The sequence below is a fragment of the Micromonospora echinofusca genome, from assembly GCF_017614955.1.
In the GTDB taxonomy this organism is placed as follows: domain Bacteria; phylum Actinomycetota; class Actinomycetes; order Mycobacteriales; family Micromonosporaceae; genus Micromonospora; species Micromonospora echinofusca_A.
The window spans coordinates 1-55,651 of the sequence record NZ_WVUH01000004.1; the positions used below are offsets into that span (position 1 = coordinate 1).

The following is a 55,651-nucleotide window of genomic DNA, read 5'->3' on the forward strand; positions in this document are numbered from 1 at the left end:
CGCCCGGCCCGGCCCGGCCGCCGAACCGACGCAGGGAGCGCCTGATGCCGCTCTGGCTGGAGCTGACCGTGCGGGTGGTGGCCGTGGTCGCCGCCTTCCTCGTGCTGCCGCTGGTCATCGGGCAGATCGAGCACAAGGTGATGGCGCACATGCAGGGCCGGCTCGGCCCGATGTACGCCGGTGGGTTCCACGGGTGGGCCCAGCTCGTCGCCGACGGCATCAAGTTCGTGCAGAAGGAGGATGTCACCCCGCGCGAGGCGGACCGGGCGGTGTTCCGGCTCGCCCCGGTGGTGGCACTGGTGCCCTACCTGCTCGCCCTGCTGGTGATCCCGCTCGGCCCGGGTGACCTGGTCGGGCAGCCACTCGACATCGGCCTGTTCTTCGTGCTCGCCGTGGTCGGGGTGGGCGTGGTCGCGGTCCTGATGTCCGCGTGGGCGTCGGCCAACAAGTACAGCCTGCTCGGCGGGCTGCGTGGCGCGGCCCAGCTGCTCGGGTACGAACTGCCGCTGGTGCTCGCCGCCGCGAGCGTGGCGATGGCGGCCGGCACGCTCAGCCTGCCCGGGATCGTCGAGGCGTGGCGGCCGTGGTGGCTGCTCTGGCAGGCCCCGGCGCTGTTCGTCTTCTTCGTCGCCGGGCTGGCCGAGATCCGGCGCCCCCCGTTCGACATGCCGATCGCCGACTCCGAGCTGGTCTTCGGCTACCTGACCGAGTACACCGGGCTGCGCTTCGCGTTCTTCCTGCTCGCCGAGTACGTCGGCATCGTGGTGATCGCCGCGCTCACCACCGTGCTCTTCCTCGGTGGCTGGCAGGGCCCGTTCGGCGACGAGTACCTGGGCTGGCTCTGGACCCTGCTCAAGGTCTTCGCCGTGTCCTTCGTGGTCATGTGGTTCCGGGTGGCGTACCCCCGGTTGCGCGAGGACCAGTTGCAGCGGCTCTGCTGGCTGGTGCTGGTACCGGTCGCGCTCGGCCAACTCGTGCTCACCGCCGCCGTACGGGTGGCGCTGGACTGAGCACCACCCGTACGGCGCTGCATCGCTAGCGGGCCAGGTGGGACGTCTGGCGGCGGGTGACCGCTGGTGCGGTCCTCGCCGTGCCGGCCGTACCGCTGGTGGCGGTCACGGTGCCGAATCGGGGTGTGCTGGTGGTGCAGGTGGTGCCGGGGGTGATGGTGACCGGGGTGGTGGTCTGGCCGGCGGTGACCTGGACGGTGTGGGTGCGGACGATCCGGCGCAGTGGTCCGGTGGTGACGGTGCGGGTGTACCAGCAGGAACCGGTGCCGGTGGTGTAGCGGATGTAGACCGGGCCGGTGTTGAGTCCGCCGAGGTGGGGCTGTTCGGGGGTGGCGGTGGCGAGCAGGTCACCGGTGGTGGGGTGGTATGCCTGGGCGGTCCACTGGGTTGGTGCGTTGGTGACCGTGAGCGGGATTTTTCCTTCCGGGCCGAGTGCCATGTCGTACTGGCGGGTCGAGTCGGCGGTCACCTGGATCAGGGTGGCGGTATACCGGTCGGTCGCCGGGCCGGACCAGGTCGCCGCGTACGTCCCGGTGTTTCGGCCGAAGAAGCGCAACGGCCAGCGGTATGGCCCGAGATCGACGAAGATGTACCGGCCGTCCGGCCCGGCGCAGGTCGAGCCATCAGCGCCGAGCAGGTCGGGGTGCCCGCCGTACACCTCGACGCAGCCCGCCAGGGGCGCCCCGGTTGCCTGGTCGGTGATGGTGCCGGTGACCGTGCCCGCCCGATCGAGCCGGATCTCCGCAATGGTGGTGTCCACCCCGACCGTCCCCTGGAAGACCACCGCCTCGCGGCGGTCTCCGGTCCCACCGGTCGCGCCGACCCACTGCGCTCCTAGCGTCCTTGACGAGGCGGACAGTGCCCCGGCGGCGAAGAGGTGCACGGCGGTGGCAGGCAACGGGCCGATGGCGACCTCGCCGAGGTTGTCGGAGCAGTGGGCGACGGCAGGGCCCGGGAGTTGCCCGGCTGGAGCTGCGGACACCGCATAGATGCAACTGTTGCGTACCGGACTTCCGTCCGAGCGTTCCACGATCCGGGTGCGCAGAACCGCCCCCGGCTTGAGCCGGACGGTCCGGCGGGTGGTCTCACCCGCGACGACCGGAAGCCCGGTCAGCTGCTGTCCGAAGTACTCCGGCTCGACGCCCTCGGTCTTGGCGTCGACCGTGCGGTACCAGAGCCACGGGAAGTGGTACTTCCCGTCGGTGGCGTTGCACCGGACGTCGCCGTTGGCCGCCATACAGATGTCGGTCATCGGCGCGCCGGTGGTGTCGTCGAGCACAGTGAGTTCAAGCGCGGCCGGGGCGCGGAGGACCTCGTCCCGGGTCACGTTCTGGCCGTCGCCCAGCGACACCTTCTCGGCCTCGGCCGCCGTGTAACGCTGCGGGAACCACTGGGTCACGTTCGCGCGGGACCCGCCCGTGGTGGGGCGCTCGACCCGTGCGGAGAAGCGGTAGTCCCCCGCTGGTAGCCGGGGGAGACGGTACGAGCCGTCCGCAGCGACCGGGACGGTCACCTGCCAGCCAGCGGTTATCGCCTGGGCGTACACGGAAACCGGATCCACGGGTGGTCCACCGGTGTAGTCGATGATCCGACCGGCCACCGAAGCCCCCGCATGAGGACCGTCGCCGACCAGCACATCCGCGGTAGCGGTCTGCCCGATGGCCAGTTGGTAGAGCGCCGATCCGTCCACGGTCGCCGAACTCGGCGCCCAGACCGGGGCCGACCCCGGACGTTGGAGAACCACCCGGTATCCCGAGCCCAGGTTGGGTCGTAGCGCCGTCCGGTAGCGCCCGGTGCCGTCGGTGCAGGTCTCGGTCGCGAGGAACCACGGGAACTCGTAGACGGTGAGGCAGACGCCGGGCAGCCCGGCGCCGGTGGCAGCGTCCCGGACCAGGCCGGTGAGGGTGCCCCGGCTCGCCACCGGCATCGGTTCGACCGCCCGGAAACGTTCGTCGAGCACGATCTCGCCGCCAGCGGTGACCTGGTAGGTCCCGGCCGTACTCTGGCTGGCGGCGCCCGGGAACCACTGCCCCGGGTACCCGTCACCGACGACGGATATCTGGTAGCTGCCCTGCGGCAGGTTGGAGAAGCGGTAGTGGCCGTCCATCGTTGCGCGGGCGGAGACCACATTGTCGGGCGAGAGGCCGCCCACCCGGTGCGCCCGTAACTCGACCATGGCGGCCGGCGATCCGTCCTGTCGGAACACCCGGCCCCGGAGCGTGCCGGCGTACCGGGTGATCGCGAGGTCGGCCCGGGTGGGGTTGGTGGTGTCCGGGTAGACGAAGGCTCCGCTGCCGAAGTCGCCGCCCCGGGGGTACCACCGCTCCGCGTACCCGGTGGCCCGGACCCGTACCCAGTAGCGGTTGAACGTGACCGGGCTGTGGAACACGTACCTGCCGAGGCTGTCCGTGCAGGTCTCGTGGTCGACGGCGAGGGGTGTGCTCAGCAGCGCGACGCAGGCCCCGGCGACCGGCTGGCGGGTGTCGAGGTCGGTGATGGTGCCCTGGATGACCGGTGTCTCGGCGGCCTGGGCGGAGGTGGGGGCGGTCAGCAGACTGATGGTGACGATACCCACGAGCAGACGGGCGAGCCGTCGCCGGGTGCTACCCCGCATCTGAGTCCCTTCGATTGGGGTCGATTTTTAAAGCACTGTTGCATGGCCTGGCCAGCCTTGGGTCGGCCCACCGTAGTCGATCTTCAACTCCGGCACCGCCCCGATTCCGGGGTCACCGCCCTGACCGGCCGAACGTCGCCTAGGCTGCGCCGGATGACCGACGTGGAGACCACGGCCCGGCGGTTCGTCGCCGACGTGTGGAACGGCAACCGCGAGGACTCGGCGTACGAGCTGGTCGCCGCCGACTGCCCGGGACCGGGCGGGGGCAGCGGCCCGGCGGCGGTCCTCGCCTGGCACCGTGACCTGCGGGCGGCCTTTCCCGACCTGCGCTACAAGATCGTCGACCTGGTGGCCGCCGGGAGCCGGGTCGCCCTGCACTGGCGGGCCGCCGGCACCCAGCTCGGCACCTTCGGCCCGGTACCGCCGACCGGGCAGGTGGTCAGCTACTCGGGCGCCACGTTCCTGCGCTTCGACGGCGCCGGACTGATCAGCGACGTGTGGAGCGTCAACGAACTGTTCCAACTCCTCCAGCAGCTCGGCGTGGAGCTGCTGCCCCCGCCACTGCTGCCCCCGCCACCCGGCAGCGGTCACGCCTGAGGAGCCACGGCGAAGTGCCGGGTGGTGGTCGCGTACGCCGGGGGCACAGGGCAGGATGAACGCCATGACCGAGCGCAGCGAGCGGGGTTTTCCCGGCGAAGGGCTGGCGAAGGGGCTGGCGGTCACCTTCAAGACGATGACCCGCCGCGCCACCACCCAGCAGTACCCGGACGTCGCCCCCGAACTGCCGCCCCGCTCGCGCGGGGTGATCGCGCTGCTCGCGGAGAACTGCACGGTCTGCATGCTCTGCGCCCGGGAGTGTCCGGACTGGTGCATCTACATCGACTCGCACAAGGAGGAGGTGGCGGTCCCCGGCGCCGCCCGTCCCCGGCAGCGGAACGTCCTGGACCGCTTCGACATCGACTTCTCGCTCTGCATGTACTGCGGCATCTGCGTCGAGGTCTGCCCGTTCGACGCGCTCTACTGGTCGCCGGAGTTCGAGTACGCCGAGTACGACATCCGCGACCTGCTGCACGACAAGGAGCACCTCGGCGAGTGGATGGCCACCGTGCCACCACCACCCGCGCACGACCGCAACGGGGAGCCGGCCAAGGAGGAGACCACCGCAGCGCGCAAGGCCGCGCCGGGCGCGCCGTCCGCCGCCCGTCCCGCTGCTGCCCGGGTACGCCCCGAGCCCGGCCCCGCCGCCGGTGGGGAGGCGTCGTGACCGGGGCGGACGTCCTGCTGGTCGCCCTCGGGGCGCTGGCCGTCGGTGCCGGTGCCCTGGTGGTGACGACGAAACACCTGGTCCGCGCCGGCCTCTACCTGGTGGTCTGCCTCGGGGCGTTGGCCGGGCTGTACCTGGTGCTCACCGCCGAACTGGTCGCCTGGGTGCAGGTGCTGATCTACGTCGGTGCGGTGGTGGTGCTGCTGCTCTTCGCGGTGATGCTGACCCGGGCCCCGATCGGTGCCTCGGACGACCTGGACCGGCCCGGCTGGCCGGCCGCGCTCGTCGGCGGCGGCAGCGGCCTCGGTCTGGCCGTCCTGCTGGTCGACGCGTACCGCTGGACCCGGGTCGACCTGCCCGAGGCCGGTACCGCCGAGCGGCTCGGCTCGGCCGTCTTCGGTTCCTGGGTACTGCCGTTCGAGCTGCTGTCGATCCTGCTGCTGGCCGCCCTGGTCGGCGCGATCGTGATCTCCCGACCGGAGATCGGGCGGCGCCCGTGAGACCGGTCGTCCCGTATGTCACCGCCGCCCTCCTCTTCGGCCTCGGCGTGTACGGCGTCCTGCGCCGCCGCAACGCCGTCCTGGTGCTGATGGCGGTCGAGTTGATGCTCAACGCGGTCAACCTGGTCCTGGTCACCACCGACACCACGGTCCGCGCCACGCTCCCGCACGGCGGGCAGGTCTTCGCGCTCTTCGTGATCGTGCTGGCCGCCGCCGAGATCGGGGTCGGGCTGGCCATCGTGCTTCAGCTCTACCGGCTGCGGGCCACCGTCGCGGTCGACGCGATCCCCCTGGCCGGGGCCGACGGGTCACCGGCACCCGCAGACCCCGAGCCGACGACCGCCGGTGCGGACGAGGTGGTGCAGGCGTGACCCGCGTACTCGGACCGCTGCTGCCCGCCGTACCCTTCGTCGCCGCCCTGGTCGGGCTGCTGCTGCCGCCCGCGCCGCAACGCCGCAGCACCCGGGGCCGGGGCCGGGTCGACGGTGGCGACCGGGCCCGGACGGTGGCGATCGCCCTCGGGCTCACCGGCGCGGCCGGTGCCCTGCTCGTCGCGCTGGCCCTGCTGGTCACGGTGGACGGTCCGGTCGAGACGTCCCGGGAGTGGGTCGACCTCGGTGGCCTGTCGGTCACCCTCGGCTTCCGGCTCGATCCGGTCGCCGCCCTGGTCGCGGTGGCGGTCGCGGCGGTCGCCCTGGCCGTGCAGGTCTACTCGGTCGCCTACCTGCACCGGGGACCCGACGACGTCGACCTCGACGTCGACCACCGGTACCCGCCCTACGCCGCCCAGATCAGCCTCTTCACCGCCGCCATGCTGCTGGTCGTGGTCGCCGGTGACCTGATCATGCTGCTGGTCGGGTGGGAGGTGATGGGCATCTGCTCCTACCTGCTCATCGCCCACGACCGTCGACTGCCGGAGGCCCCGGCGGCGGCGATGAAGGCGTTCCTGGTGACCCGGGTCGGTGACGTCGGTTTCCTGCTCGGCATCGCGCTGCTCGGCGTCTCCGCCGGCAGTTTCCGGATCGCCGACGTGCTCGCCCACGACCATCCGACCGGTACCCTCACCGCCGCCTGTCTGCTGCTGCTCGCCGGGGTGGCCGGCAAGAGCGCCCAGTTCCCGCTGCACACCTGGCTGCCGGACGCGATGGCCGGCCCCACCCCGATCTCCGCGCTGATCCACGCGGCGACCATGGTGGCCGCCGGCATCTACGCGGTGACCCGGCTCTACCCGCTCTTCGAACAGGCCCCCGTCGCGTTGACCGTGCTCGGCGTGATGGGCGCGGTCACCCTGCTGCTCGGCGCGTTCGCGGCCACCGCCCAGGACGACCTGAAACGGGTCCTCGCCTGGTCCACCGTCTCCCAGATCGGGTACCTGGCCGGCGCGCTCGCCGTCGGCTCCCCGCCGGCCGCACTGTTCCACCTGCTCAGCCACGCCGCGTTCAAGGCGCTGCTGTTCCTGGCCGCCGGGGCCGTCATCCACGCCGTGGGCAGCACCCTGATGTCCACCATGGGCGGGCTGCGCCGGGGGATGCCGGTCATCTTCTGGTGCACGGTCGTCGGCCTGGGCGCCCTGGCCGGGGTGCCACCCCTGTCCGGGTTCTGGAGCAAGGACGGCATCCTCGCGGTCGCCGAGGCGGCCCGGCACGGCGCCGGCCCCACCCCCGGCTGGGTCGGCTGGCTGGTCTGGCTGGCCGGGCTGCTCGGCGTCGCGGTCACCGCCTGGTACGCCACCCGGCTGCTGCTGCGCACCTTCCTCGGCGACCCCCGGCTGCCGGACACCCACCCGCACGACCCGCCGGCCCTGATGCGCTGGCCGGTGCTGCTGCTCGCGGTCCCGGCCGCCCTGTTCGGCCTGGCCGGTTTCCTGCCCGCCGTCACCGACCGGCTCACCTCCGGCGCCGGCCCGGCCCCCCTCGCGGCCGGCGGCGAACTGAACCACGTCGGCCCCGGCCTGCTGCTCCCGCTGGTGCTGCTCGCCGTCGGGGCCGGCGGCGCCTGGTGGATGTGGCGCCGCGACCCGGCCGCCGACCCGGCGGACCACCTGGGGCCGCTGCGGCCGGTGTTCGCCCGGGCGTTCCGGCTCGACGACCTCCAGCACACCCTCGTGGTACGCCCCGTGCGCGCGCTCGGCCGACTCGCCCGACGCGGCGACGAGGTGGTGGTCGACGGCCTCGTCGAGGGCACCGGCCGGGCCACCGGCGGGCTCGGCCGGGGACTGGCCGCCCTGCACCGGGCGGCCCTGCCCCGGGCCGTCGCCGTACTGCTCGCCGGGGTGCTGCTGCTCGGCCTCGCCGCCGTCCTGCTCACCGGAGGTGCGGCGTGACCGTCCTGCTCGTTGCGGTCCTGGCCCTGCCACTGCTCGGGGCGCTGCTGACCGCCGCCCTACCCGCCCGCGCCGACCGGACCGCCCGGGCGGTCGGCACCGGTTTCGCCGCGCTCACCCTGCTGGCCGCCCTGCCCCTGGCCGCCGGCGACCGGGGCTGGTTCGCCTACACCACCGAGTCGCCTGCGATCCGCCCCTGGCATCAGGTGGACCTGCCCTGGGTACCCGGGCTCGACCTGCGTTTCCACCTCGGCGTGGACGGCATCTCGTACCCGCTGGTGGTGCTCACCGCCCTGCTCGTGCTGCTCTGCTGCGGGTACACGCTGTGGCGGGTACCCGACGGTGGGCCGGGCCGGCTGCTGGTCGCCCTGCTGCTGGTGGTCGAGGTCGGCCTGCTCGGCACCTTCCTCGCCCTGGACATGGTGCTCTTCCTGGTCTTCTTCGAGGTCGTGCTGCTGCCCATGTACGCGATGATCGCCGGCTGGGGCGGCGCCGACCGGCGCCGGGCGGCCCGGAAGTTCGCCCTGTACACGCTGCTCGGCTCGGTGCTGCTGCTGGTCGGGGTGTTCACCGTGGTCACCGCCGCCGGCACCGCCGACCTGGTCGCCCTGACCGGCGGCACCGGACTGTCCCGGGGCACCCAACTCGCCGCGTTCACCCTGCTCGCCCTCGCCTTCGCGGTGAAGAGCCCGCTCTGGCCGCTGCACACCTGGCTGCCCGACGCGCACACCCAGGCGCCCACCGTGGGCAGCGTCGTCCTCGCCGGGGTACTGCTCAAGATGGGCACCTACGGTCTGATCCGGGTGGCCGTCGGGGTCGCCCCGGAAGGTGCCCGCTGGGCCGCCCCGGTGCTCGGCGTGCTCGCCGTCGCGGCGATCCTCGTCGGGTCGCTGGTCTGCCTCGCCCAGGACGAGCTGAAACGGCTCATCGCGTACTCCAGCGTCGGGCACATGGGTTTCGTGCTGCTCGGTGTCGCCACCCTCACCGCCACCGGCCTCCAGGCCGCCCTGATCGGCAACATCGCGCACGGGGTGATCACCGGGCTGCTGTTCTTCCTCGCCGGGGCGGTCAAGGACCGGACCGGCACCGGGCTGCTCGCCGAACTCTCCGGGCTGCGGGAGACCGCGCCCCGCCTCGCCGGACTGCTCGCCTTCGCGGCGGTCGCCTCGCTCGGGCTGCCCGGCCTCGCCGGCTTCTGGGGCGAGGCGTTCGCGGTGGTCGCCGCCGTCCAGGTGGGCGGCCCGTTCTGGACCACCCTGGCGGTACTCGCCGCCGTCGGCGGGGCACTCACCGCCGCGTACCTGCTCCGGCTGCTCCGCCGGGTCACCCACGGCCGGCCCACCCCGGCGGTCGCCCCGCTGGGCGCCGCACTGGCCCGCACCGAACTCGCCGCCTGGGCCCCGCTGGTGCTGCTCGCCCTGGTCATCGGCCTGGCCCCCGGTCTGGTGCTCGGCATGGCCGGTGACCCGGTCCAGGCACTCGTCGAGAGGGTGACGTCGCGATGAGCGTGGTGCAGAGCATCGACCACCTGGCCCTGCTGCCGGCGTACGCGGCGGCCGGCACCGCCGTACTCGTGCTGCTGACCGACCTGCTGCTGGCCCGGCGCGGCGCCACGCTCGCCGTGGCCGGCGCGGGAGCCGTCGCCACCGTGCTCGTCGCGCTGCTCGCCGGCCGGCAGACCCGGTCCACGTTCTGCGTCGCGGACGGCTGCTCCTACCTCGCGGGTGGGCGCAGCGCCCTGGTCGCCGTGGTCTTCGGGCTGCTCACCGTCGGGGTGCTGGCGCTGGCCGCCCCCGCCCTGCGGGCCGGTCCCACCCCGACCGGCGAGTACTGCTTCCTGCTGGCCTGCTCGATGACCGGCGGCGTGGTACTCGGCGCCGCCGGGGACCTGATCACCCTGATCGTCGCCCTGGAGACGCTGACCCTGCCGCTCTACGTGCTGGTGGGGCTACGTCGGGGCAGCCAGGCCAGCGCCGAGGCGGCGGTCACCTTCTTCGTGGTGAGTGTGGTCGCCACCAGCGTCACCCTGCTCGGCGCGGCCCTGCTGCACGCCACCACCGGCACCCTGCACCTGGCCCGGCTCGGTCCGGTCCTCACCGGTGGTACGCCACCCGCTGCCGGCGCCGTGCCCGTCGACCACCCGCTCACCACCGTCGCCGTGACCCTGCTCGTGCTCGGCCTGGCCTTCAAGGTCGCCGCCGTACCGCTGCACGCCTGGGCGCCGGCCACCTACGACGGCGCACCCCTGCCGGTCGCCGCGTACCTTTCCACCGCCTCCAAGTTCGGCGGGGTGGTGGCGCTGCTCGCCGTGGTGCAGGGGCCGTTGCCGGCCACCCGGACCGGCCCGGTGCTCGCCGTACTGGCCGTGGCCACCATGACCGTCGGCAACCTGGTGGCCCTGCGCCAGCAGCGGACGGTCCGGCTGCTCGCCTGGTCCTCGGTGGCCCAGGCCGGCTACATCCTCGCCCCGCTGGGCGTGCTCGCCCTCACCGCCGGCCGCACCGGCGCGGTACGCGACACGGCGGTCGCGGCGGCCCTGGCGTACGCGGTCCTCTTCGTCGTGCTGGAACTGGCCGCCTTCGCGGCGGTGGTGGCGTTGCGCCCGGTCGGTGCCGACGGCGGCACGATCGCCGACCACCGGGGAGCCGGTCGCCGGCACCCGCTGGTCGGCGCCGCACTGGTGCTGGCCCTGGTCGGGCTGGCCGGGCTGCCCCCGGGGCTGGCCGGGCTCTTCGCCAAGGTGGTGGTGGTCCGGGCCCTGCTGGACGGCGGTGCCGGTTGGCTGGCCCTGGTGGTCGCGGTCAACGCGGTGATCGGCCTCGCCTACTACCTCCGCCTCGCCGCCACCCTCTACGCCCCCACTCCGGTGGCCACCTCCGGCGGGCCGGTCGTGACCGGGGCGGACCGTCCGGTCATCCCCCGGCCGGTCGCCGCCGCGCTCACCCTCACCACCCTCGCCGCCGTCGTGCTCGGCTTCGCGCCGCAGTTGCTCCTCGACGCCACCCGCTGGTAAGGAAGGGCCCCTTCCTATCGCTTTCGGTATAGGAAGGGCCCCTTCTTAACACTCCGCCAGCCACTCCCAGGTAACTCACAGTCATTAGGTGGATGGTGGTGGGGTACCGGTCTGTTGTACCGGTCGACGGGCCCTACGCGGCCCGTGCACCGAAGGAGTGAATGTGCACAGCCACAGAAACGGACTCAAGACCGCCGCATTGCTCGGCCTGCTCACCGCGCTGATCCTGGGCGTCGGCTACTGGTTCGGCGGCAGCGGCGGGCTCGTCATCGCCGTGGTGGTGTCCCTGGCGATGAACGCCTTCACCTACTTCTACTCCGACAAGCTCGCACTCCGCTCGATGCGGGCGCAACCGGTCAGCGAGGCACAGTTCCCCGAGCTGTACCGGATGGTGCGGGAACTGGCCACCCAGGCCGGGCAGCCGATGCCCCGGCTGTACGTCAGCCCCACCGCGCAGCCGAACGCCTTCGCCACCGGCCGGAACCCGGCCAACGCGGCGGTCTGCGTCACCCAGGGGATCACCGAGATCCTGGACTACCGGGAACTACGGGGTGTGATCGGACACGAGCTGTCCCACGTCTACAACCGGGACATCCTGATCTCCAGCGTGGCCGCCGGTCTCGCCGGGATCATCACCATGCTGGCGAACATCGCCTGGTTCATTCCGTTCGGTGGCGGGGACGACGAGGACGCGCCGAATCCGATCGTCCTGCTGCTCACCCTGATCCTCGGCCCGATCGCGGCCACCGTCATCCAGCTGGCGATCAGCCGGAGCCGGGAGTACCAGGCGGACGCCTCGGGCGCCCAACTGACCGGGGACCCGCTTGCGCTGGCCAGCGCGCTGCGGAAGATCCACATGGGTACCCAGCGGCGACCGCTGCCCGCCCAGGGCCAGTTGACCAGCACCGCCCACCTGATGATCGACAACCCGTTCCGGGGCGGTGCGGTGGCGAACCTGTTCTCCACCCACCCGCAGATGGCGGACCGGGTCCGCCGGCTGGAGGAGATGGCCGCGAACACCGGCCCGGTGCGCTTCCAGCGCTGACTCCTCCGGCCCGGTCGCGCATACCCACCGTCGTCCGCCCGTGACCGGTAGGAGGTCGCGGGCGGACGATCGTGTGTCCGCTGGCCGCCGGGTGGAAGTGTGAGGCCGCTAACCGCGAGGCGGAAACCGGTTCAACCCCGACCTGTCACGGCGTTAGGGTCACCACGTCTTCCACCCATTACACACCCGAGGGGGTCGCCGGTGACCGCGCTGCGTCAGTACCTGGGCGTCTGGCGGATTCCCGGGGCACCGATGCTCCTGGTCACCGGGCTGCTCGCCCGGCTCGGCATCGGGATGACCCCGCTCGCCCTGCTGCTCGTGGTCGAGCAGGCCACCGGGCGGTACGCCCTGGCCGCCGTGGCCGGTGGCGTGTACGCCCTCGCCGGGGCGGCGATCAGCCCCATCGCCGGACGGCTGGCCGACCGGGTCGGACCGACCCCGGTGCTCCTGGTCACCGCCGTCACACATCCGTTCGCCCTCGCCGGCCTCCTGCTGGCCAACCGCTCCGGCGCGGAAACCCTCTGGCTGATCTACCTGACCTGCGGGATCGCAGGAGCGACGTACCCGCCGCTGACCGCCGCCATCCGGGGAGCCTGGAACGATCTCACCGATCCCGCCTCCGGCCGGTACCCGCTGCGGAACACCGCGCTGGCGGCGGAGACCACCCTCTTCGAGGTGGTGTTCGTCATCGGCCCCCTGCTGGTGGCCTTCTTCGTGCTGGTCGCCGACGCGAAGGCGGCACTGCTCGGGTCGGCGGTGGTCACTCTGGCCGGTACCGTCGCGGTGGCCCTCGGCCGGGTGATGCGGGCCTGGCGACCGCACCCCACCAGCGGTCACGCCAAGGGTCTCGGCCCGCTGCGGGTGACCGGTTTCCCGGCACTGCTGCTCTGCGTGGCCGGGCTCGGCCTCGCCTTCGGCGCGGCGGGGGTGACCGTACCGGCGTTCGCCAGTGGCTACCGGGCCGGCGCGGACGCCGACAGCCTCGCCGGGATCCTGCTCGCCGTCTGGGGGATCGGCAGCGCCGTCGGTGGGCTCTGGTTCGGCACCCGCCGCCCGGCCCGGAACATGTCCCGGCAGTTCGCCCTGCTGCTCGCCGGGGTCGCCGTCAGCTTCGGGGTCTTCGCCGTGATGCCCACCCCGGCCACCCTCGGGGCGGCGCTGGTCGTCGGCGGCGCGCTGATCGCCCCGGCCCTCACCCTGGAGAACACCATGGTCGGCCGGATCGCACCCGCGACCATGCTGAACGAGGCGTACACCTGGGTGGTCACCGTCGCGGTCGCTTCCAGCGCCGCCGGGGGCGCGGTCGCCGGCCTCATCGTGGACCGGGCCGGCGGCGTACCGTGGGCGTTCGTCTTCGCCGGGGTCGCGGTCGCCGTCGCGGCCGGGGTCGCCGCGCGACCCACCGGGTCCATCGCCCGCGCCGAGCAGAATTCAGCGGTACGCGTCGAGCAGTCCCTCGCCACCGACCTGGCCTGACTCTCCACCCTCAGCCCCGTCCCCGGTCATGTGCTTCGCCGGCGGCGGGCGGAGCCGGGGTGCGGCTGGACAACGCGATCCCTGCGGGGTAGGACAGCATGGTGGGGAGCCCGTTCGGTGCCTCAGGTCCAGGTGCGACAGTGTTCACCCGGAGCCCCCGCGTCCATCCGTCACGGGTCTGCCGCAGCCGCTGGGCTGTAACCGCTCGGAACGGCTCAGCCGGTGACCCGATTCCCGAGGGAGCCTTACGTTGTCGACCGAATTCGAGGCGAAGGTCCTCGACATCGACTCGGCCCAGATGACCGCGTCGATCCTTTCCCGCGGCGGGCAACGACGAGGCGAGACTCTGCTCCAGCGTCGCTACGTCTACGACATCACGCCCGGCGACGAGAGCCGCTGGATCCGTCTGCGCGACACCGGGGCGGGCGTGGCCTTGGCGGTGAAGGAGATCGCCCACGACGGGATCGACGGCACCGACGAGGTGGAGGTCGGCGTCGACCAGTTCGAGACGACCAACGAGCTGCTGGGCCGGCTCGGTTTCACCGCCAGGTCGTACCAGGAGAACCGGCGTACCAGCTTCGAGCTCGACGGCGCCCGACTGGAGATCGACGAGTGGCCGATGATCCCCCCGTACCTGGAGATCGAGGCAGGCTCCCGCGACGAGGTCGTGCGCGTGGCCGCCCTGCTCGACATCCCGGAGGAGTCGCTGACCGGGGAGAACACGGTGAAGATCTACGCGCGCTACGGCATCGACCTGTTCACCCATGCCGAGCTCCGGTTCGGCGATCTCTGATCCGGCGCAGGCGGCAGCCACCGCCACGTCCGAGGGTCTCGCGGAACCTCGATGTGGCGGTGGCTGCTTGTTTCTCCAGCGTTGCCGCTACGACCTCCGGTTGAGCCAGTCGCCCGGGATGTTCTGAAGCACCAGGTCCACCGTCTCCTCACGGGAACGTCGGTCTGTCGAGATGGCGACCGATCCGCCATCCTCGGCAAGCATCGCCTTCAGTTCGCTGCGGACCCTGGACTGGAACGCGTTGAATCCCGAGATGCCCCCTTCAGGGGTGCCGTCGTGCTTCCCGGACTCGTTCGGCGACAGTTCCCCCTTGCGCGCCGCCGCGACCTCGGGGGAGATGTCCAACAGAATCGTCAGGTCCGGCCGGGTGAGACTGTCCCAGAAGCCGATCTCCTGGCAGGGCGTAATGTACTCACGACGGGAGGACACGCGGGCGCGTTGTTCTCCGTCTGTACCAGCAGCTCTACGAGGACCGGCTCGGCGGGATCCAGCACACGTCGATCCACCGGTGCGCCGACATCGCGTCCTGCGAGCCGGCCGACGACGGCGTGCGACTCGAACTGACCGATCCGCACACCGGGAGCGGCCGGTTCCTGGACGTCGATCTGGTGCTGCTCGCGACCGGTTTCCGGGATCTCGGTACGGACGACCGTGGTGCCCGTGAGTTCCTTCCCGGTGTCCTGAACGGTATCCGGGACGGCGTCGCCGTGCCGGAGGACGGACAGGCCAGCGTGTCCAGGGACTACCGGCTGGAATTGGCGGCTCCGCAGTCACCGCTGATCTATCTCAACGGTCTTTGCGAGACCACCCACGGTATGGGCGACGCCGGATCCTTCAGCCTGCTCGCCCTGCTCGCCCGGGAGATCGCGGACTCCCTCGCATCACGTCTTACTCCCGCGAGGTGAGGGCGCATGCCGAACGAGGATTTCCTCCGGCGCCAGGACGAGGTCGAGTCGAGCGCACGGACCTACCCCCGGGGCCTCCCGATCGCCATCAGTAGGGGCGAAGGCAGCCTCATCCAGGACATCGAAGGTAAGTGGTACATAGACTTCCTGAGCGGCGCAGGGGTGCTGGCGCTCGGACATTGCCATCCCCGGGTGGTCAAGGCGGTGGAGCGGCAGCTGGGTCTCCTGAGCCATGGTCTCGACCTGCCGACGCCGATCAAGAGGGATTTCTAGGACGCTGTGCTGGGCAAGCTACCGCCCGGCATGCGTGAACGCTTCAAGATCCACTTTTGTGGGCCGACCGGAGCAGATGCCGTCGAGACGGCCGTCAAGCTGTGCAAGACCGCCACGGGGCGGGCGAACGTCGTAGCATTCCAGGGCTCCTACCATGGCTGCACGGCGGGAGCCATGGCTCTGACAAGTCTGGTGGCGCCGAAGCTGCGGGTGGGCAACCAGATGCCCGGCGTGCACTTCATGCCGTTCTCCTACTGCGCCAGGTGTCCCATCAGGCTCAGCCCCGACACCTGCGACACCAATTGCATCGCTCTTCTGGAGTCCACGCTCACGGACAGCCACGGCGGGTTCGAGCCACCGGCGGCGGTGATCGTCGAAATGGTCCAGGGGGAGGGTGGCACCGTACCCGCCACGCTCGACTTCGCCGTTCGCCTGCGCGAGATCACGCGCTTCCTCGGTATACCTCTGATCGTCGACGAGATCCAGACGGGCTGGGGGCGGACCGGCGACTGGTTCGCCTTCGAGCGGTACGGAATCGAGCCGGATGTGGTTCTGCTGTCCAAGGCTCTCGGAGCAGGCTTCCCGGCTTCCGTGATCCTCTTCGACCAGGCCCTCGATGTTTGGGATCCCGGGGCGCACGTCGGCACGTTCCGGGGCAACCAACTGGCCTTCGCCGCCGGCCTGGAGAGTCTCGCCAGGAAGTGGCGGCGCCGGCGCCGCCGCCCAGGCGGGGGACCGCGACACACGGTGTGTCGATCACACGATCCGATGCCGCACTGCTGTGCCGGGCCCCGCTGGTGTTCGTGGGCACCGCGAACCCTGGCGGCCAGTTCGATGCGGCGACCCGTAGCGGGGATCCTGGGTTCATCCGCGAGGTCGCGCCGAACCTGTTCGAGATCCCGGACTTTTCCGGAAACTACATGTACCAGAGCATCGGCAACCTCCTGATCGAGCCACGGGTGAGTATCGGCTTCATCGACGGGCACGACTTCGTCGTGTTGACCGGCGTGTCGACCACCCATTGGGAGGAGGAGCCGGGCGGCAGGTAGGCACAGGCCGCTTCTGGCGATTCGCGCCACAGACGTGGTACCGCGTACCGATGGCGAGATCGGTGGAGCTGACCGGTTACGAGCGGTCGCCGCAGACCCCGGTCCTCGATTGATCTCCGGCCAGCCGGAGGCCGACTGACGCCGGGTGGTCGTGTCCAGCGTGGCGACCACGAACGTTTACGGTGGTTCCCCCGGTAGTTCGGCAGGCGCCAGCCTGCCTACCAACCCTTCGGGTTGTCGGGGGAACCTCACCCGGAGACGTAGCGTCGGGCACCGGCCGGATTCGGTCGACACCACCCTGGGTCCTGCTCGACCTGTCGTTGGTCCGGTCGACGTCGGCCGGACTGCGGGTGGCGCGTTGGGGCGGGTTGTGCCGAACCTGTGCCCGCGAGCTTGGCGGCTGGTTCCGCTGCTGGTCACGGGCACATCCCGGCGCGACGTCAGCGGTAGTTGGTGAACTGGAGAGCGACGCCGAAGTCCTCGGCCTTGAGCAGTGCGATGACCGCCTGGAGGTCGTCCTTCTTCTTGCCGGTGACGCGGAGCTGGTCGCCCTGGATCTGCGCCTGTACGCCCTTCGGGCCCTCGTCGCGGATTTTCTTGCTGATCGCCTTGGCCTTGTCCGAGTCGATGCCCTGGATGACCTTGCAGTCGATCTTGAAAATCTTACCCGAGGAGCGGGGGTCGCCGGCGTCCAGCGACTTCAGCGAGATGTTCCGCTTGACCAGCTTCTCCTTGAAGACCTCCAGCGCGGCGCGTACCCGCTCCTCGGTCTCCGCCTGGAGGCTGACCCCCTCCTCGCCCGACCAGGAGATCTCGGCGCCCGTACCGCGGAAGTCGAAGCGGGTGGAGAGCTCCTTCTCCGTCTGGCGGAGGGCGTTGTCGACCTCCTGCCGGTCGACCTTGCTCACGATGTCGAACGACGGGTTGGCTGCCATGCTGATGCTCCTGCTGTCTGGCGACGTTTACATGTCCGGCCCACCGCGTGATCAGCGGTACGACACCCTGACCGTACCCGGTTGCGCCGACGCCGGGTGCAACCGCTATCCTTGCTCTCGCCACCGCGGCACCACAGCGGAGGTACGCCCTGGCGGGTTGCCCGAGCGGCCAATGGGAGCGGACTGTAAATCCGTCGCGAAAGCTACAGAGGTTCGAATCCTCTACCCGCCACCAGGTGCGATAACGGCCCTTGACCAGCAGAAATGCCGGTCAGGGGTCGTTGTCGTTGTTCCGGCCCGGTCCGGCTGAATCCGGTCCTCTACGGCTCCCAGTGGGCAGGTTGATCTAGGCCGGCCCAGCGGCGTCCTGGCGGCTCGGGAGAGTCCGGGTAGGCCTATGACCGGTGGTGGAAGCTCGCCCGGGAGAGGGCGTTGACTGAATCGCAGGTCGCCTCGCCTCTCGTCCGCCGACCGTACGACCTGCGGCACGCGGCGGCCTCGCTCTGGCTGAATGCCGGCGTACCGCCGACCGAGGTTGCCCGGCGTCTGGGTCATGGCGTCGCCGTTTTGCTCCGCGTCTACGCGAACTGCATCGACGGGGGAGAGGACTCCGTCAACGACAAGATCGGCGACGCCCTCGGATGAGCGTTCGTGGCTCAGTCGTTCTCGGCTGTGGTGTCGCCGATCAGGCGTCGGGCCTCAGCGATCACGTCCGCGTCGAGATCCTCGGCGGTGGTGCTGGTGTGTTTGTGTCCCTCATAGACGACATCTACGTAGCCGTAAGCGTTCTCAAGGGCGATCAGCTCGTCTGCCAGGGGAGTGCCCTCCCAGGTGATGAACCGGTACGCCCAGGACGTGAGGTCGCGAGGTGTGATGGTCCCTGCGAGCAGTCGGCGGGCCATGATCCGGAGGGCTTCCTCTTCGCCCTCTTTGCTGCCCTCCCGGTAGTAGGTGAGCGAGAGTTCGGCGAGGGCGTCTTCAAGCCAACGCCGCAGTTCATCACTCTCGCTGCCCTTCCTGGGCGAGATGCCGGCGACGATCCGGAGGGTAGGACTGTCTGTGCCGGCCGTAAGGCAGTCGCAGGCGGCCTCGATGACATCGGCTGCGGTGGCGGAACCGACGCTCCACAGGGTGGCGGCGTCCTGAAGGCTGGCAAGCGCCTCTTCACAGTCGTGCAACCGGTCCTGGCAACGCTCGGCAGCTTCAGCGAATCCGGGGCTTTTGCTGTCGGCCAGGAGGCGGGCTGCGTTCGCCATATGAGCCCAGAAGACCTCTGCGTTCTTCGGCGTGCGTCTGCTCCACAGAGCTTCGATCGAGAGGAATGCCTGCGGCAGCTTCCTTGCGGTCATCCACCTATGAACGTTGTGAGCCAAGCCGCTTGGGGCCGGGCCAGCGGCCCTGAGCGCTTCCTGAAGCACCTTCGCAATTTCGGTGCCGGCCTCGTCCAGTTCGACCCGGTGATCGAAGTACCCTGCGACCTCCAGGACTTCACCGATGATGTTCTCCTCGCCGGGCGACACCTCGTCGAAGAGTTCGCTGTACCCCAGCAACCGCTGCTCTGCCTCGCTGACGCTGGTGCCGCAGGCCGCGCAGACCGCCACCGCAGTCAAGCGCACGTCGCCTCCGGTCGAGGCGAGGCGTATGTAGGCGACGTCAGGGGTGTCACCCGCTTGCAGTCGGCCAACGGCAGCCGAGATGAGGGACTCAAGTTCGCGGGTGTTTTCCACGGGGTAGAGCCTGCCCTCTATGGGCGAGTGGAGGCCAGGCGGCAACGGGACTTCGCGTGGGCAGGTTGTGGGCAGTGGGCGGATAGTGGGCACGCTCAGCGTCGGTGCCGCTTCGTCGGATCGAAGTCGCAGGTCAGCATGGTGGCCCAACCAAGATCGCGGATGCCCTGTAAATCCGTCGCGAAAGCTACAGAGGTTCGAATCCTCTACCCGCCACCAGGTGCGACTACGGCCCCTGACCAGCAGAAATGCCGGTCAGGGGCCGTAGTCGTTGGTCCGGCCCGGTCCGGCTGATCCCGTCCTGGCGTCAGCGGGGTGTGCCCTGTCCGCCTCGCTCGGAATGGTAGTGACCCGTTGGCAGTACGGCACGCCATCGAAGGCGCCGACCGGGTGCTGGGCTGCCGAACGGCCGGGAAGCGGTTACTGCCTGCGGTACCGGGACCCTCCCGCTCGGCCGCTTGGCATTCCCGCCACGCAGACGCGACGGCTCGCCGGTCCTCCGCCGCTCGGGCGCCTGACAACCGGGCTTCGGGACCCGTCACCTCTGCTTCCGGTACTACTGAACTGGATCGACGAGGCTTGGGATGAGACCTGTCCTACTACCTTCCATGGCCAGGCGGCTCATGCTGGTCGTTGTGAACATCTACGTGTTCCTGGTCGTGGTGGTCGCCGAGCTGGCGATTCCCCTGCTGATCCTCGCCGCATCGATCGCACTGATGGTCCTGTTGGCGCGGATCGCCATCAACCCACCGGACGGTACGCCTTCTCGGCGGTGGTGGTCGGTGAAGCGGCTCGTCCGGCTGCCCGCAGAGCCCCAGCCATCCCGGTGGACGAGGGACAGTGACGTACCGACGATCGGGACGCAACCGGCGGTACCTCCCACCGATGCGCACGACGTCAGGTCGCCGCGCCCAGCCGCTGGCCGATCAGAATGAGGCGGGCCCTCCCGCTGGCGTGGCATGCGGAGTTCAACGATCCCCGGCTGGCACGTGTCTACGACGTTGAGTGCCCCTGGGGCCCGGACGACGACTACTTCCTCGCTGCGGTGGCGGAGTCGGAGAACGAGGCGTCGGCCGTCGACGGGCTCCCCGGCGCGTGCGTGCTCGACCTGGGTTGCGGTACCGGCCGGCTCACCCTCGCCATCTCGGCGGCCGGTCACCGGGTGGCCGGGGTGGATCCGGCCCGCGCCTCCCTCGATCTTGCCCGGACGAAGCCGGGCGCCGAGCGGGTGCGGTGGATCGAAGGTGCCTCTGTGCTCCTTCCGTCATGTTGCTTCGACGTGGCCGTCCTCACCAGCCACGTGGCCCAGTGTCTGGTGAACGACGAGGAGTGGGCGGCCGTCCTGGGTGACCTGCGGCGTGCTCTGGTGCCGGGTGGTCGGCTGGTGTTCGACTCGCGTGATCCTGCGGCGCGCTGCTGGGAGCGCTGGAATCCTCGTGACTCCCGTCGTCGCCTGGCCCTGTCCGACGGTGGCGTGGTCACGACCTGGACGGCGGTGGACGACGTGCGGGACGGCACGGTGACCTTCACCCGTCACTTCCGGTTCGCCGACGAGACCACGGGCGAGACCACGGACGAAGCCAGCGACGAGGGTGCCGGCGATTCCGCCGGCGAAACGCTACGCAGCGTGTCGACGCTCCGTTTCCGAACCGAGGAGGAACTGCGCGAGTCGTTGCGACTGGCCGGATTTTCCGTTGCCCGCATTGACGGCGGATGGGGTGGCGAACCGCTCGGCGGCGGCGACGGCGAATTCCTGGTCCATGCCCGGCGTTGAGCCATCCACCACAGGGGTGCGGTACGGGTCGATAGGGGCGTGACGGTGGGGACCTGTTCCTCGGGCACGCATTCGTCGAATGGTTCGTCCCGCCACATTGTCGGTCCCCCGCCTCATGATGTCTCCCGGCGGATCCAGCGTGCCTGCGGCATGCCGGACGGGACCGGGAGTGGCCGGGAGGGTGGCGTCGGCGGGGTCAGGAGGTGCGACATCAACGCGAGGTGTTGTCACCTTCTGGGATTCTGGACGCGTGGCCGGTCGGTTGGCGCTCACATGATCGCCTGGCAGGTGCGCGGCAATAGTCCTGATTGTCCGCCTGGAATCCTGCGTCCTTTTGAGGCGTATTTGGGCAGTGAGTGAACTTGAAGAGAAAGGTTCTTTCAAGCGGAATCCGCAAGGCAAACGGGGGATGATCGTGCAACTTGCACTTCCCTCGCAGGCAACCGCTGCCCGCCGAACGGCTTGACCTCGTCAACGTGTGGCCGCGAGCCTTTCCAGCGCTTTGCTGCTTCCGCTGGCTGTGGCAGGATCGTGACACTCCACCATCCCGCTGACACCCTTCTGACAGGAGCAAAGATGTCTGGTCGAAGGTTGGGCCGGCTGCTTGGCTCGCTCCTGATGCTCGCCGCCGTGGTCGTCTCCGCTGCCACACTGGGCGAGAGCATCACCTCGGGGAGCACGACGGGCTTTGACTGGGCGTTCGGCTTCGACTGGGCCACTCCACCAGCCGTGTCGTCGCCCCAGATGGACTCGCTCGCCGAGTCGGTGACGGGCGTGAACACATAATCGCGGAGTTCTAAGGAGCGCGATGGCCGGCCGAAAGGCGCCGCGGAAGCGGTCAGAGGAGTACGCCTGGCTCATCACCGGCCCGCTGGCGCTCCTTGCCGTGATCTGCTCGACGGGCCTCGGCCTGCTCAGTGACGACCCGTACGGTGAGTGGCTGGTTGCCGCCCTTGTGCTGGCGTTGATGGTGGCGGCCGAGATCCCGGCGCTCTACTTCATCATTCGTCGCCAGGCGATGGCGGTCACTCTCAGTGAGATTCCGCTCGTCCTGGCGTTCTTCTTCCTTCCACCACTCACCGTGGTGCTGGTCGCCACGCTCGCCGCGCTGATCACCCAGCTGCGCAGACGGCTGGGCATGGTCAAGATCTGGTTCAACGTGGCCAAGGCGGCGGCGGCCACCGCCCTCGCCTCCCTGGTCCTGCTGGCCTTCCCACCGATGGTCGGGGTGGGCCCGGCCACCTGGTTCGCCCTGTTCGCCGGGGTGACCACGGTGACCCTGGTCACTCTCGCCTCGGTGGTCGGGGTGATCTCCCTGGTGCAGGGCGTGCCCGCCGGTTGGGAGGTCCTGCGGACGGCGATGCCCAACCTGATCACCGTGGCGGTCAACGTCGCCATCGGTCTGGTCGTGCTGATCGCCCTGGACACCACCTGGTGGTCGCTGTTCCTGCTGGCCGCGCTGGTGGTCGCCCTCGTCCAGGTGTACCGCTCCTACGCGCAGGTCTTCCGGCAGCACAGCACGCTGACCGACGTCTACGAACTCACCCGGGCGATCACCGAGAGCGGCCACGACGGCACCCTCGCCGACTCTTTGCTCGGTCGGGTCCGCGCCCTGATGCAGGCCGAGTGCGCGACCCTCTGGCTGCCGGCCCAGGGGCGGCACCTGGAGGTCCTGCTCACCGCCCGGGTAGACGACTCGGGTCTGCTGGACTTCGCGCGTACCCCGGCAGTGGTGCGGGAACGGGCCTGCGAGGGGCGGACGGTCGCGGTGGGTGCCCGGCTCGGCGGTGACGAGAAGCTGGTCACGGAGCTGCGGCAGGCCGGCGTGAAGGACGTCATCGTCACCCCGCTGCGGTCCGGCCAGGCGGTGATCGGGACCCTGGAGGTGGCCAACCGCCTCGGTGACATGGGCAACTTCACCCCGGGCGACGTACCCATCTTCGAGACGGTCGCGGCGCACGCCGCCGTCGCCCTGGAGAACTCCCGACTGGTCGACCGTCTCCGGCACGACGCCTACCACGACGGCCTGACCAAGCTGCCCAACCGACGGCGGGTGAGCAACGCGCTGGAGGAGGCGGTCCGGGTCCGGGCCCCGGGCGAGGTCGTCGCCGTACTCCTCTTCGACGTGGACGGGCTGCGCCAGGTCAACGAGTCCCTCGGGCACGCCGCCGGAGACAAGGTACTGGTGGAGGTGGCCGACCGGCTGCGTTCCTCGGCGCCGTCCTCGGCTCTGGTCGGGCGGCTCGGCGGTGACGAGTTCGTGGTCACCCTGCGGGTGGAGAACGCCGAGGCGGCCCTGACGCTCGCCGCCGAGTTGCGGGAGCAGATCCGGGACGAGATGGTCTTCGACGCGCTCACCCTCGACGTGGACACGGCCGTCGGCGTCGCGGTCCATCCCGACCACGGCAGCGACCCGGCGACCCTGCTGCAACGGGTCGACCTGGCCGCCACCGCCGCCAAGTCCACGCCGGGCAACATCCAGCTCTTCAACCCCGCCCTGGAGTCCCGCTCGATGCGCCGGCTCGGCCTCGCCGGGGATCTGCGCCGGGCGTTGGACAACGGTGAGCTGGAGGTCTACTTCCAACCGAAGGTGACGCTGCGGGACCGTCGGCTGGTCGGGGTGGAGTGCCTGGCCCGTTGGGAGCATCCCGCGCACGGCGTGGTGGCCCCGGAGGACTTCGTGGCGGTCGCCGAGCACACCGGGCAGCTGGGCCGACTCACCGAGACGGTGCTGCGGGAGGGGCTGCGGCGCAGCCGGGACTGGACGCACGCCGAGCAGCCGCTCTCCGTCGCGGTCAACCTCTCCGCGCGTACGCTCACCGACCAGCATTTCCCGACCCAGGTGGAGGAACTGCTGGCCGAGTACGGCGTACCGCCGGAACAGCTCACCTTCGAGATCAAGGAAGCCGGGGTGCTGGACGGCACCGAACGACCGATGCCGGCCCTGCGCCGGCTCCGGGAGATCGGGGTACGCCTCTCCGTCGACGACTTCGGCACCGGCTACTCCTCGCTCTCCTACCTCCGTCGGCTGCCGGTGCACGAGGTGAAGGTGGACCGCTCCTTCGTACAGGGCATGGCCACCGATCCGAGTGATCTGGCGATCGTCAACGCGGTGGTGACCCTCTCGCAGCAGTTCGGCCTGGCCGTGGTCGCCGAGGGTGTGGAGAGCGAGTTGACCCTGGAACTGCTCCAGGACATCGGCTGTGAGATCGGGCAGGGCTTCCTGTTCAGCCGTCCGCTGCCGTACGAGCGGCTGGAGGCGTGGTTCGGTGCCCAGGCCGAGGTCGAGCCGCTGCTGGCGGTCGACGTGCGCCGGCTACGCGCAGTGCCCTGACCTGCTGATACGGCGTTTCCGGCCGGGGCGGGGGGATCCGATTTCACCTACCGGCCGAGGCCGTGTACTCTTACCCCTGCGCGGCTCCACGGAGATCGCGCAGGCCCCCTTAGCTCAGTCGGCAGAGCGTCTCCATGGTAAGGAGAAGGTCTACGGTTCGATTCCGTAAGGGGGCTCAAAGGGTTCAGCTGGACCCGCCCACGGCGGTGTAGCTCAGATGGCAGAGCAAGCGGCTCATAATCGCTGTGTCGCCGGTTCAAGTCCGGCCACCGCTACTTTCGGACCCGGGCCGATCCCGGTGGCCGATTCCGTGGGCGCCAATTGGCGCCCACTTTGCGTGTCTGCGTAGCAGTGGTCTACGCTGGTGCGTCGTAGTTGATCCGTTAGCGAGGAAGGCACCCCGCCGTGGCCAAGGCGACCGACGTCCGTCCAAAGATCACTTTGGCGTGTGTGGAGTGCAAGGAGCGCAACTACATCACGCGTAAGAACCGCCGTAACGACCCGGACCGCATCGAGCTGAAGAAGTTCTGCCCCCGGGACGGCAAGCACACCGTTCACCGCGAGACCCGCTGAGCGACGCCGGCTGCGGCCGGCTTCTCCGCACTTCCCATCGCCGGTCCGGCGCACGGGGCGCGCACTGCGCCGCACCTGTGCGCCGGACCGGCGATTGTGCGTTACGTGTAGGTTCTCGGCATGTCCCTGGACCCGTCCTTCGTCGGCCGGAGCTACCCGCCGACCGCCCCCTACCTGGTGGGCCGCGAAAAGATCCGTGAGTTCGCCACGGCGATCGGCGCGACCGACCCGGCGTACCACGACCCCGAGGTCGCCCGCAGCCTCGGCCACCCCGATGTGGTCGCCCCGCCGACCTTCCCGGTGGTGATCACCATGGCCGCCAGCGAGCAGATCATCAACGACCCCGAGCTGGGCGTGGACTACAGCCGCGTGGTGCACGGCGACCAGCGGTTCGCCTACACCCGCCCGGTGACCGCCGGTGACGAACTGGTCTGCGTCAACACGGTGGAGGACATCGCCTCCCGGGGCGGGCACGACTTCCTGACCATCCGCACCGACGTGACGGCCGCCGGCTCCCCGGTGGTCACCGCCTGGTCCAAGCTCGTCGTACGCGGGGAGGGCTGAGATGGATCTGCCGGTCAAGACGTTCCGGGTGACCCGGGCTGACCTGGTCCGCTACGCCGGTGCGTCCGGCGACTTCAACCCCATCCACTGGAGCGACCGGGTCGCCACCGGGGTGGGCCTGCCGGGCGTCATCGCCCACGGGATGTTCACCATGGCCCTGGTGGGCCGCGCCGTCACCGAGTGGGCCGGCGCCCCGGACGCGGTGGTGGAGTACGGCGTCCGGTTCACCCGCCCGGTGGTGGTGCCGGACGACGACACGGGTACCGAGATCGAGGTACGGGCCACCGCCCGGGAGGCGGGGGAGGGCCTGACCCGGCTCGACGTGACCGCCACCTGCGCGGGGGAGAAGGTGCTGTCACAGGCCCGGGCGATCGTCCGCACACCCTCCTGAACGGTGGTCGGGCCGGTGCCGGCGCGCTACCGGACCGGCCCTGACCTGCGTCCCGAACGCGAATGGCGGTACCGGTTGGGAAAGTCGGCCGGCTACCCGTACACTGGTCCGCCGTGGGGCAAGTGACCCCTGTCCAGGCATTCGTCGGGTCAGGGTGAGCGTTGCCGCACAGGGGTGTAGCTCAATTGGCAGAGCAGCGGTCTCCAAAACCGCAGGCTGCAGGTTCAAGTCCTGTCACCCCTGCGCCTCAGGCCCGACCGTTCCCGGGGGTCGACGTCACCGTCAGGTGGCGTGGGTCCCGTGGTGGTGGTACCGGCGGGGTCGCTCCGAGGCATCGGGGCTCCCGCCGCATCCGCCGGCCGCGGCCCGCCCGCGGAGCGGCTTGGCCCGGCCGGCGCTACCGCGCCGCGCGTACCCCATCCCGGTGCGTGACCCATCACCCGCGACGGAGGGCGAAGTGGCCGAGAGCAATCGGCGCGGCGAGGACGCTGCGGACGACCGCCTCGATGACGAGGTCGTCGCCGACGAGGCGGACGCCGCCGAAGCGGATGAGCCGGTCTCGCGCGGTGGCACCGCCACCCGTTCCCGGAAGCGGGCGGATGAGGCGGACAGCAAGCCCAAGGCCCGGTCGGAGACCGACCGGGTGGGTTTCTTCGGCCGGATCGCCCGGTTCTTCCGCGAGGTAGTGGCCGAGCTGCGTAAGGTCATCTGGCCGACCCGCAAGGAGTTGCTGACCTACACCGCCGTCGTCGTCACGTTCGTCGCGGTGGTCACCGCGCTCGTCGTCGGACTCGACTTCGTGTTCGCCAAGGGCGCGCTGTGGGTGTTCGGTAACTCCAGCTGACTAAAGCGACAGTGACGGAAGTGAGCGAGCGTGCCTGAGTACGACGAGACCGCCGAACCCATGGACGAGCAGTCCGCGGTGGCGACGGCGGCCGGTGACGAGTCGGTCGAGGCCGCCAGCGAACCGGAATTCGCGACCACCGAGCCGGAGCCGGAGTACGACCCGGTCGCCGAGTTGCGGCAGAAGCTGCGTTACGCCCCGGGTGACTGGTACGTGGTGCACTCCTACGCCGGTTACGAGAACAAGGTCAAGACCAACCTCGAAACCAGGATCACCAGCCTCGACATGGAAGAGTTCATCTACCAGGTCGAGGTGCCGACCCGGGAAGAGGTCGAGGTCAAGAACGGCAAGCGCCTCCAGGTCCAGAACAAGGTCTTCCCCGGCTACATCCTGGTCCGGATGGAGCTGACCGCGGAGTCCTACTCCTGCGTGCGGAACACCCCGGGGGTCACCGGCTTCGTCGGGGCGACCGACCGGGCCGACCGCCCGGCACCGCTGTCGCTCGACGAGGTGCTGAAGTGGCTGGCGCCGGCGGTGGAGACCGAGACCAAGAAGGCCAAGCCCGAGGTCAAGGTGCTCGACTTCGAGGTCGGCGACTCGGTCACGGTGACCGATGGCGCCTTCGCCTCGCTGCCGGCGACGATCAGCGAGATCAACGCCGACCAGCAGAAACTGAAGGTACTGGTGTCGATCTTCGGTCGGGAGACGCCGGTCGAGCTGAACTTCAACCAGGTCGCCAAGATCTAGCTTCGGGTGCCGCGGGGTGGTCGACGTACCGCTCCGCGGCCTTACTCGTTGCGCCGCGACCTCGTCGGAGAGCAGGGCAGAGCCCTGCGCTACCCTAGAACGTCGCCGCCGTGGGCCGTGCTGGCCGTGTGCGCCCCGCTGGCGGAGTCAGGTGCACCATTCCCAGTTCCAAGCCCCAGGAAGTAGACATGCCTCCGAAGAAGAAGAAGCTCGTCAAGACTTTCACGCTTCAGCTCCCGGCGGGCCAGGCCACCCCGGCGCCGCCGGTCGGTCCGGCGCTCGGTCAGCACGGCGTGAACATCATGGAGTTCTGCAAGTCGTACAACGCGCAGACCGAGTCGCAGCGCGGTGACATCGTCCCCGCCGAGATCAGCGTGTACGAGGACCGGACCTTCAGCTTCGTGCTGAAGACCCCGCCGGCCGCCCGGCTGCTGATCAAGGCTGCCGGCGTGCAGAAGGGCTCCGGCGTGCCGCACAAGGAGAAGGTCGGCTCGGTCAGCCGCGCCCAGCTGCGCGAGATCGCCGAGAAGAAGATGTCCGACCTCAACGCGAACGACCTCGACCACGCCGAGCGGATCATCGCGGGTACCGCCCGCTCCATGGGCATCACCGTCAACGACTAGTCTCGCCCCACCCGAGTTCAGGATCGTGGGAGGGTACGCGTCGTCCGCGGCCCGCCAGTAACCACAGGAGTAACCAGACATGCAGCGCAGCAAGGGCTACCGCAAGGCCGCCGAGGTCATCGACCGGACCAAGCTCTACACCCCGGCCGAGGCGGTCAAGCTCGCCAAGGAGACCACCAACGTCAAGTTCGACGCCACGGTCGAGGTCGCCATGCGCCTCGGCGTCGACCCCCGCAAGGCGGACCAGATGGTCCGTGGCACGGTCAACCTGCCGCACGGCACCGGTAAGACCGCCCGCGTGATCGTTTTCGCCGCCGGCGCCAAGGCCGAGGAGGCCGTGGCCGCGGGTGCGGACGAGGTGGGTACCGACGAACTCGTCGCCCGGATCCAGGAGGGGTGGCTGGACTTCGACGCGGCCATCGCCACGCCGGACCAGATGGCCAAGATCGGTCGGATCGCGCGGATCCTGGGCCCGCGCGGTCTCATGCCGAACCCGAAGACCGGCACGGTGACCATGGACGTCGCCAAGGCGGTCGCGGACATCAAGGGCGGCAAGATCACCTTCCGGGTGGACAAGCACTCGAACCTGCACCTGATCATCGGCAAGGCCTCGTTCTCGGAGACCCAGCTGATCGACAACTACGCGGCGGTGCTGGACGAGGTGCTGCGGGCCAAGCCGTCCGCAGCCAAGGGCAAGTACCTCAAGAAGGTCACCCTGACCACGACGATGGGCCCGGGTGTCCCGGTCGACCCCAACATCGTGAAGAAGCTCCAGGAGAGCGCGGCCGAGGCCTGATCTCCGGGACCCGTCGACCGGGGCGTCGCCACCGCTGGTGGTGACGCCCCGGTTGTCGTTCCACGAAGGGCGCAGACCTGTCGCTGCGGGACCGGCGCCGTCCGTGCTACCCGCTGCCGAGCGGGAACGCATCGGTCCGGCCAGGTCACCGACCCAGGTATCCGGCCGTGACCGCCACGGACGGGGAGTCCCGGTCGGGCGGTCGGGGTGGAGTGACCGGCGGCACCGGGGGTGATTTGGTAGGCACCCGACGCGTCGCGTACTCTTACCGGCGAAGTTCCACCCAGAGACCGCTGGTCACCGTGCTCCGGCACGGTCGAAGGTTCCGTCGTGACGGGCGACCCGCGTAGGGCGGCAAGCGAAAACCGGTTCGTGCTGTGGTCCGCCGACCACTGCTGCGCGTCGACTCTCGCCCCGTGCGCCCTGCGCCGGGGCTTTTCTCGTTGCGGTGTTCCTTTGTTACCGACCTCTCCAGCAGCAGCGCTGGCGAAGGTAACCAGCCTGGAGCAACGAGAGAGGAGGGACATGGCGGACAAGCCGATTCGGGCCGACAAGGCCACGGCCGTTGCCGAACTCACCGAGCACTTCCGGAGCTCGGGCGCCACCGTGCTGACCGAGTACCGCGGCCTGACGGTCGCCCAGCTGACCCAGCTGCGGCGCTCGCTCGGTAAGGAGACCACCTACACGGTCGCCAAGAACACGCTGGCCAAGCGGGCCGCAACGGACGCTGGCATCGACGGCCTCGACGCGCTGTTCACCGGTCCTACCGCGCTGACCTTCGTTTCGGGCGACGTCGTCGAGGCGGCGAAGGGCCTTCGCGACTTTGCGAAGGCCAACCCGAAGCTCGTCATCAAGGGCGGGGTCTTCGAGGGCAAGACGATCTCCGCGGCTGAAGTCACGAAGCTCGCCGACCTCGAGTCCCGTGAGGTCCTGCTGGCCAAGCTGGCCGGCGCGATGAAGGCCAACCTGAGCAAGGCCGCGGCCCTGTTCCAGGCGCCGCTGTCGAAGACCGCCCGTCTGGCGGCTGCACTGCAGGAAAAGCGCGAGAAGGAGGGCGCCGAGCAGGCCTGACGGCCTTCCCGGCGTACCAGTTCATACTTCCGAAGTTTTAGGAAAGGACGCCAGACATGGCGAAGCTCAGCACCGAAGAGCTGCTCGACGCGTTCAAGGAGATGACGCTGATCGAGCTCTCGGAGTTCGTGAAGCAGTTCGAGGACACCTTCGAGGTCACCGCCGCCGCTCCGGCCGCGATGATGATGGCCGCCCCGGGCGCCGGCGCTGCGGCTGCCGAGGCCGAGCCGGAGAAGGACGAGTTCGACGTCGTCCTCGAGGCTGACGGTGGCAAGAAGATCCAGGTCATCAAGGTCGTGCGTGAGCTGACCGGCCTGGGCCTCAAGGAGGCCAAGGACCTCGTCGAGGCGGCCCCCAAGGCTGTCCTCGAGAAGGTCAACAAGGAGGCTGCGGACAAGGCCAAGGCCAAGCTCGAGGGCGAAGGCGCCAAGGTCACCCTCAAGTAAGGTCGAGCTTCGGCTCCTCTCAGCTCGTGTGAGCTGAGGCACAGCTCAGCGAAGCGGGCGGCGATCCGGAATCGGGTCACCGCCCGCTTTGTTCTGACTACGGGCGGCTTACCCCTGCTGATCAGGGGTGATGCCGGCGTCGAGCGCCGGAGGAACGTCGCGGCGGCGCGGGGCGGGTGGTCGGAAAGACGGACCAGCCCTTGACGCGGTGCGATGCGGCAGGCACGCTGACATCTGCAAGACCTTCCGCGCTTGCGACGGCCATGGCCCGGGTAACGACAGCGGCGAAACGCCACTGCCGTCGACACGGGCGGCCCGATGGGTACGCCGCGTTCTGAGCGTCCCGGGAGAGACCCGATCGGGGTCCCCCGAGGCACGTTCCGCGTCGACCTGCGGGGTGGCTGGACAGCGGTTAGCCTTTCGGCTACACTGCTAGTTTGCGCTGCCTTCCGGCTTTTTGCCTGCTCGGAATGTCCGATTCCGGAGATTTGAGCGGGGTCATCGGGATGCACGCGTAACAGCCGTTCTGCAGCACCGGTCCTCGGAAGGACGCATCTTGGCAGCTTCCCGCCCTGCGAAGACCAGTCGTACGTCGAGCGCTTTCGCGCCCCGCCGTGTCTCATTCGGCAGGATCACCGAACATCTCGAGGTCCCCAACCTCCTCGCCATCCAGAACGAGTCCTTCGACTGGCTGGTCGGTAACGAGGCTTGGCAGGGCCGGTCGGCTGACGACCCGCACGCACGCTCTGGTCTCGCGGAGATCCTCGACGAGATCAGTCCCATTGAGGACTTCTCCGGCACCATGTCGCTGTCCTTCTCCGCTCCGCGCTTCGACGAGGTCAAGGCCTCCATCGAGGAGTGCAAGGAGAAGGACCTGACCTACTGCGCGCCGCTCTTCGTGACCGCGGAGTTCACCAACAACACCACCGGCGAGATCAAGAGCCAGACGGTGTTCATGGGTGACTTCCCGATGATGACGCCGAAGGGCACCTTCATCATCAACGGCACCGAGCGCGTCGTGGTCAGCCAGCTCGTCCGCTCGCCGGGCGTGTACTTCGACAAGCAGCCGGACAAGACCTCCGACCGCGACCTCTCCAGCGTCAAGGTCATCCCGAGCCGGGGTGCCTGGCTGGAGTTCGACATCGACAAGCGCGACACGGTAGGTGTCCGCATCGACCGTAAGCGCCGGCAGGCCGTCACCGTCCTGCTCAAGGCCATCGGTTGGTCGGCCGAGCAGATCCGCGAGCGGTTCGGCTGGTCCGAGCTGATGATGACCACCCTGGAGAAGGACCACATCGCCGGGGTGGACGAGGCGCTGCTCGACATCTACCGCAAGCTCCGGCCCGGCGAGCCGCCGACCCGGGAGAACGCCCAGACCCTGCTCGACAACCTCTTCTTCAACCCGAAGCGGTACGACGTCGCCAAGGTCGGTCGTTACAAGTTCAACAAGAAGCTCGAACTGAGCGTGCCGATCACCACCGGCATCCTGACCGAGGACGACATCGTCGCCACCGTGGAGTACCTCTGCCGGCTGCACGCCGGTGAGGAGGGCTACGAGGCCGACGACATCGACCACTTCGGCAACCGGCGGCTGCGTACCGTCGGCGAGCTGATCCAGAACCAGGTCCGGGTCGGTCTGTCCCGGATGGAGCGGGTCGTCCGCGAGCGGATGACCACCCAGGACGTCGAGGCGATCACCCCGCAGACCCTGATCAACATCCGCCCGGTGGTGGCGGCGATCAAGGAGTTCTTCGGTACGTCGCAGCTGTCCCAGTTCATGGACCAGACCAACCCGCTGGCGGGGCTCACCCACCGGCGCCGGCTGAGCGCGCTCGGCCCGGGTGGTCTGTCCCGGGAGCGGGCCGGCTTCGAGGTCCGGGACGTGCACCCGTCGCACTACGGCCGGATGTGCCCGATCGAGACGCCGGAAGGCCCGAACATCGGTCTGATCGGCGCGCTGTCGACGTTCGCCCGGGTCAACCCGTTCGGCTTCATCGAGACGCCGTACCGCAAGGTCGTCGACGGCCGGGTCACCGACCAGATCGACTACCTGACCGCGGACGAGGAGGACCGGTTCGTCAAGGCCCAGGCCAACGCGCCGCTCAAGGCCGACGGTACGTTCGCCGAGGACCGGGTCCTGGTCCGTCGTAAGGGTGGCGAGACCGAGGACGTCCCGCCGGCGGCCGTGGACTACATGGACGTGTCGCCGCGGCAGATGACCTCCGTCGCGACCGCGATGATCCCGTTCCTGGAGCACGACGACGCCAACCGGGCCCTGATGGGCGCGAACATGCAGCGTCAGGCTGTGCCGCTGGTCAAGGCCGAGTCCCCGCTGGTCGGTACCGGCATGGAGTACCGGGCCGCGGTCGACGCCGGTGACGTGGTGGTCGCCGAGGTCGGTGGCGTGGTCGAGGACCTCTGCGCCGACTACGTGACCGTGCACCAGGACGACGGCCACCGGCGGACCTACCTGCTGCACAAGTTCCGTCGTTCGAACGCCGGCTCCTGCGTCAACCAGAAGCCGGTGGTCTTCGAGGGGGACCGGGTCGAGGCCGGCCAGGTCATCGCCGACGGTCCGTGCACCGACGAGGGCGAGATGGCGCTCGGGCGTAACCTGCTCGTGGCCTTCATGACCTGGGAGGGGCACAACTACGAGGACGCGATCATCCTGTCGCAGCGCCTCGTGCAGCAGGACGTGCTCACCTCGATCCACATCGAGGAGCACGAGGTCGACGCCCGGGACACCAAGCTCGGCCCGGAGGAGATCACCCGCGACATCCCGAACGTCAGCGAGGAGATGCTCGCCGACCTCGACGAGCGCGGCATCATCCGGATCGGCGCCGAGGTCGTACCCGGTGACATCCTGGTCGGCAAGGTCACGCCCAAGGGTGAGACCGAGCTGACCCCGGAGGAGCGGCTGCTCCGCGCGATCTTCGGTGAGAAGGCGCGTGAGGTCCGGGACACCTCGCTGAAGGTGCCGCACGGTGAGACCGGCACGGTCATCGGCGTGCGTACCTTCTCCCGCGAGGACGGCGACGAGCTGCCGCCGGGGGTCAACGAGCTGGTCCGGGTGTACGTGGCCCAGAAGCGGAAGATCCAGGACGGCGACAAGCTCGCCGGCCGGCACGGCAACAAGGGCGTCATCTCCAAGATCCTGCCGATCGAGGACATGCCGTTCCTGGAGGACGGTACCCCCGTCGACATCGTGCTCAACCCGCTCGGTGTGCCGAGCCGGATGAACATCGGTCAGGTACTGGAGACCCACCTCGGGTGGGTGGCCAAGACCGGCTGGAAGGTCGAGGGCGACGACGCCGAGTGGAAGCGGGCGCTGCGGTCGATCGACGCGGACGAGTCCGAGCCGGACACCAACGTGGCCACCCCGGTCTTCGACGGTGCCCGCGAGGCGGAGATCTCCGGCCTGCTCGCGTCCACCCTGCCCAACCGGGACGGCAAGCAGCTGATCGGGGCGAGCGGTAAGGCGCAGCTCTTCGACGGTCGGTCGGGCGAGCCGCTGCCGGACCCGATCGCGGTCGGTTACATCTACATCCTGAAGCTGAACCACCTGGTCGACGACAAGATCCACGCCCGGTCGACCGGCCCGTACTCGATGATCACCCAGCAGCCGCTCGGTGGTAAGGCGCAGTTCGGTGGCCAGCGGTTCGGCGAGATGGAGTGCTGGGCCATGCAGGCGTACGGCGCTGCGTACGCCCTGCAGGAGCTGCTGACCATCAAGTCCGACGACGTCCTGGGCCGGGTCAAGGTCTACGAGGCGATCGTCAAGGGCGAGAACATTCCCGAGCCGGGCATCCCGGAGTCGTTCAAGGTGCTGCTCAAGGAGCTGCAGTCGCTGTGCCTCAACGTCGAGGTGCTCTCCAGCGACGGCGTGGCCCTGGAGATGCGCGAGACCGACGACGAGGTGTTCCGGGCGGCGGAGGAACTCGGCATCGACCTGTCCCGGCGCGAGCCGAGCAGCGTCGAGGAAGTGTGAGGTTGCGGGTTGGGGGCCGGGTGACCGCCCGGCGCGGTCACGCTTGATCCCCTCGCCGGTCACCCGGCCCCCGACCCCACTCAGTAGCTAGCAATACAGACGACGACATAGGGGACACTTAACGTGCTCGACGTCAACTTCTTCGACGAGCTGCGCATTGGTCTCGCCACCGCCGACGACATCCGTCAGTGGTCGCACGGCGAGGTCAAGAAGCCTGAGACGATCAACTACCGCACCCTGAAGCCGGAAAAGGACGGGCTCTTCTGCGAGAAGATCTTCGGTCCGCAGCGGGACTGGGAGTGCTACTGCGGCAAGTACAAGCGGGTCCGGTTCAAGGGCATCATCTGTGAGCGCTGCGGCGTCGAGGTGACCCGGTCGAAGGTCCGTCGTGAGCGGATGGGCCACATCGAGCTGGCCGCGCCGGTCACCCACATCTGGTACTTCAAGGGTGTGCCGAGCCGGCTGGGCTACCTGCTCGACCTGGCGCCCAAGGACCTTGAGAAGATCATCTACTTCGCCTCGTACGTGATCACGAGCGTGGACGCCGAGTCGCGGCACCGCGACCTGTCGACCATCGAGAACGAGATCCTCGCCGAGAAGCGCCAGGCGGAGAACAGCCGGGACTCGGAGATCGAGAAGCGGGCCGCCAAGCTGGAGGCCGACCTGGCCGAGCTGGAGGCCGAGGGTGCCAAGGCCGACGTGCGCCGCAAGGTCAAAGAGGGCGGCGAGCGCGAGATGCGCCAGATCCGCGACCGGGCGCAGCGCGAGATCGACCGGCTGGACGAGGTCCTCGACACCTTCCGCAAGCTGGACGCCAAGCAGCTGGTCACCGACGAGCTGCTCTACCGTGAGCTGCGGGACCGGTTCGGCGAGTACTTCACCGGTGGCATGGGCGCCGAGGCCATCAAGGCCCTGGTCCAGAACATGGACCTGGACGCCGAGGCGGAGAACCTCCGCGAGATCATCCGCAGCGGCAAGGGACAGCGCAAGATCCGTGCCCTCAAGCGGCTGAAGGTCGTCGCGGCGTTCCTCAACACCCGCAACTCGCCGCTCGGCATGGTGCTGGACTGCGTACCGGTCATCCCGCCGGACCTGCGTCCGATGGTGCAGCTCGACGGTGGCCGCTTCGCGACCTCCGACCTGAACGACCTGTACCGCCGGGTGATCAACCGGAACAACCGGCTCAAGCGGCTGATCGACCTCGGTGCCCCCGAGATCATCGTCAACAACGAGAAGCGGATGCTCCAGGAGGCCGTCGACGCGCTGTTCGACAACGGCCGCCGGGGCCGGCCGGTCACCGGTCCGGGTAACCGCCCGCTCAAGTCGCTCTCCGACATGCTCAAGGGCAAGCAGGGCCGGTTCCGGCAGAACCTGCTCGGCAAGCGCGTCGACTACTCCGGCCGTTCGGTCATCGTGGTCGGCCCGCAGCTCAAGCTGCACCAGTGCGGCCTGCCGAAGCAGATGGCGCTGGAGCTGTTCAAGCCGTTCGTGATGAAGCGGCTGGTCGACCTCAACCACGCGCAGAACATCAAGTCCGCCAAGCGGATGGTCGAGCGGCAGCGGCCGGTCGTGTGGGACGTGCTGGAAGAGGTCATCGGCGAGCACCCGGTCCTGCTGAACCGGGCGCCGACCCTGCACCGGCTGGGTATCCAGGCGTTCGAGCCGCAGCTGGTCGAGGGCAAGGCCATCCAGATCCACCCGCTGGTCTGCACCGCGTTCAACGCGGACTTCGACGGTGACCAGATGGCGGTGCACGTGCCGCTGTCGGCCGAGGCCCAGGCCGAGGCGCGGATCCTGATGCTGTCGTCGAACAACATCCTCAAGCCGGCCGACGGCAAGCCGGTCACCATGCCCACCCAGGACATGGTCATCGGTCTCTACCACCTCACCCACCTCACCAAGGGCGAGCGGGGCGAGGGCCGGGCGTTCAGCTCGGACGCCGAGGCACGGATGGCGTTCGACAACGGTGAGCTGCACCTCCAGGCGCCGGTCAAGATCCGGCTCAAGGGCCTGGTCGGGGTGGACAACGGCGCGGGCGCCGAGCCGTGGACCGCACCGGAGGGCTGGACCGAGGGCGAGCCGCTGACCGTCGAGACGACGCTCGGCCGGGTGCTGTTCAACGAGACGCTGCCGCAGGGCTACCGCTTCGTGAACTACGAGATCCGTAAGGGTCAGCTCTCGGCGATCGTCAACGACCTCGCCGAGCGGTTCCCGAAGGTGGCGCTGGCCGCGACCCTGGACGGGCTCAAGGAGGCCGGTTTCCACTGGGCCACCTGGTCCGGCGTGACGATCGGCATGGAGGACGTCATCGCGCCCCCGCGCAAGCGGGAGATCCTGGAGCGGTACGAGAAGGAAGCCGACCGGATCGACAAGCAGTACCAGCGTGGTCTGATGACCGCCGAGGAGCGCCGCGGCGAGCTCATCGAGATCTGGACCAAGGCGACCAACGAGGTCGCCAAGGAGATGGACACCGCGCTGCCGCAGGAGAACCCGCTGTGGAAGATGATCAACTCGGGTGCCCGCGGTAACCTGCTCCAGCTCCGTCAGATCGCCGCGATCCGTGGTCTGGTGGCCAACCCGAAGGGTGAGATCATCCCGCGGCCCATCAAGGCCAGCTACCGGGAGGGTCTCTCCGTACTGGAGTACTTCATCTCCACGCACGGTGCCCGTAAGGGTCTGGCCGACACCGCGCTGCGTACCGCCGACTCGGGTTACCTGACCCGTCGTCTGGTCGACGTCTCGCAGGACGTGATCATCCGCGAGGAGGACTGCGGCACCGACCGGGCCATCACCATGCAGGTCGGTGAGCGGCTCGACGGCCGGCTGGTCGTCCACGAGCACGCCGAGACCGGGGTACACGCCCGGACCCTGGCCGACGACATCAAGGGCCCGGACGGGTCGGTCGTCGCCGAGCGGGGCGCCGACCTCAACTCGATCCTGGTCGACCGGATCGTCGCCGCCGGGGTGGACACGGTGCGGGTCCGCAGCGTGCTCACCTGCGAGTCGAAGCTGGGCGTCTGCGGTGCGTGCTACGGCCGCTCGCTGCCGACCGGCAAGACCGTGGACGTCGGCGAGGCGGTCGGCATCATCGCGGCCCAGTCCATCGGTGAGCCGGGTACGCAGCTGACGATGCGTACCTTCCACACCGGTGGTGTCGCCGGTGAGGACATCACCCAGGGTCTGCCCCGTGTCCAGGAAATCTTCGAGGCCCGGGTACCGAAGGGCAAGGCGCCGATCGCCGACACCCCCGGCCGGATCCGGATCGAGGACGGCGAGCGGTCGCGGAAGATCATCGTGGTGCCGGACGACGGCAGCGACGAGATCGTCTACGACAAGATCTCCAAGCGGGTCCGGCTGCGGGCCCACGATGGCGATCACGTCGAGGTCGGCGAGAAGCTCACCGAGGGCACCATCGACCCGCACGAGCTGCTCCGCATCCTCGGCCCGCGGGCGGTCCAGGTCCACCTGACCCAGGAGGTCCAGGAGGTCTACCGCTCGCAGGGTGTGCTCATCCACGACAAGCACATCGAGATCATCATCCGCCAGATGCTCAAGCGGGTGACGGTCATCGACTCCGGCTCGACCGAGTTCCTGCCGGGCGTGCTGGTCGACCGGGCGCTCTTCGAGTCGGAGAACCGCCGACTGGTGAGCGAGGGCGGCGAGCCCGCCGCCGGACGTCCGGTGCTGATGGGTATCACCAAGGCGTCGCTGGCCACCGACTCGTGGCTGTCGGCGGCCTCCTTCCAGGAGACCACCCGGGTGCTGACGGACGCGGCGATCCACGCCCGCAGCGACTCGCTGATCGGCCTGAAGGAGAACGTCATCATCGGTAAGCTCATCCCGGCCGGTACCGGCATCAGCAAGTACCGCAACGTCCGGGTCGAGCCCACCGAGGAGGCGAAGGCCAAGGTGTACTCGATGACCGGTTACCCGGAGAGCGACTACGGCTTCGGCCCGGCCAGTGGCCAGGCCGTTCCGCTGGACGACTTCGACTTCGGGTCGTACCGCTAGTCAGCAGCGCCGACGGGCGCCCCGGGTGTCGATCCGCTCGACACCCGGGGCGCCCGTCGCCTTTGTAGGCTTACCCGGTGCAGATGATGCCGCTGGTGCCGCCCGGTTCGCCCCTGCGGGACCCGCTGGACCCGGATCCGGTCCGTTCCACCAAGGCGCGGGCCGTGTTCGCCCTCGGTCTGGTGGCGGCACTGACCGGGCTCTTCGTCGCAGGGCTGGTACCGGCGACGGTCGGGCTCTGGCTGGCCCGGCAGGCGCGCCGTGAGGCGTACGCGTCGGGGGGTTTCCTCACCGGGGCGGCCTGGCTGCGGCGCGGTGAGCGGCTGGCCTGGACGGGCGTCACGCTGGCCGCCACCACGGTGGTGGCGGCACTGGTGGTCGGTCTGCTGCGGTACGTCGGCACACCGGTCGGTCAGGACTTCGCGCCCACGGTCGACTAGCTCACCGTCGGTGCGGCTGGGCGTGCCCGGCGGCGGTAGCCTGGCCTGAGATCCGTTGCGTCACCGTGGCGGGGATCCGTGCTCTCAGAGGGGATGTCGTGGCGGAAGAGGTCCGGGCGGCCGATGGTGCCCAGGAGACGCCGCAGGCGTCCGGTCCGGCCGGAGACGCGCCCAGCGAGTGGGCGAGGCCGGCTCCTGCCGGAGCAGCTTCCCCGCCGGAGGCGGCACAGGCGCCCGCCCTGCCGCAGGAGGCTGCCGTGCCCCAATCGCCCTCAGCGCCACAGGCGCCCTCAGCGCCACAAGTGGCCGCTGTGCCGCACGAACATGTCTTTGCCCATGGGCCAGGCGCTCCCGCCGGGCCCGGTGTGCCGCAGGCAGCCGGGTTCCGGGGACCGGTGGCGGCGCCACCTCCACCACCCCGGGATGCCCGGCCGGCCCCGGGCCGGGTGACGCCGGTCGAGGGCACGCCCTTCGGCCTGGTGCAGCTGGAGGTTGCGCCGGTGACCTCGGGTCTGGCGATCGGGGCGCTCGTCGCCGGCGTGGTCTCGATCCTGGTGGCCCTGCTGGTGGGGTGTTTCGGCCTGCTGGGCGCCCAGGACGGCTGGGGCGCCTGGGCGGGGGGAGCCTTCGCTCTGCTCGGCGTCCTGGCCGGGCTGGCCGGCATGGTGTCCGGCCTGCTGGGGCGCCGGCAGACCCGTCGGGCCGCGGCCCCGCCGGCGGTGCGGTTCACCGGGCGCGGTCTCGCCATCGCCGGTATCGTCTGTGGCGCGGTGGGGCTGGTGCTCACCGTGCTCAGTCTCGGACTCGCCCTTCTGCTCCAGATCGGCTGACCTCCGCCGGTTACCGGGGTAGCTGTCGGCTTACCCGGGGCCGCCGGCCGGGGGCCCCGGTCGGGCGTTACAATGGGCTACTGGAGTTGCTCATCATCGACGTGCGGGTTCATCGCTGGGCGATCGGCACGGGAAAATCCGACGGGGGAGCCGGTCGGCTTTTCCCACCACCCCGTTTTGACCCGCGCGACTGTGGTAGGTACTCTTTTCCCTCGTGCCCGGGCTAGCCCGGGCAACTCGTGCGTGCGCTCGTCGCGGTGTCAGGCGACTGAGGGTTATCACGACAAAGTCGAAGAACAGGGCACGCGGCTCCACGCGCGTGCCGAGAGATAGCCGGTACGCGGGCGCGAGTCCGAGCCGGAACCGTGACTCGGGCGACACGCCCGACCGCGGGTGCCGGGACCCCGTCCGGGGGCCCTGGCCGGAATGTAGGAGAGCCGTCCATGAGGGCGGTTACGGCAGACGGCGCGGCCGCCCATTGGCGGTCGAAGGGAGCGGAGAAACCCGGTGCCCACGATCCAGCAGCTGGTCCGAAAGGGCCGCCAGGCGAAGACGAGTAAGACCAAGACGCCGGCGCTGAAGGGGAGTCCTCAGCGGCGCGGCGTGTGCACGCGTGTGTACACCACCACTCCGAAGAAGCCGAACTCGGCGCTGCGCAAGGTCGCTCGTGTCAAGCTCAGCAGCCAGATCGAGGTGACGGCGTACATCCCCGGCGTCGGCCACAACCTCCAGGAGCACTCCATCGTGCTCGTGCGTGGTGGTCGGGTCAAGGACCTCCCGGGCGTGCGTTACAAGATCGTCCGCGGTTCGCTGGACACCCAGGGTGTCCGCAACCGCAAGCAGGCGCGCAGCCGTTACGGCGCGAAGAAGGAGAAGAGCTGACATGCCGCGCAAGGGACCCGCTCCGCGTCGGCCGCTGGCCGCTGACCCGGTATACAACTCCCCGCTGGTCACCCAGCTGGTGAACAAGATCCTGCTGCGCGGCAAGCGGCAGCTCGCCGAGCGCATCGTCTACGGCGCCCTGGAGGGCTGCCGGGAGAAGTCGGGCACCGACCCGGTCGTCACCCTCAAGCGGGCGATGGACAACGTCAAGCCCACCCTCGAGGTCCGCAGCCGCCGGGTCGGTGGCGCGACCTACCAGGTGCCGGTCGAGGTCCGTCCCGCCCGGGCCACCACGCTCGGTCTGCGCTGGCTGGTGACCTACTCCAAGGCCCGCCGTGAGAAGACCATGGTCGAGCGGCTGATGAACGAGCTGCTCGACGCCAGCAACGGTCTGGGTGCCGCCGTCAAGCGGCGCGAGGACACCCACAAGATGGCCGAGTCGAACAAGGCCTTCGCGCACTACCGCTGGTAAGACACCGGTCCCGGGTGCCGCGCGCGGCACCCGGGACCACCACCAGGTGAGTCGAGACGACGATAAGTAGGGATTGAAGTGGCCGCCGCAGACGCGCTCGCCAACGTACGCAACATCGGCATCATGGCGCACATCGATGCTGGTAAGACCACGACCACCGAGCGGATCCTGTTCTACACCGGCATCACGTACAAGATCGGTGAGGTCCACGAGGGCGCTGCCGTCATGGACTGGATGGAGCAGGAGCAGGAGCGGGGGATCACCATCACCTCCGCCGCCACCAAGTGTGAGTGGAAGGGCCACACGATCCAGATCATCGACACGCCCGGCCACGTCGACTTCACGGTCGAGGTCGAGCGGTCGCTGCGGGTCCTGGACGGTGCGGTCGCGGTCTACGACGGTGTCGCCGGTGTGGAGCCCCAGACGGAGAACGTCTGGCGTCAGGCCGACAAGTACAACGTGCCCCGGATGTGCTTCGTCAACAAGCTCGACCGGACCGGTGCCGACTTCTTCCGCTGCGTGCAGATGATGATCGACCGGCTCAAGGCCACCCCGCTGGTGCTCCAGGTGCCGATCGGTGCCGAGGCGGACTTCATCGGCGTGGTCGACCTCGTCCAGATGCGGGCGCTCACCTGGCGTGGCGAGACCCAGAAGGGTGAGGACTACGCGGTCGAGGAGATCCCGGCCGACCTGGTCGACACCGCGAACGAGTGGCGCGAGAAGCTGCTGGAGACCCTCGCCGACGTCGACGACGCCATCATGGAGAAGTACCTCGAGGGTGAGGAACTCTCCGTCGAGGAGATCCACGCCGCCATCCGGCGGGCGACGATCGCGGGCAAGGCCAACCCGGTGCTGACCGGTACCGCCTTCAAGAACAAGGGCATCCAGCCGATGCTCGACGCGGTCGTGGCCTACCTGCCGTCGCCGCTGGACATCCCGGCCATCGAGGGCACCGCGACCGACGGCGAGACGCCGATGCAGCGGAAGCCGTCGAAGAACGAGCCCTTCTCGGCGCTGGCCTTCAAGATCCAGACCGACAAGCACCTCGGCAAGCTCACCTACGTCCGGGTGTACTCCGGCACGATCGAGTCCGGCGCCCAGGTGGTGAACTCCACCAAGGACCGCAAGGAGCGGATCGGCAAGATCTACCAGATGCACGCCAACAAGCGGGAAGAGCGCAGCTCGGCCCAGGCTGGCGACATCATCGCGGTGCAGGGTCTCAAGCAGACCACCACCGGCGACACGCTCTGCGACCCGGCGAACCCGGTCATCCTGGAGTCGATGACGTTCCCGGAGCCGGTCATCGAGGTCGCCATCGAGCCGAAGACCAAGGCCGACCAGGAGAAGCTCAGCACCGCCATCCAGCGGCTGGCCGAGGAGGACCCGACCTTCCGCGTCAAGAACGACGAGGAGACCGGGCAGACGGTCATCGCCGGCATGGGCGAGCTGCACCTGGACATCCTGGTCGACCGGATGCGCCGCGAGTTCAACGTCGAGGCGAACATCGGCAAGCCGCAGGTGGCGTACCGCGAGACCATCCGCCGCAAGGTGGAGAAGGTCGAGTACACCCACAAGAAGCAGACCGGTGGTTCCGGCCAGTACGCCCGGGTGATCATCAGCCTGGAGCCGCTGCCGCTGGAGAACGACGCCCCGACCTACGAGTTCGTCAACGCCGTCACCGGTGGTCGTATCCCCAAGGAGTTCATCCCCTCGGTGGACGCCGGTGCCCAGGACTCCATGCAGTACGGCATCCTGGCCGGCTTCCCGCTGGTCGGTGTCAAGCTGACCCTGGTGGACGGCCAGTACCACGAGGTCGACTCGTCGGAAATGGCGTTCAAGATCGCTGGCTCGATGGCGATGAAGGAGGCGGCCCGCAAGGCCGACCCCGCGCTGCTCGAGCCGATGATGTCGGTCGAGGTCACCACTCCTGAGGAGAACATGGGTGACGTGATCGGCGACCTCAACTCCCGCCGTGGCATCATCCAGGCGATGGAGGAGCGCGGCGGTGCCCGCGTCGTCCGCGCCCTGGTGCCGTTGTCGGAGATGTTCGGCTACGTCGGCGACCTGCGGTCGAAGACCCAGGGCCGGGCTAGCTACAGCATGCAGTTCGACTCCTACGCCGAGGTTCCGCAGAACGTGGCGAAGGAGATCATCGCGAAGGCCACGGGCGAGTAGTTCCCGAGCCGGACGATCCGTGTCGGCCCCGGGCGGGTCCACCCACCCGAGGCCGACGCGGTCGGACCGCATGAAGACCGGGCCTGTAGGCTTCACCGCCGCAAGACCCACAAGCTTCCCGGTCGCGAGACCGGAAAGGCTGTCGACAGAGTCCTAAGCGCTCAAGTGGCGCGCCGGGCGTACGAACCAAGAAGTCCACAGGAGGACACCAGTGGCGAAGGCGAAGTTCGAGCGGACTAAGCCGCACGTCAACATCGGCACCATTGGTCACATCGACCACGGTAAGACGACGCTGACGGCGGCCATCACCAAGGTCCTGCACGACCAGTTCCCGGACCTCAACCCGTACACGCCGTTCGACGAGATCGACAAGGCGCCGGAGGAGAAGGCCCGCGGCATCACGATCTCGATCGCGCACGTCGAGTACCAGACCGAGGCGCGGCACTACGCGCACGTGGACTGCCCCGGTCACGCCGACTACATCAAGAACATGATCACCGGTGCCGCGCAGATGGACGGCGCGATCCTGGTGGTGGCGGCGACCGACGGCCCGATGCCGCAGACCCGCGAGCACGTGCTGCTGGCCCGTCAGGTCGGCGTGCCGTACATCGTCGTGGCGCTCAACAAGAGCGACATGGTCGACGACGAGGAGCTGCTGGAGCTCGTCGAGCTCGAGGTCCGCGAGCTGCTCTCGAACCAGGACTACCCGGGTGACGACCTGCCGGTCGTCCGGGTCTCGGCGCTGAAGGCCCTCGAGGGTGACCCCGAGTGGACCCAGAAGCTGCTGGACCTGATGACCGCGGTCGACACCGCGATCCCGCAGCCGGAGCGGGAGACCGAGAAGCCGTTCCTGATGCCGATCGAGGACGTCTTCACGATCACCGGTCGTGGCACCGTCGTCACCGGTCGCGCTGAGCGCGGCGTGCTCAAGCCGAACGAGGAGGTGGAGATCGTCGGCATCCGCGAGAAGTCGATGAAGACCACCTGCACCGGTATCGAGATGTTCCGCAAGCTGCTCGACGAGGCCCGCGCGGGTGAGAACGTCGGTCTGCTGCTGCGGGGCATCAAGCGCGAGGACGTCGAGCGCGGCATGGTGGTCGTCAAGCCGGGCACCACGACCCCGCACACCGAGTTCGAGGCGACCGTCTACATCCTCTCCAAGGAGGAAGGTGGCCGGCACACCCCGTTCTTCCAGAACTACCGTCCGCAGTTCTACTTCCGGACCACGGACGTCACCGGCGTCGTCACGCTGCCCGAGGGCACCGAGATGGTCATGCCGGGCGACAACACCACGATGACCGTGAAGCTCATCCAGCCCATCGCGATGGAGGAAAACCTCAAGTTCGCGATCCGCGAGGGTGGTCGTACGGTTGGCGCGGGGTTCGTCACCAAGATCATCAAGTGAACTAGGTAACCCCGATTAGCGTCGCTGTTCTGCGTACGGCATACTAGTCAGGTTGCGTAACGACAGTCCGTCGTTCGGTGGTCGGCCAGTCCGGACACCAGCAACGAAGACCGTCGCGTGCGGGGTGGTTGACTACTCCAATGGTCAACCACCCCCGCACGGCGTCCAGGTCGCGGTGACGCGATCGGCGCCTTGACCCTCCGCGTGGTCGGTGAAGCTCCGGATACCCGGGGCGGAGTCTGACCCCAGGGCGCGACACGCCCGACCGCGGGGGTCGGCGAAGTGGGCCTGTGCCAGCCGGTGCAGGCGCCCGCAACACAGCGGCATCGAGAGAAGGAACAGAAGCCACCATGGCGGGACAGAAGATCCGCATCCGGCTCAAGGCCTACGACCACGAGGTCGTCGACTCCTCGGCGCGGAAGATCGTCGAGACGGTGACGCGCACCGGGGCGCAGGTCGCAGGCCCGGTGCCGCTGCCCACGGAGATCAACCGTTTCTGCGTGATCCGTTCGCCGCACAAGTACAAGGACTCGCGCGAGCACTTCGAGATGCGCACGCACAAGCGTCTGATCGACATCATCGACCCGACCCCGAAGACGGTCGACTCGCTCATGCGCCTCGACCTGCCGGCTGGCGTCGACATCGAGATCAAGCTGTAGGGACCGGACTAATGGACAGGCAAGTTAAGGGGATCCTGGGCGCCAAGCTCGGCATGACCCAGGTCTGGGACAACAACAAGGTTGTCCCGGTGACCGTGGTGCAGGCCGGCCCGTGTGTCGTGACCCAGGTTCGTAGCGCCGACAAGGACGGTTACTCGGCGGTCCAGCTGGCGTACGGCGCGATTGACCCGCGCAAGGTCAAGAAGCCGGTGAGCGGCCACTACGCGAAGGCCGAGGTGGCGCCGCGGCGGCACATCGTCGAGCTGCGCACCACCGACGCCGGCGAGTACTCGCTCGGCCAGGAGGTCACCGTCGAGCAGTTCGCCCCGGGTGCCACGGTCGACGTGACCGGCAAGACCAAGGGCAAGGGCTTCGCCGGTGTCATGAAGCGGCACGGCTTCCACGGCCTGCGCGCGAGCCACGGTGTCGAGCGCAAGCACCGCTCGCCGGGCTCGATCGGCGCCTGCGCGACCCCGGGTCGCGTCTTCAAGGGTGTCCGGATGGCCGGTCGGATGGGTGGCGTCCGCTACACCGTGCAGAACCTGACCGTCCAGGCGGTCGACACCGAGAACAACCTGCTCCTGGTCCGGGGTGCCATCCCCGGTCCGAAGGGCGCGCTGGTGCTGGTCCGCTCCGCGGCCAAGACCAAGGCGAAGAAGGGTGGGGCCAAGTGACCACCGTTGACCTGCACAACGTCGAGGGCGCGAAGGCCGGCTCGGTCGAGCTGCCCGCGGACATCTTCGACGTCCAGGCGAACATCTCCCTGATGCACCAGGTCGTGGTTGCCCAGCTCGCGGCTGCCCGGCAGGGCACGCACAAGGCCAAGACCCGCGGTGAGGTCTCCGGCGGCGGCAAGAAGCCGTACAAGCAGAAGGGCACCGGTCGCGCCCGGCAGGGTTCGACCCGCGCTCCGCAGTTCGCCGGCGGTGGCGTCGTGCACGGCCCCGTGCCGCGCAACTACGCCCAGCGGACCCCGAAGAAGATGAAGGCCGCCGCCCTGCGCGGTGCCCTCTCGGACCGGGCCCGCGCGGGTCAGGTGCACGTCGTCGAGGCGTTCGTCTCCGGCGAGAAGCCGTCGACCAAGGCCGCTCTGGCCACGCTGGCGAAGCTGACCGAGGCGCGGCGCGTCCTGGTCGTGCTGAGCAGCACCGACGAGCTCAACTGGGTGTCGCTGCGCAACGAGCCGCGGGTGCACCTGATCGAGGCCGGCCAGCTCAACACGTACGACGTGCTGGTGGCCGACGACGTGGTCTTCACCAAGGAGGCCCTGGACGAGTTCCTGGGCGTACCGGCCGAGACCACCGAGGAGGGTGGCAAGTGAGCACGATCGCCGACCCGCGCGACATCATCTTTGCGCCGGTCATCTCGGAGAAGAGCTACAGCGAGCTCAACCGAAACTGGTACACCTTCCTGGTGCACCCGGACGCCAACAAGACGCAGATCAAGATCGCGATTCAGCAGATCTTCGACGTCCGCGTCCTGACGGTGAACACGCTCAACCGCGAAGGCAAGCGCAAGCGGACCAAGACCGGTTACGGCCAGCGCAAGGCGACCAAGCGGGCGATCGTGAAGCTGGCTGACGGTGACCGCATCGAGGCCTTCGGCGGCCCGGTCAGCTGAGGGGTGTAGACAATGGCTATCCGTAAGTACAAGCCGACGACGCCGGGCCGGCGTGGCTCCAGCGTCGCCGACTTCGCTGAGATCACCCGGTCGACTCCGGAGAAGTCGCTGCTGGCTCCGCTGCCGAAGAAGGGCGGACGCAACGCCCACGGCCGGATCACCACGCGGCACCACGGTGGCGGGCACAAGCGGCAGTACCGTCTGATCGACTTCAAGCGGGTCGACAAGGACGGCGTGCCGGCGAAGGTCGCGCACATCGAGTACGACCCGAACCGCACCGCGCGGATCGCGCTGCTGCACTACGCCGACGGCGAGAAGCGGTACATCATCGCGCCGAAGGACCTGAAGCAGGGCGACGCCGTCGAGTCCGGTCCGGGCGCCGACATCAAGCCGGGCAACAACCTGCCGCTGCGTAACATCCCGGTCGGTAGCAGCATCCACTGCGTGGAGCTGCGTCCGGGTGGTGGCGCCAAGCTGGCCCGTTCGGCCGGTGTCGGCATCCAGCTGCTGGGCCGGGAAGGTGCCTACGCCACGCTGCGGATGCCCTCCGGTGAGATCCGGCGGGTGGACGTCCGTTGCCGGGCGACCATCGGTGAGATCGGCAACGCCGACCAGTCGAACATCAACTGGGGCAAGGCCGGCCGGATGCGGTGGAAGGGCAAGCGCCCGACCGTCCGTGGTGTCGCCATGAACCCGGTCGACCACCCGCACGGTGGTGGTGAGGGTAAGACCTCCGGCGGTCGCCACCCGGTCAACCCGCAGGGTAAGCCCGAGGGCCGCACCCGTCGTAAGGGCCAGCCGAGCGACCGGCTGATCGTCCGCCGCCGCTACGCCACCCGCAAGCGCGGCTAACAGGAGAGCTGACAGATGCCTCGCAGCCTGAAGAAGGGCCCGTTCATCGACGACCACCTGCTCAAGAAGGTGGAGACGCAGAACGAAAAGGGCTCGAAGAACGTCATCAAGACCTGGTCGCGGCGCTCGACGATCATCCCCGAGATGCTGGGGCACACGATCGCCGTGCACGACGGGCGCAAGCACGTCCCGGTGTTCGTCACCGAGGCGATGGTCGGGCACAAGCTCGGCGAGTTCGCGCTGACCCGCACGTTCAAGGGTCACGAGAAGGACGACCGGAAGAGCCGCCGCCGCTAAGGCCGACTCATGTTCGGTCCACCGTTCGGCGGACCGCACTGCCAGACGATGCCGACCGGACATTGGTCGAGTCATGGATAGAGGATCAAGGGGTTACAGCGATGCCAGGTAAGGGCGACGCTCCGGTGCTTCCGGGCGCGCGGGCGGTTGCGCGGCACGTGCGCATCTCGCCGATGAAGGCGCGCCGGGTGGTCAACCTCGTCCGCGGACTGCCCGCGAAGGAGGCGCTCACGGTGCTCCAGTTCGCGCCGCAGGCCGCGAGCGAACAGGTGTACAAGGTGCTCGCCAGCGCGATCGCCAACGCGGAGAACAACGAGCGGCTGGACCCCGATGCGCTGCTCGTCAGTGAGGCGTTCGTGGACGAGGGCCCGACGATGAAGCGGTTCCGGCCGCGGGCGCAGGGTCGGGCCTACCGGATCCGCAAGCGGACCTGCCACATCACCATGGTGGTCGAGGCCGTGGCGCCCAAGGCGCCGAAGAAGGCCGCGCCGAAGAAGGCCGCGGCTGCGCAGAAGGCGGCCCCGGAGCAGCAGGCCGCTGACACGCAGAGCAAGACGGAGGGTGCCGAGTAATGGGTCAGAAGGTTCACCCGCACGGGTTCCGGCTCGGCATCTCGACCGACTGGAAGTCCCGCTGGTTCGCGGACAAGCTCTACAAGGACTACATCGGCGAGGATGTCAAGATCCGCCGGATGATGTCCAAGGGCCTGGAGCGCGCCGGCATCTCGAAGGTCGACATCGAGCGCACCCGGGACCGGGTCCGGGTCGACATCCACACCGCCCGGCCGGGCATCGTCATCGGCCGGAAGGGTGCGGAGGCCGACCGGATCCGGGGCGAGCTGGAGAAGCTCACCGGCAAGCAGGTGCAGCTGAACATCATCGAGGTGAAGAGCCCCGAGTCGGACGCGCAGCTGGTCGCCCAGGGCGTCGCCGAGCAGCTCTCCAGCCGGGTCAGCTTCCGTCGGGCGATGCGTAAGGCCATGCAGTCCGCGATGAAGAACCCGATCTGCAAGGGCATCCGGGTTCAGGTCTCCGGCCGGCTCGGCGGTGCCGAGATGAGCCGCACCGAGTTCTACCGCGAGGGTCGGGTTCCGCTGCACACGCTGCGGGCCAACATCGAGTACGGCTTCTTCGAGGCCCGGACCACCTTCGGCCGGATCGGCGTGAAGGTCTGGATCTACAAGGGCGACGCCGTTCCCGGCCGGGAGGCCCCGGCTGAGGCCGGCCCGTCGCGTCCGCGCCGTGAGCGTGGCGACCGTCCCGAGCGGCCCCGTCGTGGCCGGTCCGGCTCTGCCGGAACGACCGCCGGTGGGACCGAGGCCGGGCGGGCTGCCGCCAGCAACATCGCGCAGGGCGGCGACAACCCGACCGGCGAGTCGACCGACGGTGCTGCCGTCGCGGCCGCGCCGGCTCCGGCAGAAACGCAGCAGGAGGGCTGACAGATGCTGATGCCGCGCAAGCCCCCGAAGGGCTTCCGCAAGCCGCACCACCCGGACCGCAGTGGCGCGTCCAAGGGTGGTAACCGGGTGGTGTTCGGCGAGTTCGGGATCCAGGCTCTCGAGCCGGCGTACGTGACCAACCGCCAGATCGAGTCGGCGCGTATCGCGATGACCCGTCACATCAAGCGTGGCGGTAAGGTCTGGATCACGATCTTCCCGGACCAGGCGCTGACCAAGAAGCCGGCCGAAACCCGGATGGGTTCCGGTAAGGGCTCGCCCGAGTGGTGGGTCGCGAACGTGAAGCCGGGGCGGGTGCTCTTCGAGATGTCCTTCCCCAACGAGCAGGTCGCGCGAGAGGCGATGCGTCGCGCGATCCACAAGCTCCCGATGAAGTGCCGCATTGTTACGCGCGAAGTGGGTGAATCCTGATGGCAGCGGGCGTTAAGGCCGCCGAGCTGCGTGAGCACTCCGACGAGGAGCTGGTCACGAAGCTGCGGGAGGCCAAGGCGGAGCTGTTCAACCTCCGCGTGCAGGCCGCGACCGGTCAGCTGGACAACAACCGGCGGCTGCAGGTCATCCGTCGGGAGATCGCCCGGATCTACACGATCATGCGTGAGCGCGAGCTGGGTCTCTCTGCCGCGCCGACTGAGGTGACTGCATCATGAGCGAGAACACCACCGCCGCGAAGCCGCGGGCCCAGCGCAAGGTTCGCGAGGGGCTCGTGGTCAGCGACAAGATGGAAAAGACCGTCGTTGTTGAGGTCGAGGACCGGGTCAAGCACCCGCTGTACGGCAAGGTCATGCGCCGTACCAGCAAGCTGAAGGTGCACGACGAGCAGAACGCCGCCGGTATCGGTGACCGCGTGCTGATCATGGAGACCCGTCCGCTCTCCGCTACCAAGCGGTGGCGGCTCGTGGAAATCCTCGAAAAGGCCAAGTAGCGAAGGCTTCAAGCTCGCCCGGCGGCAGTCGGGCGCAGGTTCCGCCAGGCTCCGGCCGACGACGAGTCGGCCGGAGAACCGGCAGACATAGGAGATAGACGTGATTCAGCAGGAGTCGCGACTGCGCGTCGCCGACAACACGGGTGCCCGGGAGATCCTGTGCATCCGGGTTCTCGGTGGCTCCGGTCGGCGCTACGCGAGCATCGGCGACGTCATCGTGGCCACGGTCAAGGACGCCATCCCGGGTGCCGGTGTGAAGAAGGGCGACGTGGTCAAGGCCGTCGTCGTCCGCACCGCCAAGGAGAAGCGCCGCCCGGACGGCTCGTACATCCGCTTCGACGAGAACGCCGCCGTCATCATCAAGGACGGTGGGGACCCGCGCGGTACCCGTATCTTCGGCCCGGTGGGTCGGGAGCTGCGGGACAAGCGGTTCATGAAGATCATCTCTCTCGCGCCGGAGGTGTTGTGACCGTGAAGGTCAAGAAGGGCGACACGGTCGTCGTCATCGCCGGCAAGGACAAGGGTGCCAAGGGCAAGGTCATCGCGGCCTACCCGAGGCAGGACAAGGTCCTGGTCGAGGGCGTGAACCGGGTCAAGAAGCACACCCGCATCCGCACCACCCAGCGTGGCGCCAAGACCGGCGGCATCGTCACCCAGGAGGCCCCGATCCACGTCTCGAACGTGCAGGTCCTGGACTCCGACGGCAACCCGACCCGCGTCGGGTACCGGATCGACGACAACGGCCAGAAGGTCCGCATCGCGCGTAGCACTGGTAAGGACCTGTGATGAGCACGGCTACTGAAACGAAGGCCCTGCCGCGCCTCAAGGAGCGGTACCGCAACGAGATCGTGGCCAAGCTGCAGGAGCAGTACAACTACGGCAACCCGATGCAGGTGCCGGGTCTGGTCAAGATCGTCGTCAACATGGGTGTCGGCGAGGCCGCCCGGGACGCCAAGCTGATCGACGGCGCCGTCCGGGACCTGGCCACCATCACCGGCCAGAAGCCGCAGGTGCGCCGGGCGACCAAGTCCATCGCGCAGTTCAAGCTCCGCGAGGGCATGCCGATCGGCGCGAAGGTGACCCTGCGCGGCGACCGGATGTGGGAGTTCCTCGACCGGCTGCTGTCGATCGCGCTGCCGCGTATCCGCGACTTCCGCGGTCTGGACGGGCGCAAGCTCGACGGTCACGGCAACTACACCTTCGGTCTGACCGAGCAGTCGGTGTTCCACGAGATCGACCAGGACAAGATCGATCGTCAGCGGGGCATGGACATCACGGTGGTGACCACCGCCAAGACCGACGATGAGGGCCGGGCGCTGCTCAAGCTCCTGGGCTTCCCGTTCAAGGAGAACTGAGCCAATGGCCAAGAAGGCGCTGATCCTCAAGGCTGCCGCGAAGCCGAAGTTCTCGGTTCGCGCGTACACCCGCTGCCAGCGGTGCGGGCGTCCGAAGGCGGTCTACCGCAAGTTCGGCCTCTGCCGGGTCTGCATCCGGGAGATGGCCCACCGCGGTGAGCTGCCGGGCGTGTCCAAGGCTTCCTGGTAAGGGCGACGACCGCGCCCCGGCCGCCGGTCGGGGCCCAGCATCGCAACGTGGCAACTAGGTATTGCTCTTCGCCGTAGGCCCGGGGCCGACTGCCCCGGGAACCCCGGCGAGAAAGGCTGACGAAATCCATGACGATGACCGACCCGATCGCAGACATGCTCACGCGTCTGCGTAACGCCAACCAGGCGTACCACGACCGGGTGACGATGCCCTACTCGAAGATCAAGGCGAACATCGCCGAGGTCCTCAAGGCCGAGGGTTACATCGCCACCTGGTCGGTCGAGGAGCCCGAGGAGGGCGCCGTCGGCAAGCGACTGGTCGTCGAGCTGAAGTACGGCCAGAACCGCGAGCGGAGCCTGGCCGGCATCAAGCGTGTGTCCAAGCCCGGTCTGCGGGTTTACGCCAAGTCGGACGGGCTCCCCCGGGTGCTCGGCGGTCTGGGCGTGGCGATCATTTCGACGTCCCAGGGTCTGCTGACCGACCGGCAGGCCCGCAAGCGGAGCGTTGGCGGGGAAGTCCTCGCCTTCGTCTGGTAACGGGAGACAGGTAGAAATGTCGCGTATTGGACGTAAGTCGATCCCGGTACCAGCCGGCGTCGACATCACGATCGAGGGTCAGACCGTGAAGGTCAAGGGCCCCAAGGGCGAGCTCTCGCACACCCTGGCCGAGCCGATCACGGCGGAGCGGGGCGAGGACGGGCAGCTGCACGTCAACCGGCCCAACGACGAGCGCAAGGCCAAGGAGCTGCACGGCCTGAGCCGTACCCTGGTGGCGAACATGATCGTCGGGGTGACCGAGGGCTACCGCAAGACGCTGGAGATCGCCGGTACCGGTTACCGGGTCACCGCCAAGGGCAGCGACCTGGAGTTCGCGCTCGGGTTCTCGCACCCGGTGCTCGTCCCGGCGCCGAACGGCATCACCTTCACCGTCGAGAAGCCGACCCTGTTCCACGTGGCCGGGATCGACAAGCAGCAGGTCGGTGAGGTCGCCGCCAACATCCGGAAGATCCGTCCGCCGGAGCCGTACAAGGGCAAGGGTGTGAAGTACCAGGGCGAGGTCATCCGCCGCAAGGCTGGAAAGGCAGGTAAGAAGTGACCGCCACGCTGCTCAAGCGCCGTCGCGGCGTCGCCGCCAAGCGCGCCATCGGGCGGGCACGCCGGCACTTCCGGGTCCGCAAGAACGTCAGCGGTTCGGCCGAGCGTCCGCGCCTGGTCGTCACCCGTTCGCTGCGGCACATCAACGCCCAGATCGTGGACGACACCAAGGGGCACACCCTGGCCTCGGCGTCGACCATGGACGCGTCGCTGCGCGGTGCCGAGGGCGACAAGAGCGCCCTGGCCGGCAAGGTCGGCACGCTCCTCGCCGAGCGGGCCAAGGCCGCCGGTGTCTCCAAGGTCGTCTTCGACCGCGGTGGCAACCGGTACGCGGGGCGGATCGCCGCTCTGGCCGACGCCGCCCGCGAAGCCGGGCTCGACTTCTAACAACCCCGTCACGAGAGAGAAGGAAGGCTGCTGATGCCAGGTCAACAGCGCCGTGGCGGCGGGTCCGGTGGCAACGAGGGTGGTCGCCGCGACAACCGCCGTGAGGGCGGCCGCGGAAACGCGCCCGTCGAGAAGACCCCGCACCTTGAGCGGGTCGTCGCGATCAACCGTGTCGCCAAGGTTGTGAAGGGTGGTCGTCGCTTCAGCTTCACCGCCCTGGTGATCGTGGGCGACGGCGACGGCACGGTCGGCGTGGGCTACGGAAAGGCCAAGGAGGTGCCCGCGGCCATCGCCAAGGGCGTCGAGGAGGCCAAGAAGCACTTCTTCAAGGTGCCCCGGATCGGTGCCTCGATCCCGCACCCGGTGCAGGGTGAGGACGCGGCCGGTGTGGTGCTGCTCAAGCCGGCCAGCGCCGGTACGGGTGTCATCGCCGGCGGCCCGGTGCGTGCCGTGCTGGAGTGCGCGGGTATCCACGACGTGCTCTCCAAGAGCCTCGGTTCGTCGAACCCGATCAACATCGTGCACGCCACCGTCGCGGCCCTGAAGGGCCTCGAATCCCCGGAGGCGGTCGCGGCCCGTCGCGGCCTGCCGGTCGAGGATGTCGCGCCGGCCGCCATGCTGGCTGCCCGGGCGGGGGTGACGTCCTGATGGCACGTCTTAAGGTCACCCAGGTCCGGTCCGAGATCGGTGCCAAGCACAACCAGCGGGAGTCCCTGCGGTCGCTCGGCCTGAAGCGGATCAACGACGTGGTGGTCAAGGAGGACCGTCCCGAGATTCGGGGCATGATCTTCGCGGTGAACCACCTCGTGAAGGTCGAGGAGGTCGAGTAATGACGATCAAGGTCCACCACCTGCGCCCGGCGCCCGGTTCGAAGACCGCCAAGACCCGGGTGGGTCGTGGTGAGGGTTCGAAGGGCAAGACCGCCGGCCGCGGTACCAAGGGTTCCAAGGCCCGGAAGAACATCTCGGCGGCGTTCGAGGGTGGGCAGATGCCCATCCACATGCGACTGCCGAAGCTGAAGGGCTTCAAGAACAAGTTCAAGGTCGTCTTCCAGGTGGTCAACCTGGACCGGCTCGCCGAGCTGTTCCCGAACGGCGGCCAGGTCGGCCCGCAGGAGCTGGTCGACGCCGGCGCGGTCCGCAAGGGCCAGCCGGTGAAGGTCCTCGGCACCGGCGACCTCGGTGGGGTGGCGCTCCAGGTGTCGGCGCACGCGTTCAGCGCGTCGGCCAAGGAGAAGATCACCGCTGCTGGCGGCTCGGTCACCGAGCTGTAATGCGATAGCGACCGTGGCGCTCGCCCAGTTCTCTCGGACTGGGCGGGCGCCACGTTCTACCTGGAGCCGGTGGCTCCGGTAAAATCGGAACTGATATATCTTCCCGGGCAGGCCTGCCCGGGAAGGTGCCGGGCTGTTAGAGTCCGTTGCCAGCTATGGATATCGGGCAGTCCGCCCGACACCACGACACCACCCCGCCCCGCCAGGGTCATCCGGCGGCCCGCCTCGCGCAGGAGGAAGAAGTTGCTCTCCGCCTTTCTCAGTGCGTTCCGCACGCCTGACCTGCGCAAGAAGCTGCTGTTTACAGTAGGCATCATCGCGGTCTACCGGCTCGGTGCGACACTGCCCAGCCCGGGTGTCTCGTACGGGAACGTGCAGAAGTGCCTCGACACCCTGGAAACAGGTACCGGGGTCTTCAACCTGCTGAACCTCTTCTCCGGCGGCGCACTGCTGTCGCTCTCGGTCTTCGCGCTCGGCATCATGCCGTACATCACCGCGTCGATCATCCTTCAGCTGCTCACGGTGGTGATCCCGCGACTGGAGCAGCTCCGCAAGGAGGGCCAGTCCGGTCAGGCGAAGATCACCCAGTACACCCGCTACCTGACGCTGGGCCTGGGTATCCTCCAGGCGTCCGCGTTCGTGGCGCTGGCCCGTTCCGGGCAGCTCTTCAACAACCAGTGCGACCAGTTCCCGATCATCCCCGAGGGGACCGGTATCCCGGACTGGCTGACCCTGACCATCCTGGTCGTCACGATGACCGCCGGCACCGGTGTGGTCATGTGGCTCGGTGAGCTGATCACCGACCGGGGCGTCGGCAACGGCATGTCCGTCCTGATCTTCACCTCGATCGCCGCCCGGCTGCCCAGCGAGGGCTGGTCGATCAAGACCAGCAAGGGCTGGGGGATGTTCGCCCTGGTGCTGCTGCTGGTCCTGGTGATCATCACGCTGGTGGTCTTCATCGAGCAGGCCCAGCGCCGGATCCCGGTGCAGTACGCCAAGCGCATGATCGGCCGGCGGATGTACGGCGGCACCTCGACCTACATCCCGCTCAAGGTGAACCAGGCGGGTGTGATCCCGGTCATCTTCGGTTCGTCGCTGCTCTACCTGCCGCAGCTCGCCCTCCAGTTCTTCGACCAGAACAACCCGGGCAAGACGCAGGCGTGGGTGCAGAACAACCTGGCGAACCCGAGCGCCCCGATCTACATCGCGGTGTACTTCCTGCTGATCATCTTCTTCACCTACTTCTACGTGTC

General features: G+C 69.0%; 60 protein-coding genes, 4 tRNA genes and 2 pseudogenes (1 of these 66 cut by a window edge). 62 read left to right on the top strand and 4 right to left on the bottom strand.

All coding sequences use genetic code 11. From position 1 onward, the window contains the following. Window positions 1-44 precede the first annotated feature (44 nt). Entirely contained in the window at window positions 45-1,010 is a 966-nt protein-coding gene (locus GSF22_RS01260) for a complex I subunit 1/NuoH family protein (protein WP_208810810.1), read from the top strand. Window positions 1,011-1,035: 25 nt separating this feature from the next. Here GSF22_RS01260 and GSF22_RS35300 read toward each other — a convergent pair whose 3' ends face one another. Next, window positions 1,036-3,624: a carboxypeptidase-like regulatory domain-containing protein gene (locus GSF22_RS35300; protein ID WP_208810811.1), complete on the bottom strand. Its 2,589-nt coding sequence runs from the start codon at window positions 3,622-3,624 to the stop codon at window positions 1,036-1,038. A 153-nt stretch (window positions 3,625-3,777) separates the two neighbouring features. Between GSF22_RS35300 and GSF22_RS01270 the strand changes: the two genes are divergently transcribed. The 10 genes from GSF22_RS01270 (at window position 3,778) to GSF22_RS01315 (ending at window position 14,038) form a co-directional block, all read left to right on the top strand. Further along, on the top strand, window positions 3,778-4,221 hold the full coding sequence (locus tag GSF22_RS01270) for an ester cyclase (protein ID WP_208810812.1): 444 nt from the start codon (window positions 3,778-3,780) through the stop codon (window positions 4,219-4,221). A gap of 64 nt (window positions 4,222-4,285) precedes the next feature. After that, entirely contained in the window at window positions 4,286-4,888 is a 603-nt protein-coding gene (locus tag GSF22_RS01275; RefSeq protein WP_208810813.1) for a NuoI/complex I 23 kDa subunit family protein, read from the top strand. After that, window positions 4,885-5,388 (top strand): NADH-quinone oxidoreductase subunit J family protein, encoded by a 504-nt coding sequence (locus GSF22_RS01280; RefSeq protein WP_208810815.1) that lies wholly within the window; start codon window positions 4,885-4,887, stop codon window positions 5,386-5,388. Before GSF22_RS01275 ends, GSF22_RS01280 begins: the two co-directional genes overlap by 4 nt. After that, window positions 5,385-5,759, top strand: a complete 375-nt coding sequence (gene nuoK / locus GSF22_RS01285; RefSeq protein ID WP_307803669.1) for an NADH-quinone oxidoreductase subunit NuoK — start codon at window positions 5,385-5,387, stop codon at window positions 5,757-5,759. Before GSF22_RS01280 ends, nuoK begins: the two co-directional genes overlap by 4 nt. Then, entirely contained in the window at window positions 5,756-7,711 is a 1,956-nt protein-coding gene (locus tag GSF22_RS01290; RefSeq protein WP_208810817.1) for an NADH-quinone oxidoreductase subunit 5 family protein, read from the top strand. Before nuoK ends, GSF22_RS01290 begins: the two co-directional genes overlap by 4 nt. Next, a complete protein-coding gene (locus GSF22_RS01295) occupies window positions 7,708-9,216 on the top strand; it encodes a complex I subunit 4 family protein (protein ID WP_208810819.1) in 1,509 nt (502 codons plus the stop codon). The genes GSF22_RS01290 and GSF22_RS01295 overlap by 4 nt, the downstream gene beginning before the upstream one ends. Then, a complete protein-coding gene (locus GSF22_RS01300) occupies window positions 9,213-10,724 on the top strand; it encodes an NADH-quinone oxidoreductase subunit N (RefSeq protein ID WP_208810821.1) in 1,512 nt (503 codons plus the stop codon). The genes GSF22_RS01295 and GSF22_RS01300 overlap by 4 nt, the downstream gene beginning before the upstream one ends. Before the next feature lie 163 nt (window positions 10,725-10,887). Then, on the top strand, window positions 10,888-11,769 hold the full coding sequence (gene htpX, locus GSF22_RS01305) for a zinc metalloprotease HtpX (RefSeq protein ID WP_208810823.1): 882 nt from the start codon (window positions 10,888-10,890) through the stop codon (window positions 11,767-11,769). Window positions 11,770-11,970: 201 nt separating this feature from the next. Continuing rightward, window positions 11,971-13,245 carry an MFS transporter gene (locus GSF22_RS01310; protein ID WP_208810826.1) on the top strand — a complete coding sequence of 425 codons (1,275 nt, stop codon included), beginning with the start codon at window positions 11,971-11,973 and terminating at the stop codon, window positions 13,243-13,245. A 250-nt stretch (window positions 13,246-13,495) separates the two neighbouring features. Then, the gene (locus GSF22_RS01315; RefSeq protein WP_208810828.1) at window positions 13,496-14,038 is read left to right on the top strand and encodes a CYTH domain-containing protein; all 543 of its coding nucleotides are present in this window, start codon (window positions 13,496-13,498) and stop codon (window positions 14,036-14,038) included. Window positions 14,039-14,125: 87 nt separating this feature from the next. On the opposite strand, the gene GSF22_RS01320 is transcribed toward GSF22_RS01315, so the two are convergent. After that, window positions 14,126-14,467 (bottom strand): hypothetical protein, encoded by a 342-nt coding sequence (locus GSF22_RS01320; RefSeq protein ID WP_208810829.1) that lies wholly within the window; start codon window positions 14,465-14,467, stop codon window positions 14,126-14,128. 17 nt (window positions 14,468-14,484) lie between these two features. Between GSF22_RS01320 and GSF22_RS01325 the strand changes: the two are divergent. The 3 genes and pseudogenes from GSF22_RS01325 to GSF22_RS34385 form a co-directional block, all read left to right on the top strand. Beyond that, window positions 14,485-14,943 (top strand): annotated as a pseudogene (locus GSF22_RS01325) (SidA/IucD/PvdA family monooxygenase); the annotation flags it as partial. Between the two features lie 6 nt (window positions 14,944-14,949). Next, a pseudogene (locus tag GSF22_RS34380) lies at window positions 14,950-15,897 on the top strand (aminotransferase class III-fold pyridoxal phosphate-dependent enzyme); the annotation flags it as partial. Window positions 15,898-15,965: 68 nt separating this feature from the next. Beyond that, window positions 15,966-16,265, top strand: a complete 300-nt coding sequence (locus GSF22_RS34385) for a pyridoxamine 5'-phosphate oxidase family protein (RefSeq protein WP_307803670.1) — start codon at window positions 15,966-15,968, stop codon at window positions 16,263-16,265. 440 nt (window positions 16,266-16,705) lie between these two features. Here the strand turns inward: GSF22_RS34385 and GSF22_RS01340 are convergent, their stop codons facing one another. Beyond that, window positions 16,706-17,200 (bottom strand): YajQ family cyclic di-GMP-binding protein, encoded by a 495-nt coding sequence (locus tag GSF22_RS01340; RefSeq protein WP_208810835.1) that lies wholly within the window; start codon window positions 17,198-17,200, stop codon window positions 16,706-16,708. 151 nt (window positions 17,201-17,351) lie between these two features. Here GSF22_RS01340 and GSF22_RS01345 point away from each other — a divergent pair. Together GSF22_RS01345 and GSF22_RS01350 are read left to right on the top strand one after the other, a co-directional pair. Further along, window positions 17,352-17,435: transfer RNA gene (locus GSF22_RS01345), tRNA-Tyr, on the top strand. A gap of 197 nt (window positions 17,436-17,632) precedes the next feature. Beyond that, window positions 17,633-17,845: a hypothetical protein gene (locus tag GSF22_RS01350; RefSeq protein WP_208810837.1), complete on the top strand. Its 213-nt coding sequence runs from the start codon at window positions 17,633-17,635 to the stop codon at window positions 17,843-17,845. Window positions 17,846-17,856: 11 nt separating this feature from the next. Here GSF22_RS01350 and GSF22_RS01355 read toward each other — a convergent pair whose 3' ends face one another. Then, window positions 17,857-18,927, bottom strand: coding sequence for a hypothetical protein (locus tag GSF22_RS01355; protein WP_208810839.1), 1,071 nt, complete (start codon window positions 18,925-18,927; stop codon window positions 17,857-17,859). A 623-nt stretch (window positions 18,928-19,550) separates the two neighbouring features. Here GSF22_RS01355 and GSF22_RS01360 point away from each other — a divergent pair. The 46 genes from GSF22_RS01360 to secY all read left to right on the top strand — a co-directional run. After that, window positions 19,551-19,862: a hypothetical protein gene (locus tag GSF22_RS01360; protein WP_208810841.1), complete on the top strand. Its 312-nt coding sequence runs from the start codon at window positions 19,551-19,553 to the stop codon at window positions 19,860-19,862. Then, entirely contained in the window at window positions 19,859-20,701 is an 843-nt protein-coding gene (locus GSF22_RS01365; protein ID WP_208810843.1) for a class I SAM-dependent methyltransferase, read from the top strand. The genes GSF22_RS01360 and GSF22_RS01365 overlap by 4 nt, the downstream gene beginning before the upstream one ends. A gap of 576 nt (window positions 20,702-21,277) precedes the next feature. Next, complete coding sequence (locus GSF22_RS01370) at window positions 21,278-21,487, top strand: hypothetical protein (protein WP_208810852.1); 210 nt, start codon at window positions 21,278-21,280, stop codon at window positions 21,485-21,487. Window positions 21,488-21,509: 22 nt separating this feature from the next. Next, entirely contained in the window at window positions 21,510-24,035 is a 2,526-nt protein-coding gene (locus GSF22_RS01375) for a putative bifunctional diguanylate cyclase/phosphodiesterase (protein ID WP_208810855.1), read from the top strand. 103 nt (window positions 24,036-24,138) lie between these two features. Continuing rightward, window positions 24,139-24,211: transfer RNA gene (locus GSF22_RS01380), tRNA-Thr, on the top strand. 26 nt (window positions 24,212-24,237) lie between these two features. After that, a tRNA-Met gene (locus GSF22_RS01385) sits at window positions 24,238-24,310 on the top strand. Window positions 24,311-24,440: 130 nt separating this feature from the next. Then, window positions 24,441-24,608: a 50S ribosomal protein L33 gene (gene rpmG / locus GSF22_RS01390; protein WP_013288652.1), complete on the top strand. Its 168-nt coding sequence runs from the start codon at window positions 24,441-24,443 to the stop codon at window positions 24,606-24,608. Window positions 24,609-24,728: 120 nt separating this feature from the next. Continuing rightward, entirely contained in the window at window positions 24,729-25,172 is a 444-nt protein-coding gene (locus tag GSF22_RS01395) for a MaoC family dehydratase N-terminal domain-containing protein (RefSeq protein ID WP_208810857.1), read from the top strand. Between the two features lies 1 nt (window position 25,173). Then, on the top strand, window positions 25,174-25,563 hold the full coding sequence (locus GSF22_RS01400) for a MaoC family dehydratase (protein WP_208810859.1): 390 nt from the start codon (window positions 25,174-25,176) through the stop codon (window positions 25,561-25,563). Window positions 25,564-25,733: 170 nt separating this feature from the next. Beyond that, window positions 25,734-25,806, top strand: a tRNA-Trp gene (locus GSF22_RS01405). Between the two features lie 214 nt (window positions 25,807-26,020). Further along, entirely contained in the window at window positions 26,021-26,407 is a 387-nt protein-coding gene (gene secE, locus GSF22_RS01410; protein WP_208810861.1) for a preprotein translocase subunit SecE, read from the top strand. Window positions 26,408-26,437: 30 nt separating this feature from the next. After that, window positions 26,438-27,154 (top strand): transcription termination/antitermination protein NusG, encoded by a 717-nt coding sequence (nusG, locus tag GSF22_RS01415; protein WP_208810862.1) that lies wholly within the window; start codon window positions 26,438-26,440, stop codon window positions 27,152-27,154. Between the two features lie 188 nt (window positions 27,155-27,342). Continuing rightward, window positions 27,343-27,777, top strand: coding sequence for a 50S ribosomal protein L11 (rplK, locus tag GSF22_RS01420; protein WP_208810868.1), 435 nt, complete (start codon window positions 27,343-27,345; stop codon window positions 27,775-27,777). Window positions 27,778-27,856: 79 nt separating this feature from the next. After that, the gene (rplA, locus tag GSF22_RS01425; RefSeq protein WP_208810869.1) at window positions 27,857-28,573 is read left to right on the top strand and encodes a 50S ribosomal protein L1; all 717 of its coding nucleotides are present in this window, start codon (window positions 27,857-27,859) and stop codon (window positions 28,571-28,573) included. Between the two features lie 525 nt (window positions 28,574-29,098). Beyond that, on the top strand, window positions 29,099-29,644 hold the full coding sequence (gene rplJ / locus GSF22_RS01430) for a 50S ribosomal protein L10 (RefSeq protein WP_208810870.1): 546 nt from the start codon (window positions 29,099-29,101) through the stop codon (window positions 29,642-29,644). Between the two features lie 56 nt (window positions 29,645-29,700). Next, entirely contained in the window at window positions 29,701-30,090 is a 390-nt protein-coding gene (gene rplL / locus GSF22_RS01435; protein WP_208810871.1) for a 50S ribosomal protein L7/L12, read from the top strand. Between the two features lie 556 nt (window positions 30,091-30,646). Then, complete coding sequence (gene rpoB / locus GSF22_RS01440) at window positions 30,647-34,078, top strand: DNA-directed RNA polymerase subunit beta (protein ID WP_208810872.1); 3,432 nt, start codon at window positions 30,647-30,649, stop codon at window positions 34,076-34,078. 123 nt (window positions 34,079-34,201) lie between these two features. Next, the gene (locus tag GSF22_RS01445) at window positions 34,202-38,089 is read left to right on the top strand and encodes a DNA-directed RNA polymerase subunit beta' (protein WP_208810873.1); all 3,888 of its coding nucleotides are present in this window, start codon (window positions 34,202-34,204) and stop codon (window positions 38,087-38,089) included. 83 nt (window positions 38,090-38,172) lie between these two features. After that, window positions 38,173-38,529 (top strand): hypothetical protein, encoded by a 357-nt coding sequence (locus tag GSF22_RS01450; RefSeq protein WP_208810908.1) that lies wholly within the window; start codon window positions 38,173-38,175, stop codon window positions 38,527-38,529. A gap of 500 nt (window positions 38,530-39,029) precedes the next feature. Further along, on the top strand, window positions 39,030-39,359 hold the full coding sequence (locus GSF22_RS01455; protein WP_307803671.1) for a hypothetical protein: 330 nt from the start codon (window positions 39,030-39,032) through the stop codon (window positions 39,357-39,359). A 507-nt stretch (window positions 39,360-39,866) separates the two neighbouring features. Then, window positions 39,867-40,241 carry a 30S ribosomal protein S12 gene (rpsL, locus tag GSF22_RS01460; RefSeq protein WP_014440718.1) on the top strand — a complete coding sequence of 125 codons (375 nt, stop codon included), beginning with the start codon at window positions 39,867-39,869 and terminating at the stop codon, window positions 40,239-40,241. Window position 40,242: 1 nt separating this feature from the next. After that, window positions 40,243-40,713 (top strand): 30S ribosomal protein S7, encoded by a 471-nt coding sequence (rpsG, locus tag GSF22_RS01465; RefSeq protein ID WP_208810875.1) that lies wholly within the window; start codon window positions 40,243-40,245, stop codon window positions 40,711-40,713. Between the two features lie 78 nt (window positions 40,714-40,791). Beyond that, window positions 40,792-42,888, top strand: coding sequence for an elongation factor G (gene fusA, locus GSF22_RS01470; RefSeq protein ID WP_208810876.1), 2,097 nt, complete (start codon window positions 40,792-40,794; stop codon window positions 42,886-42,888). A 211-nt stretch (window positions 42,889-43,099) separates the two neighbouring features. Beyond that, complete coding sequence (gene tuf, locus GSF22_RS01475) at window positions 43,100-44,293, top strand: elongation factor Tu (RefSeq protein ID WP_208810877.1); 1,194 nt, start codon at window positions 43,100-43,102, stop codon at window positions 44,291-44,293. Between the two features lie 350 nt (window positions 44,294-44,643). Next, the gene (rpsJ, locus tag GSF22_RS01480; protein ID WP_007073037.1) at window positions 44,644-44,952 is read left to right on the top strand and encodes a 30S ribosomal protein S10; all 309 of its coding nucleotides are present in this window, start codon (window positions 44,644-44,646) and stop codon (window positions 44,950-44,952) included. Between the two features lie 11 nt (window positions 44,953-44,963). Next, complete coding sequence (rplC, locus tag GSF22_RS01485) at window positions 44,964-45,626, top strand: 50S ribosomal protein L3 (RefSeq protein ID WP_208810878.1); 663 nt, start codon at window positions 44,964-44,966, stop codon at window positions 45,624-45,626. Then, window positions 45,623-46,273 carry a 50S ribosomal protein L4 gene (gene rplD / locus GSF22_RS01490; protein WP_208810879.1) on the top strand — a complete coding sequence of 217 codons (651 nt, stop codon included), beginning with the start codon at window positions 45,623-45,625 and terminating at the stop codon, window positions 46,271-46,273. The genes rplC and rplD overlap by 4 nt, the downstream gene beginning before the upstream one ends. Continuing rightward, window positions 46,270-46,572: a 50S ribosomal protein L23 gene (rplW, locus tag GSF22_RS01495; protein WP_208810880.1), complete on the top strand. Its 303-nt coding sequence runs from the start codon at window positions 46,270-46,272 to the stop codon at window positions 46,570-46,572. Before rplD ends, rplW begins: the two co-directional genes overlap by 4 nt. Window positions 46,573-46,584: 12 nt before the next feature. Further along, entirely contained in the window at window positions 46,585-47,424 is an 840-nt protein-coding gene (gene rplB, locus GSF22_RS01500; protein WP_208810881.1) for a 50S ribosomal protein L2, read from the top strand. A 15-nt stretch (window positions 47,425-47,439) separates the two neighbouring features. Next, window positions 47,440-47,721, top strand: coding sequence for a 30S ribosomal protein S19 (gene rpsS, locus GSF22_RS01505; protein ID WP_013735950.1), 282 nt, complete (start codon window positions 47,440-47,442; stop codon window positions 47,719-47,721). Between the two features lie 101 nt (window positions 47,722-47,822). Beyond that, window positions 47,823-48,293: a 50S ribosomal protein L22 gene (gene rplV / locus GSF22_RS01510; protein WP_208810882.1), complete on the top strand. Its 471-nt coding sequence runs from the start codon at window positions 47,823-47,825 to the stop codon at window positions 48,291-48,293. Beyond that, window positions 48,293-49,159, top strand: coding sequence for a 30S ribosomal protein S3 (gene rpsC / locus GSF22_RS01515; RefSeq protein WP_208810883.1), 867 nt, complete (start codon window positions 48,293-48,295; stop codon window positions 49,157-49,159). Before rplV ends, rpsC begins: the two co-directional genes overlap by 1 nt. Window positions 49,160-49,162: 3 nt before the next feature. Further along, on the top strand, window positions 49,163-49,588 hold the full coding sequence (rplP, locus tag GSF22_RS01520) for a 50S ribosomal protein L16 (protein ID WP_208810884.1): 426 nt from the start codon (window positions 49,163-49,165) through the stop codon (window positions 49,586-49,588). Further along, window positions 49,588-49,824 (top strand): 50S ribosomal protein L29, encoded by a 237-nt coding sequence (gene rpmC / locus GSF22_RS01525; protein ID WP_208810885.1) that lies wholly within the window; start codon window positions 49,588-49,590, stop codon window positions 49,822-49,824. Before rplP ends, rpmC begins: the two co-directional genes overlap by 1 nt. Continuing rightward, the gene (rpsQ, locus tag GSF22_RS01530; protein WP_208810886.1) at window positions 49,821-50,099 is read left to right on the top strand and encodes a 30S ribosomal protein S17; all 279 of its coding nucleotides are present in this window, start codon (window positions 49,821-49,823) and stop codon (window positions 50,097-50,099) included. The genes rpmC and rpsQ overlap by 4 nt, the downstream gene beginning before the upstream one ends. 100 nt (window positions 50,100-50,199) lie before the next feature. Further along, on the top strand, window positions 50,200-50,568 hold the full coding sequence (rplN, locus tag GSF22_RS01535) for a 50S ribosomal protein L14 (protein WP_007073026.1): 369 nt from the start codon (window positions 50,200-50,202) through the stop codon (window positions 50,566-50,568). After that, entirely contained in the window at window positions 50,565-50,885 is a 321-nt protein-coding gene (gene rplX, locus GSF22_RS01540; RefSeq protein ID WP_208810887.1) for a 50S ribosomal protein L24, read from the top strand. Before rplN ends, rplX begins: the two co-directional genes overlap by 4 nt. Then, window positions 50,885-51,454 carry a 50S ribosomal protein L5 gene (gene rplE / locus GSF22_RS01545; protein WP_208810888.1) on the top strand — a complete coding sequence of 190 codons (570 nt, stop codon included), beginning with the start codon at window positions 50,885-50,887 and terminating at the stop codon, window positions 51,452-51,454. The genes rplX and rplE overlap by 1 nt, the downstream gene beginning before the upstream one ends. A gap of 4 nt (window positions 51,455-51,458) precedes the next feature. Next, the gene (locus GSF22_RS01550; RefSeq protein WP_007073023.1) at window positions 51,459-51,644 is read left to right on the top strand and encodes a type Z 30S ribosomal protein S14; all 186 of its coding nucleotides are present in this window, start codon (window positions 51,459-51,461) and stop codon (window positions 51,642-51,644) included. 128 nt (window positions 51,645-51,772) lie between these two features. Beyond that, window positions 51,773-52,180 (top strand): 30S ribosomal protein S8, encoded by a 408-nt coding sequence (gene rpsH / locus GSF22_RS01555; protein ID WP_013288624.1) that lies wholly within the window; start codon window positions 51,773-51,775, stop codon window positions 52,178-52,180. A 16-nt stretch (window positions 52,181-52,196) separates the two neighbouring features. After that, window positions 52,197-52,739, top strand: a complete 543-nt coding sequence (rplF, locus tag GSF22_RS01560) for a 50S ribosomal protein L6 (protein WP_208810889.1) — start codon at window positions 52,197-52,199, stop codon at window positions 52,737-52,739. Then, window positions 52,736-53,125 carry a 50S ribosomal protein L18 gene (rplR, locus tag GSF22_RS01565; RefSeq protein WP_208810890.1) on the top strand — a complete coding sequence of 130 codons (390 nt, stop codon included), beginning with the start codon at window positions 52,736-52,738 and terminating at the stop codon, window positions 53,123-53,125. Before rplF ends, rplR begins: the two co-directional genes overlap by 4 nt. Before the next feature lie 33 nt (window positions 53,126-53,158). Further along, entirely contained in the window at window positions 53,159-53,773 is a 615-nt protein-coding gene (gene rpsE / locus GSF22_RS01570) for a 30S ribosomal protein S5 (RefSeq protein WP_208810891.1), read from the top strand. Then, window positions 53,773-53,955 (top strand): 50S ribosomal protein L30, encoded by a 183-nt coding sequence (gene rpmD / locus GSF22_RS01575; RefSeq protein ID WP_091555401.1) that lies wholly within the window; start codon window positions 53,773-53,775, stop codon window positions 53,953-53,955. Before rpsE ends, rpmD begins: the two co-directional genes overlap by 1 nt. After that, window positions 53,955-54,398: a 50S ribosomal protein L15 gene (gene rplO, locus GSF22_RS01580; protein ID WP_208810892.1), complete on the top strand. Its 444-nt coding sequence runs from the start codon at window positions 53,955-53,957 to the stop codon at window positions 54,396-54,398. Before rpmD ends, rplO begins: the two co-directional genes overlap by 1 nt. Before the next feature lie 243 nt (window positions 54,399-54,641). Next, window positions 54,642-55,651 carry the 5' portion of a preprotein translocase subunit SecY gene (gene secY, locus GSF22_RS01585; RefSeq protein ID WP_208810893.1) on the top strand. 316 nt of this gene lie beyond the right edge of the window, so only the first 1,010 of its 1,326 coding nucleotides appear in the window; the start codon lies at window positions 54,642-54,644; the stop codon falls past the right edge of the window.

What these genes read in the sequence shown, in the direction of transcription:
- GSF22_RS01375 (WP_208810855.1), top strand. Translation starts at nt 21,510, where the DNA reads ATGGCCGGCCGAAAGGCGCCGCGGAAGCGGTCAGAGGAGTACGCCTGG.
- rplK (WP_208810868.1), top strand. Translation starts at nt 27,343, where the DNA reads ATGCCTCCGAAGAAGAAGAAGCTCGTCAAGACTTTCACGCTTCAGCTC.
- rplO (WP_208810892.1), top strand. Translation starts at nt 53,955, where the DNA reads ATGACGATCAAGGTCCACCACCTGCGCCCGGCGCCCGGTTCGAAGACC.
- rpmC (WP_208810885.1), top strand. Translation starts at nt 49,588, where the DNA reads ATGGCAGCGGGCGTTAAGGCCGCCGAGCTGCGTGAGCACTCCGACGAG.
- rplL (WP_208810871.1), top strand. Translation starts at nt 29,701, where the DNA reads ATGGCGAAGCTCAGCACCGAAGAGCTGCTCGACGCGTTCAAGGAGATG.
- rpsE (WP_208810891.1), top strand. Translation starts at nt 53,159, where the DNA reads ATGCCAGGTCAACAGCGCCGTGGCGGCGGGTCCGGTGGCAACGAGGGT.
- GSF22_RS01275 (WP_208810813.1), top strand. Translation starts at nt 4,286, where the DNA reads ATGACCGAGCGCAGCGAGCGGGGTTTTCCCGGCGAAGGGCTGGCGAAG.
- GSF22_RS01360 (WP_208810841.1), top strand. Translation starts at nt 19,551, where the DNA reads ATGCTGGTCGTTGTGAACATCTACGTGTTCCTGGTCGTGGTGGTCGCC.
- rpsC (WP_208810883.1), top strand. Translation starts at nt 48,293, where the DNA reads ATGGGTCAGAAGGTTCACCCGCACGGGTTCCGGCTCGGCATCTCGACC.
- rpmD (WP_091555401.1), top strand. Translation starts at nt 53,773, where the DNA reads ATGGCACGTCTTAAGGTCACCCAGGTCCGGTCCGAGATCGGTGCCAAG.
- GSF22_RS01340 (WP_208810835.1), bottom strand. Translation starts at nt 17,200, where the DNA reads ATGGCAGCCAACCCGTCGTTCGACATCGTGAGCAAGGTCGACCGGCAG.
- GSF22_RS01270 (WP_208810812.1), top strand. Translation starts at nt 3,778, where the DNA reads ATGACCGACGTGGAGACCACGGCCCGGCGGTTCGTCGCCGACGTGTGG.
- GSF22_RS01450 (WP_208810908.1), top strand. Translation starts at nt 38,173, where the DNA reads ATGATGCCGCTGGTGCCGCCCGGTTCGCCCCTGCGGGACCCGCTGGAC.
- GSF22_RS01370 (WP_208810852.1), top strand. Translation starts at nt 21,278, where the DNA reads ATGTCTGGTCGAAGGTTGGGCCGGCTGCTTGGCTCGCTCCTGATGCTC.
- GSF22_RS01400 (WP_208810859.1), top strand. Translation starts at nt 25,174, where the DNA reads ATGGATCTGCCGGTCAAGACGTTCCGGGTGACCCGGGCTGACCTGGTC.
- rplE (WP_208810888.1), top strand. Translation starts at nt 50,885, where the DNA reads ATGAGCACGGCTACTGAAACGAAGGCCCTGCCGCGCCTCAAGGAGCGG.
- rplA (WP_208810869.1), top strand. Translation starts at nt 27,857, where the DNA reads ATGCAGCGCAGCAAGGGCTACCGCAAGGCCGCCGAGGTCATCGACCGG.
- rplJ (WP_208810870.1), top strand. Translation starts at nt 29,099, where the DNA reads ATGGCGGACAAGCCGATTCGGGCCGACAAGGCCACGGCCGTTGCCGAA.
- rplF (WP_208810889.1), top strand. Translation starts at nt 52,197, where the DNA reads ATGTCGCGTATTGGACGTAAGTCGATCCCGGTACCAGCCGGCGTCGAC.
- rplP (WP_208810884.1), top strand. Translation starts at nt 49,163, where the DNA reads ATGCTGATGCCGCGCAAGCCCCCGAAGGGCTTCCGCAAGCCGCACCAC.
- GSF22_RS01550 (WP_007073023.1), top strand. Translation starts at nt 51,459, where the DNA reads ATGGCCAAGAAGGCGCTGATCCTCAAGGCTGCCGCGAAGCCGAAGTTC.
- rpsG (WP_208810875.1), top strand. Translation starts at nt 40,243, where the DNA reads ATGCCGCGCAAGGGACCCGCTCCGCGTCGGCCGCTGGCCGCTGACCCG.
- GSF22_RS01260 (WP_208810810.1), top strand. Translation starts at nt 45, where the DNA reads ATGCCGCTCTGGCTGGAGCTGACCGTGCGGGTGGTGGCCGTGGTCGCC.
- GSF22_RS01395 (WP_208810857.1), top strand. Translation starts at nt 24,729, where the DNA reads ATGTCCCTGGACCCGTCCTTCGTCGGCCGGAGCTACCCGCCGACCGCC.
- rplV (WP_208810882.1), top strand. Translation starts at nt 47,823, where the DNA reads ATGCCAGGTAAGGGCGACGCTCCGGTGCTTCCGGGCGCGCGGGCGGTT.
- rplB (WP_208810881.1), top strand. Translation starts at nt 46,585, where the DNA reads ATGGCTATCCGTAAGTACAAGCCGACGACGCCGGGCCGGCGTGGCTCC.
- rplC (WP_208810878.1), top strand. Translation starts at nt 44,964, where the DNA reads ATGGACAGGCAAGTTAAGGGGATCCTGGGCGCCAAGCTCGGCATGACC.
- GSF22_RS01300 (WP_208810821.1), top strand. Translation starts at nt 9,213, where the DNA reads ATGAGCGTGGTGCAGAGCATCGACCACCTGGCCCTGCTGCCGGCGTAC.
- GSF22_RS01365 (WP_208810843.1), top strand. Translation starts at nt 19,859, where the DNA reads ATGAGGCGGGCCCTCCCGCTGGCGTGGCATGCGGAGTTCAACGATCCC.
- rpsH (WP_013288624.1), top strand. Translation starts at nt 51,773, where the DNA reads ATGACGATGACCGACCCGATCGCAGACATGCTCACGCGTCTGCGTAAC.
- rpsJ (WP_007073037.1), top strand. Translation starts at nt 44,644, where the DNA reads ATGGCGGGACAGAAGATCCGCATCCGGCTCAAGGCCTACGACCACGAG.
- rpsQ (WP_208810886.1), top strand. Translation starts at nt 49,821, where the DNA reads ATGAGCGAGAACACCACCGCCGCGAAGCCGCGGGCCCAGCGCAAGGTT.
- rpsS (WP_013735950.1), top strand. Translation starts at nt 47,440, where the DNA reads ATGCCTCGCAGCCTGAAGAAGGGCCCGTTCATCGACGACCACCTGCTC.
- GSF22_RS35300 (WP_208810811.1), bottom strand. Translation starts at nt 3,624, where the DNA reads ATGCGGGGTAGCACCCGGCGACGGCTCGCCCGTCTGCTCGTGGGTATC.